General features: G+C 70.0%; 52 protein-coding genes and 2 riboswitches (2 of these 54 only partly in view). Of the genes, 28 read left to right on the plus strand and 24 right to left on the minus strand.

All coding sequences use genetic code 11. The annotated features are described in order from the left end of the window. The 4 genes in view from ABD264_RS09345 to ABD264_RS09360 are tightly spaced (at most 15 nt apart) and all read left to right on the plus strand, a layout consistent with a single transcriptional unit that may run on beyond the window. Positions 1 to 953 carry the 3' portion of an aspartate kinase gene (locus ABD264_RS09345; RefSeq protein WP_344205699.1) on the plus strand. It extends 334 nt beyond the left edge of the window, so only the last 953 of its 1,287 coding nucleotides appear in the window; the start codon falls outside the window, past its left edge; its stop codon occupies positions 951 to 953. Positions 954 to 968: 15 nt separating this feature from the next. Further along, on the plus strand, positions 969 to 1,622 hold the full coding sequence (locus tag ABD264_RS09350) for a MarR family winged helix-turn-helix transcriptional regulator (RefSeq protein WP_344205701.1): 654 nt from the start codon (positions 969 to 971) through the stop codon (positions 1,620 to 1,622). After that, entirely contained in the window at positions 1,615 to 2,553 is a 939-nt protein-coding gene (locus ABD264_RS09355) for a 3-methyladenine DNA glycosylase (protein ID WP_425554319.1), read from the plus strand. Before ABD264_RS09350 ends, ABD264_RS09355 begins: the two co-directional genes overlap by 8 nt. Then, a complete protein-coding gene (locus ABD264_RS09360; protein WP_344205703.1) occupies positions 2,550 to 2,909 on the plus strand; it encodes a Rieske 2Fe-2S domain-containing protein in 360 nt (119 codons plus the stop codon). Before ABD264_RS09355 ends, ABD264_RS09360 begins: the two co-directional genes overlap by 4 nt. A 48-nt stretch (positions 2,910 to 2,957) precedes the next feature. On the opposite strand, the gene ABD264_RS09365 is transcribed toward ABD264_RS09360, so the two are convergent. Both ABD264_RS09365 and ABD264_RS09370 read right to left on the minus strand, forming a co-directional pair. Continuing rightward, positions 2,958 to 3,614: a response regulator gene (locus ABD264_RS09365; RefSeq protein ID WP_144941163.1), complete on the minus strand. Its 657-nt coding sequence runs from the start codon at positions 3,612 to 3,614 to the stop codon at positions 2,958 to 2,960. Then, a complete protein-coding gene (locus ABD264_RS09370; RefSeq protein ID WP_344205706.1) occupies positions 3,611 to 5,329 on the minus strand; it encodes a sensor histidine kinase in 1,719 nt (572 codons plus the stop codon). The genes ABD264_RS09365 and ABD264_RS09370 overlap by 4 nt, the downstream gene beginning before the upstream one ends. A 187-nt stretch (positions 5,330 to 5,516) precedes the next feature. On the opposite strand from ABD264_RS09370, the gene ABD264_RS09375 reads away from it, so the two are divergent. The 6 genes from ABD264_RS09375 (at position 5,517) to fepB (ending at position 12,145) form a co-directional block, all read left to right on the plus strand. Beyond that, positions 5,517 to 6,890 carry a CitMHS family transporter gene (locus ABD264_RS09375; RefSeq protein ID WP_145012045.1) on the plus strand — a complete coding sequence of 458 codons (1,374 nt, stop codon included), beginning with the start codon at positions 5,517 to 5,519 and terminating at the stop codon, positions 6,888 to 6,890. A gap of 88 nt (positions 6,891 to 6,978) precedes the next feature. Then, a complete protein-coding gene (locus ABD264_RS09380) occupies positions 6,979 to 7,746 on the plus strand; it encodes a pentapeptide repeat-containing protein (protein WP_344205708.1) in 768 nt (255 codons plus the stop codon). A 94-nt stretch (positions 7,747 to 7,840) separates the two neighbouring features. After that, on the plus strand, positions 7,841 to 8,998 hold the full coding sequence (locus ABD264_RS09385; RefSeq protein ID WP_344205710.1) for a FecCD family ABC transporter permease: 1,158 nt from the start codon (positions 7,841 to 7,843) through the stop codon (positions 8,996 to 8,998). Beyond that, positions 8,995 to 10,113: a FecCD family ABC transporter permease gene (locus tag ABD264_RS09390; RefSeq protein ID WP_222126516.1), complete on the plus strand. Its 1,119-nt coding sequence runs from the start codon at positions 8,995 to 8,997 to the stop codon at positions 10,111 to 10,113. Before ABD264_RS09385 ends, ABD264_RS09390 begins: the two co-directional genes overlap by 4 nt. After that, positions 10,110 to 10,886 (plus strand): ABC transporter ATP-binding protein, encoded by a 777-nt coding sequence (locus tag ABD264_RS09395; RefSeq protein ID WP_344205713.1) that lies wholly within the window; start codon positions 10,110 to 10,112, stop codon positions 10,884 to 10,886. Before ABD264_RS09390 ends, ABD264_RS09395 begins: the two co-directional genes overlap by 4 nt. Positions 10,887 to 11,104: 218 nt before the next feature. Then, positions 11,105 to 12,145: a Fe2+-enterobactin ABC transporter substrate-binding protein gene (gene fepB, locus ABD264_RS09400; protein WP_144941173.1), complete on the plus strand. Its 1,041-nt coding sequence runs from the start codon at positions 11,105 to 11,107 to the stop codon at positions 12,143 to 12,145. A gap of 173 nt (positions 12,146 to 12,318) precedes the next feature. Here fepB and ABD264_RS09405 read toward each other — a convergent pair whose 3' ends face one another. Further along, the gene (locus ABD264_RS09405) at positions 12,319 to 13,011 is read right to left on the minus strand and encodes a DsbA family oxidoreductase (RefSeq protein WP_144941174.1); all 693 of its coding nucleotides are present in this window, start codon (positions 13,009 to 13,011) and stop codon (positions 12,319 to 12,321) included. A 272-nt stretch (positions 13,012 to 13,283) separates the two neighbouring features. Here ABD264_RS09405 and purS point away from each other — a divergent pair, with 272 nt between their 5' ends. The 5 genes from purS (at position 13,284) to cls (ending at position 18,625) form a co-directional block, all read left to right on the plus strand. Then, positions 13,284 to 13,541 carry a phosphoribosylformylglycinamidine synthase subunit PurS gene (gene purS / locus ABD264_RS09410; protein ID WP_144941176.1) on the plus strand — a complete coding sequence of 86 codons (258 nt, stop codon included), beginning with the start codon at positions 13,284 to 13,286 and terminating at the stop codon, positions 13,539 to 13,541. 2 nt (positions 13,542 to 13,543) lie between these two features. Further along, complete coding sequence (gene purQ, locus ABD264_RS09415) at positions 13,544 to 14,335, plus strand: phosphoribosylformylglycinamidine synthase subunit PurQ (RefSeq protein WP_144941178.1); 792 nt, start codon at positions 13,544 to 13,546, stop codon at positions 14,333 to 14,335. Positions 14,336 to 14,431: 96 nt separating this feature from the next. Continuing rightward, positions 14,432 to 16,729, plus strand: a complete 2,298-nt coding sequence (gene purL, locus ABD264_RS09420; RefSeq protein ID WP_144941180.1) for a phosphoribosylformylglycinamidine synthase subunit PurL — start codon at positions 14,432 to 14,434, stop codon at positions 16,727 to 16,729. Between the two features lie 31 nt (positions 16,730 to 16,760). Further along, positions 16,761 to 17,138, plus strand: a complete 378-nt coding sequence (locus ABD264_RS09425) for a GNAT family N-acetyltransferase (protein WP_344205718.1) — start codon at positions 16,761 to 16,763, stop codon at positions 17,136 to 17,138. After that, complete coding sequence (gene cls / locus ABD264_RS09430; protein WP_290499950.1) at positions 17,135 to 18,625, plus strand: cardiolipin synthase; 1,491 nt, start codon at positions 17,135 to 17,137, stop codon at positions 18,623 to 18,625. Before ABD264_RS09425 ends, cls begins: the two co-directional genes overlap by 4 nt. A gap of 85 nt (positions 18,626 to 18,710) precedes the next feature. On the opposite strand, the gene ABD264_RS09435 is transcribed toward cls, so the two are convergent. Further along, positions 18,711 to 19,775: an alcohol dehydrogenase gene (locus ABD264_RS09435; RefSeq protein WP_145012060.1), complete on the minus strand. Its 1,065-nt coding sequence runs from the start codon at positions 19,773 to 19,775 to the stop codon at positions 18,711 to 18,713. A gap of 212 nt (positions 19,776 to 19,987) precedes the next feature. On the opposite strand from ABD264_RS09435, the gene ABD264_RS09440 reads away from it, so the two are divergent. Beyond that, positions 19,988 to 20,533 (plus strand): DinB family protein, encoded by a 546-nt coding sequence (locus ABD264_RS09440; RefSeq protein ID WP_290499948.1) that lies wholly within the window; start codon positions 19,988 to 19,990, stop codon positions 20,531 to 20,533. Between the two features lie 106 nt (positions 20,534 to 20,639). Here ABD264_RS09440 and ABD264_RS09445 read toward each other — a convergent pair whose 3' ends face one another. Next, positions 20,640 to 20,933, minus strand: coding sequence for a hypothetical protein (locus tag ABD264_RS09445; protein WP_145012066.1), 294 nt, complete (start codon positions 20,931 to 20,933; stop codon positions 20,640 to 20,642). A 170-nt stretch (positions 20,934 to 21,103) separates the two neighbouring features. Continuing rightward, the gene (locus ABD264_RS09450) at positions 21,104 to 22,510 is read right to left on the minus strand and encodes an LLM class flavin-dependent oxidoreductase (protein ID WP_303104707.1); all 1,407 of its coding nucleotides are present in this window, start codon (positions 22,508 to 22,510) and stop codon (positions 21,104 to 21,106) included. Positions 22,511 to 22,593: 83 nt separating this feature from the next. Further along, positions 22,594 to 22,708, minus strand: a riboswitch (SAM riboswitch). A gap of 527 nt (positions 22,709 to 23,235) precedes the next feature. Between ABD264_RS09450 and ABD264_RS09455 the strand changes: the two genes are divergently transcribed. Beyond that, on the plus strand, positions 23,236 to 24,291 hold the full coding sequence (locus tag ABD264_RS09455; protein ID WP_344205723.1) for a sensor histidine kinase: 1,056 nt from the start codon (positions 23,236 to 23,238) through the stop codon (positions 24,289 to 24,291). Then, entirely contained in the window at positions 24,288 to 24,980 is a 693-nt protein-coding gene (locus ABD264_RS09460; protein WP_344205725.1) for a response regulator, read from the plus strand. The genes ABD264_RS09455 and ABD264_RS09460 overlap by 4 nt, the downstream gene beginning before the upstream one ends. A 3-nt stretch (positions 24,981 to 24,983) precedes the next feature. On the opposite strand, the gene ABD264_RS09465 is transcribed toward ABD264_RS09460, so the two are convergent. From ABD264_RS09465 to ABD264_RS09490, 6 genes are read right to left on the minus strand one after another with little or no spacing between them, the layout of a single operon-like run. Next, positions 24,984 to 25,151, minus strand: coding sequence for a hypothetical protein (locus ABD264_RS09465; RefSeq protein ID WP_303104713.1), 168 nt, complete (start codon positions 25,149 to 25,151; stop codon positions 24,984 to 24,986). A gap of 56 nt (positions 25,152 to 25,207) precedes the next feature. Further along, the gene (locus ABD264_RS09470) at positions 25,208 to 25,768 is read right to left on the minus strand and encodes a hypothetical protein (protein ID WP_303104715.1); all 561 of its coding nucleotides are present in this window, start codon (positions 25,766 to 25,768) and stop codon (positions 25,208 to 25,210) included. A gap of 4 nt (positions 25,769 to 25,772) precedes the next feature. Further along, a complete protein-coding gene (locus ABD264_RS09475; protein ID WP_303104717.1) occupies positions 25,773 to 26,321 on the minus strand; it encodes a hypothetical protein in 549 nt (182 codons plus the stop codon). Next, positions 26,318 to 26,920, minus strand: a complete 603-nt coding sequence (locus tag ABD264_RS09480; protein ID WP_303104719.1) for an ATP-binding cassette domain-containing protein — start codon at positions 26,918 to 26,920, stop codon at positions 26,318 to 26,320. The genes ABD264_RS09475 and ABD264_RS09480 overlap by 4 nt, the downstream gene beginning before the upstream one ends. Then, complete coding sequence (locus ABD264_RS09485; RefSeq protein WP_344205728.1) at positions 26,917 to 28,323, minus strand: hypothetical protein; 1,407 nt, start codon at positions 28,321 to 28,323, stop codon at positions 26,917 to 26,919. The genes ABD264_RS09480 and ABD264_RS09485 overlap by 4 nt, the downstream gene beginning before the upstream one ends. Before the next feature lie 43 nt (positions 28,324 to 28,366). After that, complete coding sequence (locus ABD264_RS09490) at positions 28,367 to 28,660, minus strand: hypothetical protein (RefSeq protein WP_303104723.1); 294 nt, start codon at positions 28,658 to 28,660, stop codon at positions 28,367 to 28,369. Between the two features lie 191 nt (positions 28,661 to 28,851). Then, a riboswitch (SAM riboswitch) is annotated at positions 28,852 to 28,945 on the plus strand. Here ABD264_RS09490 and ABD264_RS09495 point away from each other — a divergent pair. From ABD264_RS09495 to ABD264_RS09520, 6 genes are all read left to right on the plus strand, one after another. Then, a complete protein-coding gene (locus tag ABD264_RS09495; protein ID WP_344205731.1) occupies positions 28,939 to 31,077 on the plus strand; it encodes an AMP-binding protein in 2,139 nt (712 codons plus the stop codon). (Overlaps the previous riboswitch by 7 nt.) Before the next feature lie 9 nt (positions 31,078 to 31,086). After that, positions 31,087 to 31,470, plus strand: a complete 384-nt coding sequence (locus ABD264_RS09500; RefSeq protein ID WP_344205733.1) for a DUF3995 domain-containing protein — start codon at positions 31,087 to 31,089, stop codon at positions 31,468 to 31,470. A 279-nt stretch (positions 31,471 to 31,749) separates the two neighbouring features. Continuing rightward, the gene (locus tag ABD264_RS09505) at positions 31,750 to 32,724 is read left to right on the plus strand and encodes a succinate dehydrogenase cytochrome b subunit (RefSeq protein ID WP_344205782.1); all 975 of its coding nucleotides are present in this window, start codon (positions 31,750 to 31,752) and stop codon (positions 32,722 to 32,724) included. After that, the gene (locus tag ABD264_RS09510; RefSeq protein ID WP_344205735.1) at positions 32,724 to 33,473 is read left to right on the plus strand and encodes a succinate dehydrogenase/fumarate reductase iron-sulfur subunit; all 750 of its coding nucleotides are present in this window, start codon (positions 32,724 to 32,726) and stop codon (positions 33,471 to 33,473) included. Before ABD264_RS09505 ends, ABD264_RS09510 begins: the two co-directional genes overlap by 1 nt. A 288-nt stretch (positions 33,474 to 33,761) precedes the next feature. After that, positions 33,762 to 35,174, plus strand: coding sequence for an O-acetylhomoserine aminocarboxypropyltransferase/cysteine synthase family protein (locus tag ABD264_RS09515; protein WP_145012086.1), 1,413 nt, complete (start codon positions 33,762 to 33,764; stop codon positions 35,172 to 35,174). After that, positions 35,171 to 35,662, plus strand: coding sequence for a CoA-binding protein (locus ABD264_RS09520; RefSeq protein WP_144828374.1), 492 nt, complete (start codon positions 35,171 to 35,173; stop codon positions 35,660 to 35,662). Before ABD264_RS09515 ends, ABD264_RS09520 begins: the two co-directional genes overlap by 4 nt. A gap of 178 nt (positions 35,663 to 35,840) precedes the next feature. On the opposite strand, the gene ABD264_RS09525 is transcribed toward ABD264_RS09520, so the two are convergent. Continuing rightward, positions 35,841 to 36,422 carry a hypothetical protein gene (locus ABD264_RS09525; RefSeq protein ID WP_344205741.1) on the minus strand — a complete coding sequence of 194 codons (582 nt, stop codon included), beginning with the start codon at positions 36,420 to 36,422 and terminating at the stop codon, positions 35,841 to 35,843. A 202-nt stretch (positions 36,423 to 36,624) separates the two neighbouring features. On the opposite strand from ABD264_RS09525, the gene ABD264_RS09530 reads away from it, so the two are divergent. After that, entirely contained in the window at positions 36,625 to 37,881 is a 1,257-nt protein-coding gene (locus ABD264_RS09530; RefSeq protein WP_344205743.1) for a YkvI family membrane protein, read from the plus strand. A 146-nt stretch (positions 37,882 to 38,027) separates the two neighbouring features. Here ABD264_RS09530 and ABD264_RS09535 read toward each other — a convergent pair whose 3' ends face one another. The 3 genes from ABD264_RS09535 to ilvD all read right to left on the minus strand — a co-directional run bounded on the left by ABD264_RS09535 (position 38,028) and on the right by ilvD (position 43,302). Further along, positions 38,028 to 39,515, minus strand: a complete 1,488-nt coding sequence (locus ABD264_RS09535; RefSeq protein WP_303104733.1) for an alanine/glycine:cation symporter family protein — start codon at positions 39,513 to 39,515, stop codon at positions 38,028 to 38,030. A gap of 215 nt (positions 39,516 to 39,730) precedes the next feature. After that, complete coding sequence (locus tag ABD264_RS09540) at positions 39,731 to 41,248, minus strand: amino acid permease (protein ID WP_290499939.1); 1,518 nt, start codon at positions 41,246 to 41,248, stop codon at positions 39,731 to 39,733. 215 nt (positions 41,249 to 41,463) lie between these two features. Continuing rightward, positions 41,464 to 43,302, minus strand: a complete 1,839-nt coding sequence (gene ilvD / locus ABD264_RS09545; RefSeq protein WP_344205744.1) for a dihydroxy-acid dehydratase — start codon at positions 43,300 to 43,302, stop codon at positions 41,464 to 41,466. 442 nt (positions 43,303 to 43,744) lie between these two features. Between ilvD and ABD264_RS09550 the strand changes: the two genes are divergently transcribed. After that, positions 43,745 to 45,271 (plus strand): gluconokinase, encoded by a 1,527-nt coding sequence (locus tag ABD264_RS09550; RefSeq protein WP_344205745.1) that lies wholly within the window; start codon positions 43,745 to 43,747, stop codon positions 45,269 to 45,271. Between the two features lie 203 nt (positions 45,272 to 45,474). Here the strand turns inward: ABD264_RS09550 and bioD are convergent, their stop codons facing one another. From bioD to bioB, 4 genes are all read right to left on the minus strand, one after another. Beyond that, on the minus strand, positions 45,475 to 46,299 hold the full coding sequence (gene bioD / locus ABD264_RS09555; RefSeq protein WP_344205747.1) for an ATP-dependent dethiobiotin synthetase BioD: 825 nt from the start codon (positions 46,297 to 46,299) through the stop codon (positions 45,475 to 45,477). 93 nt (positions 46,300 to 46,392) lie between these two features. Beyond that, on the minus strand, positions 46,393 to 47,529 hold the full coding sequence (locus tag ABD264_RS09560; protein ID WP_186320706.1) for an aminotransferase class I/II-fold pyridoxal phosphate-dependent enzyme: 1,137 nt from the start codon (positions 47,527 to 47,529) through the stop codon (positions 46,393 to 46,395). Then, on the minus strand, positions 47,526 to 49,130 hold the full coding sequence (locus ABD264_RS09565; protein ID WP_344205752.1) for an aspartate aminotransferase family protein: 1,605 nt from the start codon (positions 49,128 to 49,130) through the stop codon (positions 47,526 to 47,528). The genes ABD264_RS09560 and ABD264_RS09565 overlap by 4 nt, the downstream gene beginning before the upstream one ends. After that, entirely contained in the window at positions 49,123 to 50,511 is a 1,389-nt protein-coding gene (gene bioB / locus ABD264_RS09570; protein WP_344205754.1) for a biotin synthase BioB, read from the minus strand. The genes ABD264_RS09565 and bioB overlap by 8 nt, the downstream gene beginning before the upstream one ends. Positions 50,512 to 50,711: 200 nt before the next feature. Between bioB and ABD264_RS09575 the strand changes: the two genes are divergently transcribed. Then, the gene (locus ABD264_RS09575) at positions 50,712 to 51,266 is read left to right on the plus strand and encodes a TetR family transcriptional regulator (protein ID WP_145012102.1); all 555 of its coding nucleotides are present in this window, start codon (positions 50,712 to 50,714) and stop codon (positions 51,264 to 51,266) included. Between the two features lie 320 nt (positions 51,267 to 51,586). Next, positions 51,587 to 52,084 (plus strand): GNAT family N-acetyltransferase, encoded by a 498-nt coding sequence (locus ABD264_RS09580; RefSeq protein WP_145012103.1) that lies wholly within the window; start codon positions 51,587 to 51,589, stop codon positions 52,082 to 52,084. 61 nt (positions 52,085 to 52,145) lie between these two features. Here ABD264_RS09580 and ABD264_RS09585 read toward each other — a convergent pair whose 3' ends face one another. From ABD264_RS09585 to ABD264_RS09600, 4 genes are all read right to left on the minus strand, one after another. Beyond that, entirely contained in the window at positions 52,146 to 53,540 is a 1,395-nt protein-coding gene (locus tag ABD264_RS09585) for a short-chain fatty acid transporter (RefSeq protein ID WP_344205756.1), read from the minus strand. 227 nt (positions 53,541 to 53,767) lie between these two features. Then, entirely contained in the window at positions 53,768 to 54,958 is a 1,191-nt protein-coding gene (locus ABD264_RS09590; RefSeq protein ID WP_344205758.1) for an acetyl-CoA C-acetyltransferase, read from the minus strand. Then, on the minus strand, positions 54,955 to 55,632 hold the full coding sequence (locus ABD264_RS09595) for a CoA transferase subunit B (RefSeq protein ID WP_055084258.1): 678 nt from the start codon (positions 55,630 to 55,632) through the stop codon (positions 54,955 to 54,957). The genes ABD264_RS09590 and ABD264_RS09595 overlap by 4 nt, the downstream gene beginning before the upstream one ends. Next, on the minus strand, positions 55,629 to 56,272 hold the 3' portion of the coding sequence (locus tag ABD264_RS09600) for a CoA transferase subunit A (RefSeq protein WP_303104754.1). Its footprint extends 157 nt past the window's final position; only the last 644 of its 801 coding nucleotides appear in the window; the start codon falls outside the window, past its right edge; the stop codon is at positions 55,629 to 55,631. The genes ABD264_RS09595 and ABD264_RS09600 overlap by 4 nt, the downstream gene beginning before the upstream one ends.

Genomic DNA, 56,272 nt, shown 5'->3' on the forward strand with positions numbered 1-56,272 from the left:
AGCTCGTGGAGGTCAGCCCGCTGCGCGTGAGCGAGGCGCTCGAGGCCGGCAACGTGGCCATCATCGCCGGCTTCCAGGGCATGAACCGCACCTCCAAGGACATCACCACGCTCGGCCGTGGCGGTTCGGACACCACCGCCGTGGCTCTGGCCGCCGCGCTGGACGCGGACGTGTGCGAGATCTACTCGGACGTGGACGGGGTCTACTCCGCGGACCCGCGCATCGTGCCCTCCGCCAGGAAGCTGGACCAGGTCTCCTCCGAGGAGATGCTCGAGCTCGCGGCCAACGGCGCCAAGATCCTGCACCTGCGCTGCGTGGAGTACGCCCGCCGTTTCGGCGTGCGGCTGCACGTCCGCTCGTCCTTCACCCACAACCAGGGCACCTGGGTGATTCCCAGCCCCGATGAGATGCCCACGCCCCAGAAGGAGATTCCCTTGGAACAGCCGTTGATCGCCGGTCTCGCGCATGATCGCAGCCAGGCCAAGATCACGATCGTCGGAGCGCCGGATCACCCGGGCATCGCCTCCCGGATCTTCCGCCTGCTGGCGGACTCCAAGGTCAACGTGGACATGATCGTGCAGAACGTCTCCACGGGCGAGCACCCCCTCACGGACGTGTCCTTCACCCTGGACGAGTCCCAGGGTGAGCTGGCCATGAACCTGCTGCGCGCCGCCGAGGAGAAGATCGGCTACACCCGCCTGGACTACAACAGCGAGGTGGGCAAGCTCTCCCTGGTGGGCGCGGGCATGAAGACCAACACGGGCGTGGCGTTCACGTTCTTCGAGGCCCTGGCGGACGCGAACGTCAACGTGGACATGATCTCCACCTCCGAGGTGCGCATCTCGATCGTCACCGGCGTGGACAGACTCGACGACGCCGTGCGAGCCGTCCACACCGCCTTCGGCCTGGACTCGGACGAGACCGCCACGGTCTACGGCGGCACGGGACGCTGACCCGGGCTTCCACCCATGGCCTCTGACACCTCCGACCGCGCGACCTCCGGCATCCCCGAGAGCACGGGCGCCCCTGGCACCCCGGGGGCCGACGCCGTGCGAGGCCCCGCTGGTGCCCCGGCGCACGAGACCGCCCCAGGGCCCGTGACAGCCCCGGGGAGTGACGCCGCCGCGGGGCCCGACGCCGCTCGGGCACCAGACGCGCGCCCGGAACCGGAGCAGGGCGCCGTCGAGGACCCGCTGGCCCTGGCCAACCAGCTGTGCTTCTCGCTGTCGGTGGCCTCGCGCACGGTGGTGCAGAGCTACCGCCCGGTCCTGGAACCGCTGGGGCTCACGCACCCCCAGTACCTGGTGATGCTCGCGCTGTGGGGCTCCGCCCCGCGCACGGTGAAGGACCTCGCGGAGCAGCTGAACCAGGACTCCGCCACCATCTCGCCGCTGCTCAAACGGCTCGAGGCCCGGGGGTACGTGACGCGCGAGCGCGATCCCCACAACGAGCGCGCACTGGCCGTTGCCCTCACCCCGGAGGGCACGGCCCTGCGGGAGCGGGCACGGGAGGTCCCGCTGCGCATGATGCAGCGGCTGAACATCGGCCCGGACCAGGTGCACGCCCTCAACGAGCAGATGCACCGGCTCATCACCAGCGCCCGGGACCTCGGCGATGCCTGAGCCCACCTCAGGCGCAGCCAACCTGCTCACGTGCATGCCCCGCGAGGAGTGGACCCGCCGTGCAGAGGCGCACGAGGCGCGCGTGAGGCCGTGGACCCAGCCCTTCCTGGACCGGCGGTTCCGCGGGGAGAAGCACCCGGTGGAGGACTTCCTCTTCACCTACTACACACTCTCCCCCGGCCAGTTCACGCGCTGGCACCCGGGCCCCGGGGTGGTCCTCCTGGACGCCCCGGAGCGCGAGGAGTGGACGTTCTACCGTGCCGCCACGTCCGCGGAGCTGACGGCGGCGGGCGCGCCCGAGGGCGCGAGCGGCGTCGTCGTGGCGGCCGAGGCCTTCCTCACCAAGCGCGAGACGGCGGTGCGGTTCACCCGCGAGCTGCTCGGCAGAACAGCAGCCAACCCCGCGACCTTCGACTGCTTCGGGCTGCACGAGTGGGCCATGGCGTACCGGGCCGAGAGCAACGGGGTGCGCCACGAGGACGCACCCCTGCGGCTGGGAGCCGAGGGCACGGACGAGGTGGTGGAGACCCACAGGATTCGCTGCTCCCACTACGACGCGTTCCGCTTCTTCCAGCCGCAGGCGGTGGAGCGCAACCAGCTGCAGCCCACCCGCGAGACGCAGCGCAGGATGGAGCAGCCCGGCTGCCTGCACGCCACCATGGACCTCTACAAGTGGGCGTACAAGCTGCTGCCGGTCGTGGACTCGGACCTGCTGGCCGACTGCTTCGAGCTCGCGTGGGACGTCCGCGCCACGGACATGGCGGCCTCCCCCTACGACCTCCAGGACTGGGGCGTGGAGCCCGTGCGCATCGAGACCGCGGAGGGCAAGGCAGAGTACGTGCGCCGGCAGCGTGCCTTCGCCGTGCGCGGTGCCGCGCTGCGCCCCCGGCTGGTGGCCGCCACGGACCGGCTGCTGGCGGTCGCGGCGTGAGCTGGCACGAGGTTCCCGACGCCGCCGCGGTCGCCCGGGCGCTCGCGGAACCGCTCAGCGCGGTGCCGGTGCGCGTGGCCGGGCGGGAACTGGTGCTCACCAGGGACGGGGATGGACGGCTGCGCGCCCTCACGAACGAGTGCCCCCACCAGGGCGCCACCGTGTGCCGGACTGCGAGCTCCGGGGAGGACCACCTGGAGTGCCCCAACCACTTCTGGGTCTTCGACCTCGCGGGGACATTCGAGGGCTCGCGCCTGGCCCTGGCCGCCGGACGCACCGCGCCGCGGGACCCTGCCAAGGACCTCGCGGGACACCCGTGCCGGGAGGTGGGCGGCGGCGTCGAGGTGCAGCTGTGACTGTCGAAACACAGCGGTGAGCGTCGAGGGCGCTGCCGGTCCGGCGCGTCAGGCCACGTGCACGTACCGGTGCTCGGGGCGGCCGCGGCTGCCGTAGCGCAGCTCCAGGCGCACTTCACTGCGCTTGACCATGGCCGAAAGGTAGCGATGGGCGGTGGCCCGGGAGATCCCCACGGCCCGGGCCACGTCCATCACCGTGACCTCACCGCCCTCCACCACGGCGGCCAGCACCGAGCTCTCCGTGGCGGACGCGCTCGGCCCTGAGGACGTCTCCTCCGCACCCGTCACCGCGCGCCGGGCCCGGTCGATCGCCGCCTGGTCCAGGGGCCCGGGAGCGTCCAGCTGGCGGCGGTAGCGGGCGTAGCTGCGCAGCTTCGACATCAGCACCTCGGGCTCGAAGGGCTTGAGCAGGTAGGCGAGCGCCCCGCGCCGGAACGCCGCCGTGACGGTGGCACGCTCAGACGCGGCCGAGAGCACGAAGGCGTCCACGTCCACGGCGCGCAGCACGTCCAGCCCGGAGCCCTGGGGGAAGTACATGTCCACGAGCATGAGGTCCGGTGACGTCTCGGCCACCGCCCTGCTCACGGCCCGCAGGTCGTGCACCGGCGGCAGCGCCGTGAACCCCGGGACGGCGTCCACGTAGCCCACGTGCAGCGCGGCCACGTGGAAGTCGTCGTCGATCACCAGCACCCTGAAGTCGCTCATGAGTCCCCCTGCTCCGTGTCCGTTCCTGCCGACAGCACGCCCGGCAGCCGCGCGACGAAGACCGCGCCCTGCCCCTCCTCCGCCCCGCCGGGGTCCGCGAGCCACACGTCCCCGCCCATCGTGCGGGCCAGCCGCCGGGAGAGGCTGAGCCCCACCCCGTGGCCGTGGGCGTCCAGGCCCGGCTCCTCGCGCGTGCTGACCCCGGAGGCGAAGATGTCCAGCCCTGGGGCCACGCCCGCGCCGGAGTCCGCCACCGCCAGGTGCAGCGTGGAGCCCTCCCCGATGAGGTCCACCTCCACCCACAGGCCGTTCTCCCCGTTCACCTGCGCCGATGCAGGCGCCTCGACCACCGCGGTCAGGGCGTTGTCGATCAAGTTGCCGAGGATGGCGGTGACGTCCTGCGCCTCCACGAGCTGGCCCTCCAGCACCGTCTCCGGCCCCACCCGCAGGTCGACGCCGCGCTCGTGGGACTGGACCCCCTTGGCGCCGATGAACGCGCGCAGGAACGGGTCCGTCACTGCGGAGATGTTCGCAACGGGATCCCGTACGGGCCCGGAGGCCATGATCTGCGCGACGTAGGTCCGGGCGTGCTCGTTCTCCCCGTTGGCGAGCAGCCCGGAGATGGTGTGCAGCCGGTTGGCGAACTCGTGGCGCTGGGCGCGCAGGGCATCGGTGATCGCGCGCATGGCGGAGAGCCGGCTGCGCAGGTCCTCCACGGCGGTGAGGTCCCGCAGCAGCACCACCTGGCCGAGGTCCACGCCGTCCCGGTGCACGCCCTGCACCTGGGCGCGGATGGAGCGGTGGGAGGTGTCCAGGCGGATGATCGACGCCTCGGCACCCTCCCCGGAACGCTGCCCGGTGATGGCCTGGGTAAGGGCGTCGTCGAATCCTGCCTGCCTGTACGGCCTGCCCACCACGTCCGCGGCCTCGGAGCGCCGTGGGAGGTCGAGCATCATGCGCGCCGCCTTGTTGCGAATGCTGATCCGCCCGTCCGGACCGATGCCGATCACGCCGTCCTCCACGCCGTAGAGCACCGCTTCCTGGTCCCGCACGAGCTGCGCCATCTCCTCCGGCTCGAGTCCCAGGGTGGTGCGGCGCAGCCACCGCACAAGCAGCGCCGCGGCGCCCGCGGCGAGCGCCATGGCGAGCACGGCGATGATCGCGATGGACACGGCCGCCTGGCGCACCTGCCCGGTCACGGCCGAGACGGGAACGCCCACGCTGACCTCACCGACCACGCGCTGGCCGTCCCGCACGGGCACCTTCGCGCGCACGGACTCGCCGAGCGTTCCGGCCTCGCGCGAGACGGACTCCCGCCCGCCCAGTGCGTCCGGGGACGTGCTGACCTCCTGGCCGAGCTCGGCGGTGTCCGGGTGGGAGAGACGCAGACCGTGGTCGTTGGTCACCACCACGAACAGCGCCCCGGTGCGCTGGCGCACCGCTTCCGCACGCTGCTGCACGGGCCCGTCCGCGAGAGTCACTGCGTCCAGGGAGGTGGCCCCGGAACTCTCCCGTGCGGCGTCGACGACGGCGGGGTCGGCGGCGAGTGTGCGCCCGATCCCCAGGGCCTCCCGCTCCGCCTGGTCGTACACCCGCTCCACGCTCAGCACGAGCACCGCGGCGAGACACAGCACGACGATTCCGGCCACGATCCCGAACAGCACCACCAGCATGCGGGTGGTGAACGTTCCCGCGGGGGTGCGTCCGGTGGTCATGGGGTCATCCTAGGTCTCGGAACACCTCCTGAGCACAATGCGCACAAACAGCGCAACGAGCACATTCAGCGGCAATGAGCACAACGGCTCCCACGAGCCCTCCCGCCCCTAGCGTGTGATGCAGCACACGCCATCTTTGGCTCCGGCCCACACGCCGTCGTCCACCCACACCCCCCAGGAGACGCCCATGCTCGTCGTACTCGGGTTCCTGATGATCGCCACCTTCATGGGGCTCATCATGAGCAAACGCCTCACACCCCTGCTCGCCCTGATCATCGTCCCCACGGTGTTCGGCCTCTTCACGGGCGCGGGTTTGGGCCTCGGCGACATGGTCATGGACTCGGTCAAGGACATGTCCTCCACCGCCGCCCTGCTGATGTTCGCGATCATCTACTTCGGGCTGATGATCGACGTGGGACTCTTCGACAAGCTCGTGAACCTGATCGTGCGCGCCACCGGCCACGACCCCGCCAAGGTGGTGGTGGGAACCATGATCCTCACGGCCCTGGTCTCACTGGACGGGGACGGCTCCACCACCTACATCGTGGTCACCGCGGCCATGCTGCCGGTCTACCAGCGCCTGGGCCTGAGTCCAGTGGTGCTCACGTGCGTGGCCGGCCTGACCAACGGCGCACTGAACATCGTCCCGTGGGGCGGGCCCACCGCGCGCGCCTCGGCCGCCCTGAAGGTCGAGGCCACGGACATCTTCCTGCCCATGCTCCCCTCCCTCGGCGCGGGTCTCGTGGTCATCTTCGTCTTCGCCGTGATGCTCGGGCGCTCCGAACGACGCCGCCTGGCCGTGGCCGACCCCGCCCGCTGGGGCGCCGGTACCACCGTGGGCGCGGGCTCCGGCAGCGCGGGTACCGCGGTTGCCACAGGCTCACCCGCGCCCGTGAACATGGGCCTCACCGACACCGCCCTGGACCCGAATCGCGAGTCCCTGCGCCCCAAGCTGTTCTGGTTCAACCTGGTGCTCACCGTGGCCATCATGGTCCTGCTCGTGGTGGACGTGGTCCCCCTGCCCTACCTGTTCATGGTGGGCAGCGCGATCGCCCTGCTGGTGAACTTTCCCAGGATGACGGACCAGGCCAAGATGGTGGTCTCCCACTCCTCCTCGATCATCGCCGTGGTCTCCATGGTGATGGCCGCCGCTGTCCTCACCGGCATCCTCTCCGGCACCGGCATGGTGGACGCCATGTCCCAGTGGCTCGTGGCCGTGATCCCCTCCAGCATGGGTCCGTACATGGCCGTGCTGACCGGGCTCATCAGCATCCCGGCCACGTTCTTCATGAGCAATGACGCCTTTTACTTCGGCGTCCTGCCGGTGCTCACGGAGACCGGCGCGCACTACGGGATCCCCGCCGTGGACATGGCCCGCGCCTCCATCACGGGCCAGCCCGTGCACATGCAGTCGCCGCTGGTCCCCGCGATCCTGCTGCTCGTCTCCCTGGCGGGCGTGCAGCTGGGCGACCACCACAAGAAGGTGCTCTGGCGCGCCCTGGTGGTCTCGCTGGTCATGCTCGTGGTGGGCGTCCTGGTGGGCGCGGTGGCCATCGGCTGACGACGTCGCACCACCCTCGGCCAGCGGGTCCACCTCCACGGGGTGGGCCCGTTCTCCGTGCCGGAGGGTGCCGGTAGATTTGCCCATCATGAGCCCCGCCACTCCTTCCGCCCGACGTCGCGACACGGCTCGCGCCGCCGGTTCCGCGGCACCCGGCTCCTCGCCCGGCACCTCGCGGCGGGGCTCTGGGGACGCAGCCTCCTCCCGCGCGGCCGCGCGCACGGAGCCACGCCTGGCCCTGTGCCGACCGCGCACCGTCGAGACCTTCTGCGGGGACGTGTACGCCGAGGAGAGCCTGGAGGGCCTCATGATCCGCGCCGCCGCATGGGCGGACCGCGACCTCCACGGCCTCACCCTGCTGGACTGCACCCTGCAGGGTGCAGAGCTGGACGGCGCGAACCTCAAGGGCGCACGGATCCACGACACCGAACTGGCAGAGATCAGCGCGCCCTCCCTCGCCGCGCCGGAGTCCTCGTGGTCCACCGCGTCGGTGCGGGACTCGCGGATCGGGGCGGCGGTGCTGCACGGCGGCGCCTGGCGCTCGGTGCTCGTCACCGGGTGCAAGATCGACTTCCTCAACCTGCGGGACACCACGCTGCAGGACGTGGTCTTCGAGAACTGCTCGTTCCGGGACGTGGACCTCGTCAACGCCCGCGCCACCCGCGTGGCCTTCCGCGACTGCCGCGCCGAGACGCTGGACGTGCGCTCCGCCCAGTTCGACGCCGTGGACCTGCGCGGGCTGGAGTTCACCCGCGTGGACGGGCTCGCCGCGCTGCGCGGCACGGTGCTCGACGAGCAGCAGCTCATGGCACTGGCCCCGGCGCTCGCCCGGCACCTGGGCATCGACGTCCGCTGACACCGTCGAAGCCGCCCCTGGGCAGTACAGAGCGGCTACCGTCATCCCCCTCACGGGCTTTGGCGCTTCACTAAGGTATGCCTATCCTTGCTGGGTGACTTCGCGCCCCTCGGTCCCGGCCGATGCCCCTGCCGCCTCCGCACCGGCCGATCCGGACGCAGCCGGAGCGGGCGCGGCCGACCTCGAGGCCACCGACCCCGTGGCACCCGCCCGACGCCGCGGCGTCGTCTTCTGGTTGCCCGTCCTCCTGATCGCGGCGATCGCGGGACTCTTCCTGCTGAGCCTGCTCGTGGGCGGGCGGCTGAACACCCTGGCCGAGGGATGGCAGCGCATCCCCCAGGCCTTCACCTATGCGTTCGCGCCGCAGCGGCTTAACCCGGATGCCCAGGCCGACGACCTCGTGACCGTGATGGGTCTGCTGCGCCTGCCGCGCACCCTCGGGGCACTGCTCGTGGGCGCGGCGCTGGGCATGGCCGGTACCGTGATCCAGGGCCACACGCGCAACCCCCTCACCGATCCTGGCATCCTGGGAATCAACGCCGGTGCGGCCGCCGCCGTGGTTCTGAGCATCGTGTGGGGGTGGGTGTCCTCCCCCCTGGGTTATGTGTGGCCCGCGCTCATCGGCTGCGCGCTGGTCACGGCCGCGGTCTTCGCGCTGTCCTCCACGGGCTCCAGCGCGGCCAACCCCCTGAGCATCATCCTGGCCGGAGCGGCACTGTCCGCAATCCTGATGGCCGTGGTCAACGCGCTGGTGCTCTCCGACCAGAACACCCTGGACCGCATGCGCCAGTGGGCCACCGGTTCCGTCTCCGGCGTGACCCTGGAGGTCGCAGCGGTCACCGTGCCGTTCGTGCTGGTGGGCGCCGTGCTGGCCATGGCCCAGGGGCCCGGTCTGAACCTGCTGGCCCTGGGCGAGGCCGTGGCGGAGTCGCTGGGGCTGGACGTGACCCGCCAGCGCGTGCTCGGCTTGCTGGCCGTGGCGCTGCTGGGTGGGGCGGCCACCGCTGCCGCCGGGCCCGTGGCCTTCATCGGTCTCGCTGCTCCGCACATGGTGCGCGGCCTGCTCGGCCCCGACTACCGCCTGCTGGTGCCCTACTCCGCGTTGCTCGGCGCGGCCCTGGCCCTCGGCGCGGACGTCCTCGGGCGTGTCATCGGGCGTCCCGGAGAGCTGCAGATGGGCATCGTCATGGCCCTGGTGGGCGTGCCGTTCTTCGTGGTCCTGATCCGCCGGGGGAAGGTGACCTCGCTGTGAGCCGCCTCCTGGCCGGGCCCCGCGCCCGGGCGCACACCACAGCACCGGACCTCGGCATCTCCGCCCTGCGCGTGGGACCCTGGTCCGTCCCGTTCAGCCTCCGCCGGTTCCTCGTGGGCCTCGTGCTCGTGCTGCTGTGCGCTCTGGCGTTCACCCTCGGCATTGGCATGGGGGACTACCGGCTGAGCGTGCCGCAGGTGCTGCGGACTCTCGCCGGGGGCGGCAGCCACATCGAGGAGACCGTGGTTTTCAAATGGCGCATGGGGCGGGCCGTCCTGGGTCTGCTCGTGGGCGCGGCCCTCGCCTTCGCCGGTGCCCTGACCCAGTCGGTGGCGCGCAACCCCCTGGCGAGCCCGGACGTCCTCGGCATCACCAGCGGGGCGTCCACCGCGGCGGTCTTCGTGATCACCGCGTCCGGTGGCACCGGCATTGTGGGCGCCGTCGCCGGCTTCGGCGACAACGTCCTGGGAGTCCCGGTGGTCGCAGTGATCGGGGCGACGCTGACCGCCCTGGCCGTGTGGTTCGTGGCGGGGAAGGACCGCGACTCCATGATCCGCCTGGTACTGATCGGCGTGGGCACCTCCATGTTCCTGGGCGCGATCTCCACGTGGCTCATGGCCACCACGAACGTGGACCAGGCCGCCACCGCCAAGCTGTGGCTCACCGGCTCGCTCAACGGGAGGGGCTGGGGTGAGGCCTGGCCCGTGCTCGCGTGCGTGGTCGTGGCCGTGGCGTTCGCCGGCTGGCTCGCCTTCCGCCTGGACGCCCTCGCCCTGGGCCCGGACGTCGCCCAGGTGCTGGGCCACGGCATCCGGGTGGCGCAGGCCGTGCAGCTGCTCTTCGGCGTCGTCCTCGTGGCCGTGGCCGTGTCGGCGGCCGGGCCGGTGCCGTTCGTCGCCTTCGTGGCCCCGCAGATCGCCCAGCGACTCGCCGGAACTCCCACCCCGCCGCTGCTGTGCTCCGCGCTCAGCGGCGCCCTGCTCGTCTCCGGAGCGGACCTCCTCGCCCGCACCGTCCTGCCCTGGGAGCTGCCGGTCGGCATCGTGACCGCCTTCTGCGGTGCACCCGCCCTGATCTACCTGGTCGTGAAGACCAACCGAAAGGCCAGCGCATGAGCCCCGCCCGTCTCGCCGCCCGCTCCCTCACCGCGGGGTACGGCCAGGAACCCGTGCTCTGCGACCTGGACCTGGAGGTCCCCGCCGGTGCGGTGACCACCCTGATCGGCCCCAACGGCTGCGGGAAGTCCACCCTGCTGAAGTCCCTGTGCGGGCTGCTGCCCTACGAAGGCACCGTGGAGCTGGAGGGCCGGGACCTGCGCGGCGTCCGCCGCCCGGACCGGGCCCGGTTGCTGACCATGCTCCCCCAGGCCCCCGTGGCCCCGGAGGGACTGACCGTGGCCGGGCTGGTGGCCCGCGGCCGCCACCCCTACCAGTCCTGGATGAGCCGCTGGTCCGCGCAGGACGAGAAGGAGGTGCGCCGCGCACTGCGGGCCACGGGGCTGTCCCACCTGGGCACCCGGCCCATCTCCGCCCTGTCCGGGGGCCAGCGCCAGCGGGTGTGGATCGCCATGGCACTCGCCCAGGACACCCCCACGCTGCTGCTGGACGAGCCCACCACCTACCTGGACCTCGCCTACAGCATCGAGGTGCTGAGCCTGGTGCGCCGGCTGCAGAGCGAGCAGGGCAAGACCGTGGTCATGGTGCTGCACGACCTCAACCTGGCCATCCGCTTCTCCGACCACCTGGTGGTGCTGGGGGACGGCGTCGTCGCCGCGCAGGGCACCCCGCAGGACGTGGTCACGCCCGAGCTGCTGCACGAGGTCTTCGGTCTGGACGCCCTGGTGGTCCCGGACCCGGCCACCGGCGGGCCGCTGGTCGTCCCCCGCTGAGTCCCTCGTTCAGGCCGGGGACGGGCATCCTCGCCGACGCCGCGGCAGCGGAGCAGAACCGGCGGCTGGGGGCCCGCGGGCGCGCCGCGGGGGAACTGTCGGGTCACGGTCCGCGTGTCACCCCCAGACAGAGTTTAGGTTAGCCTAAGCTTCCTAACAGGCTTGTCCATCTGGCCCGCCGAACCCAGGACCCCGTCCCGATCTCACGGAGGAAACTCGTGTCCCAGACATCCAGCCTGCGTCGCCTGCTCGCGGCGCTCGTCGTCAGCCTGTGCGCCGTCTTCGCACTCACCGCCTGCGGTGGTTCGCAGAGCTCGTCCTCGGACTCCAGCGCCTCGGCGTCGGCCTCCAACGAGACCTGGCCCAAGACCGTCAAGGACGACAACGACCAGGAGGTGAAACTGGAGTCGAAGCCCGAGAAGATCGTCTCCACCTCCGTGACCCTCACCGGCTCGCTGCTCGCCATCGACGCCCCCGTGATCGCCTCCGGCGGCACCTCCGCCAACACCTCCATCTCCGACAGCCAGGGATTCTTCACCCAGTGGGGTGACAAGGCCACCGAGAAGAACGTCAAGTCCCTCTACACCGGTGACCCGAGCGCCGAGAAGATCCTCGCCGAGAACCCGGACCTGATCGTCGTCTCCAAGAGCGGCGCGGACTCCGCCATGGACATCTACGACCAGCTCAAGGAGACGGGTGTCCCCGTCTACGTCATGGACTACAGCGACAAGGACTGGGAAGAGGTCTCCCAGCAGCTGGGTGAGCTGACCGGCAAGCAGCAGAAGGCCGACGAGCTCGTGAAGTCCTTCGGCGAACGCGTGAACGAGGTCAAGGACAACATCAAGGAGCCCGAGCAGCCCGTGACCGGCATGGTCTACAACGCCGGCTCCTTCAAGGACGACTCCGGCGCCAACATCTGGACCTCCGAGTCCGCGCAGGGAAAGCTGCTCGAGAAGCTCGGCTTCAAGCTGGCCGACATCCCCGAGGACGCCGTGGACAAGAACTCCCAGATGGGCCAGCGCAGCGACATCAAACCGATCACCGGCGAAAACCTGTCCAAGGCCGCAACCGGCAAGACCGTGTTCCTCTTCGCCTCCGACGACGATGGCAAGGACGCCTACCTGAAGGACAGCCTGGTGGCGAACACCGAGGCCGTGAAGAACAAGGCCGTGTACGCCCTGGGCCAGGACTCCTTCCGCCTGGACTACTACTCCGCCAACAACGTGCTCGACAAGCTCGAGACCCAGCTGAAGAAGTAGCCCGCGAGGGACGCCTTCCCCGCGCCCCGCAACCACGAAACGCCCCGTGCCTCCGGAACCTTCCGGAGCCACGGGGCGTTTTCCGTTGCCCGTGGGCCGCCCGCCGGACGAGCCGCGGGGAGAGACCTGCGCGGCGGGGCAGCGGCAGGCACCCTCCCGGACGTGGTGCGGGCTCAGTCCGCGAAGCGTCGCAGCAGCTGCCGGTAGGCGGCCACGTCCTGCGCACCCGGGGCCGCGAACTGGCGGTCCACCACGAGGTACGGCACGCCACGCACACCGATCTGCCGGGCAGTGGCGATGTCGTGGGACACCACGTTCTCCGCCTTCTCCCCCACGGGTGAGGTGGGCTCGGCGGCCAGCAGCGCGGCGTCGCCGGCGGGAAGTCCCACGGCGCGGGCCTGCTCGGCGAGCACCACGGGGTCGAAGATGTCGAGGGTGCCGGAGAAGTAGCCGTCCTGCAGGGTGGCAAAGAAGGCCGCAGCGGCACCGTGGCCCACGGTGGCCTGCACCGCCTGCAGGAACCGGTGCAGGGAGCGGGTGCTGCCGCTGGGGCGCACGTCCACGTAGGGCACGCCCAGGGAGTCCGCGAGGGCGCGCAGCCGGTCCTCACCCTCAGCGATCTGCTCGGGACTCAACCCCACCTTCTCCCGCAGGTACTCGGTGTTGGTGGGCAGCCCGGCGCCACCGTCCGGGCCTGCGACGGGGGCGTCCGGGTCCAGCTCGAAGGAGTGCAGGGTGCGGTGCACGCGCCCCTCCAGGCCCTCCTCGCTGATCGCGCGCTCCAGGGCCACGCGGCCCACGTAGCACCAGGGGCAGACGATGTCCGCCCACAGGTCCAGGAGGACGGGTTCGGGTGCGTCGGGCATGGGAAGACTCCTGGGGCTTCTCGGGGAGGGCGTGCGGGACTGGATTGCGGGACAGGGTCGCGGGTGACCACCGCGCAACGGTGCCGCCGAACGGCACCGCGGGGCAGAGCCGTGGGACGGCCCCCAGCGTACGCCCGGGCCCGCCCCCGGCCGCTAGACTGGTGGGGCAAGCTCGCGGAGCGGGTCCCGACGCCACGGCGTCGGGCCCGTGAGACGGCACCCGAACCGGCACTCTCCGCGCCCATCCCTTCGCACCGCGTACAGGAGCGCCGATGCCCCGCATCATTGTTGACGTCATGCCCAAGCCCGAGATCCTCGACCCGCAGGGCAAGGCGATCGCGAACGAACTTCCCCGCATCGGCCTGACCGGGTTCACCGGGGTCCGGCAGGGCCGCCGCTTCGAGCTCACCGTGGCGGGCGAGGTCACGGACGAGGTCCTGGCCCAGGCGCGCGAGGCGGCCGAGAAGCTGCTCTCCAACCCGGTGATCGAGGACGTCGTCAGCGTCTCCGAGCTGGCCGAGGAGAACTGAGCGTGGCGCAGCACCTCACCGCCGAGCAGACCCCGCTGGTCGCGGACCTGGACCAGCCCGCCCCGGACGCCCGGCTCGCGGACGTCCGTGTGGGCGTGGTGACGTTCCCGGGCACCCTGGACGACCGCGACGCCGCCCGCGCCGTGGACATCGCCGGCGGCACCTCCGTGCCGCTGTGGTACGCGGACGAGGACCTGCAGGGCGTGGACGCCGTGATCCTGCCGGGCGGGTTCTCCTACGGGGACTACCTGCGCGCCGGGGCGATCGCACGCTTCGCCCCGCTCATGGGCCGGATCGTGGACGCCGCGAGCGGGGATGGTGGGATGCCCGTTCTGGGCATCTGCAACGGCTTCCAGGTGCTCACCGAGGCCCACCTGCTGCCCGGGTCCATGATCAAGAACGAGCAGCTGAAGTTCATCTGCCGGGACCAGCGCCTGCGCGTGGAGAACGCCGAGACCTCCTGGACCGGGCGCTTCACGGCGGGCCAGGAGATCGTGGTGCCGCTGAAGAACCAGGACGGCCAGTACGTGGCGGACCAGCGCACCCTGGACGAGCTGGAAGCCGAGCACCGTGTGGCCTTCCGCTACGTGGGCGGCAACCCCAACGGCTCGCGCAACGACATCGCCGGGATCACGAACGCCCGGGGCAATGTGGTGGGTCTCATGCCGCACCCGGAGCACGCAGTGGAACCGGGCTTCGGCGCGGACCTCTCCGGCGCGGGCACCGTGGGCATGCGCGAGGGCACCGACGGCCTGGACGTGTTCGTCTCGGTCCTGGAGCGCCTGACCCGCTGACGGCACGAGGACGCCGCGAGCCCGGCGTCCTCGTCGTCCCCCTCCATCTCTCCCCGCTCGCCCCACCTCCTTCACGTAAGGGACACCGCACACGTCATGAGTGAAACGCACTTCAACCTGGACACCGTCGAGCACGCCGCCTCGACCCCGGACACCGAGCTGCCCTGGGCGGAGCTGGGGCTCTCGGAGGCCGAGTTCGGGCGGGTCAAGGACATCCTGGGCCGCCGTCCCACCGCCGCGGAGCTGGCCATGTACTCGGTCATGTGGTCCGAGCACTGCTCCTACAAGTCCTCCAAGGTGCACCTGAGCCAGTTCGGCGAGAAGGTCACGGAGGAGATGCGCAAGAACCTGATGGTGGGCATCGGGGAGAACGCGGGTGTCACGGACATCGGGGACGGCTGGGCCGTGACCTTCAAGATCGAGTCCCACAACCACCCGTCCTATGTGGAGCCCTACCAGGGGGCGGCCACGGGCGTGGGCGGGATCGTGCGGGACATCATCTCCATGGGCGCGCGCCCGGTGGCCGTGATGGACCCCCTGCGCTTCGGCGCGATCGACCACCCGGACACCCAGCGCGTGGTGCACGGGATCGTGGCCGGCGTGGGCGGCTACGGGAACTCGCTGGGCCTGCCGAACATCGGCGGTGAGGTGGAGTTCGACCCCTGCTACCAGGGCAACCCGCTGGTCAACGCCCTGGCGGTGGGCGTGATGCGCCACGAGGACATCCGCCTGGCCAACGCCTCCGGTACGGGCAACAGGGTGGTGCTCTTCGGTGCGCGCACCGGCGGCGACGGCATCGGTGGTGCGTCCGTGCTGGCGTCCGAGTCCTTCGACGACTCCAAGCCTTCCAAGCGCCCCGCCGTGCAGGTGGGTGACCCCTTCGCGGAGAAGGTGCTCATCGAGTGCTGCCTGGAGCTGTTCAAGTCCTCGCTGGTGGAGGGCATCCAGGACCTCGGCGCGGCGGGCATCTCGTGCGCCACGTCCGAGCTGGCGTCCAACGGTGACGGCGGCATGCGGGTGGACCTGACCGAGGTGCTGCTGCGCGACCCGTCCCTGACCCCGGGCGAGATCCTGATGTCGGAGTCCCAGGAGCGGATGATGGCCGTGGTCACGCCGGAGAAGGTGGCGGACTTCGAGGCCGTCATGGCCAAGTGGGACGTCGAGCACTCGTGGATCGGCGAGGTCACGGACACCGGCCGGCTGGTGATCAACTACCAGGGCGAGGTGATCGTGGACGTGGATCCGCGCACAGTGGCCCACGACGGCCCCGTCTACGAGCGGCCCTTCGCCCGACCGGAGTCCCAGGACGCCCTGCAGGCGGCGCACTTCACGGGCTCCCCGGAGGACGCGGCGCGGCCCTCGGGCGCCGAGCTGGGCCCGGCCCTTCTCGAGCTGATGGGCTCCCCGAACCTGTGCTCCAAGGCGTGGGTCACCAGCCAGTACGACCGCTACGTCCAGGGCAACACCGCCATGGCCATGCCGGACGACGCCGGTGTGCTCCGCGTGGACGAGAGCACCAACCTGGGCGTGGCCCTGTCCACGGACTCCAACGGCCGCTACACGCGCCTGGACCCGTACGAAGGCGCCCGGCTCGCGCTCGCGCAGGCCTACCGCAACGTGGCCACCGCCGGGGCCCGCCCCGTGGCCGTCTCCGACTGCCTCAATTTCGGCTCCCCCGAGGACCCCGACGTGATGTGGCAGTTCGCGGAGGCCGTGCGCGGACTCTCGGACGGCTGCCAGGAGATGGGCGTGCCCGTGACCGGCGGCAACGTCTCGCTCTACAACCAGACCGGCGGCGTCGCCATCAACCCCACGCCGGTGGTCGCCATGATGGGCGTGCTGGACGACGTCACCCGCCGCACGCCGTCGGGCTGGCGGGAGGACGGCCAGGCCATCTACCTGCTCGGCGAGACCGCGGACGAGCTGGACGGCTCCGAGTGGGCGCGCGTGCGCGGCCACCTGGGCGGCACGCCCCCGCGCGTGGACCTGGGCCGTGAGCGCACCCTCGGGGACATGCTCATCAACATGTCCCGGGACGGCATGATCGACGCCGCGCACGACGTCGCGGAGGGCGGGCTGGGTGCCACGCTCGCCGAGATGGCGCTGCGCTTCGGCGTGGGCGCGCGGATCGGGCTGGGCGAGGTCGCGGAGCGCGACGGTGTGGACCTGTTCACGCTGCTGTTCTCCGAGTCCCAGGGCCGCGCCGTCGTGGCCGTGCCCCGCTCCGAGGAGGTCCGCTTCAGCGACATGTGCACCGTGCGCAACTACCCCTTCGCGCGAATCGGCGTGGTGGACGCCGTAAGCGGCACGCTGGACTTCCAGGGGGAGTTCGCCGTGGCGCTGGACGCCCTGCGGGAGGCCCACGAGGCCACGCTGCCCCGCCACTTCGGCTGAGGCACGGGGGCGGAGCCCGTTGGGTGTGGCCATGATGGACGAACTGCCCGAGCTGGACGGGCCCCGGCCGCCGCGCACCGAGCGGCTGGAGCTGCGTCCGTTCATGTGCGAGGAGCTCGAGGCCGTGGCGGACGGGCGCACGCTGCCCCGCTTCGCCCCCGGGTTCCCCGCCGCGGCGGACCGGGACTGGGCGCGCGGTGCCAGCGAGGCCGGCGCGCACTTCGCCACCGAGTCCCCGTACTCGCGCTTCGCGGGGGTCGAGCTGGCCTCCGGGCAGATCGTGGGAACGGGTGGGTTCACCGGCCCCGTGATGAACGGGGAGCTGGAGCTGGAGGGTTCGCTGGTCGCCGACCGGCGCCGCCGGGGTCTCGTACCACCTCCCCCACCCCTGATGGAACCGCAAGCATGAACCCCTGGATCCCCTTCAACCTGCTGCCCGCGGACACCGTGCCCGAGTGGATTCTGGTCGCCCTCGCGGTGCTGGACCTCGTGGCGAAACTCGTGGCGCTGGGCTGGATCCCCCACCAGCGCCGCCCCTCCGTAGCGCTGGCCTGGCTGCTGGCCGTGTTCCTGCTGCCCTACGCGGGCCTCGTGCTCTTCCTGGTGCTGGGCTCCTCCCGGCTGTCGCGGCGCCGCATGGACAAGCAGGCCCGGATGAACCACGTGATCCAGGAGAACACCCCGGAGGGCGTGGCCCTGGGCCCAGAGTTCGACCGGTACCCGGAGTGGGTGCGCACCACCGCGGCGCTCAACCAGAACCTCGGGGCGCTTCCCATGGTGGGCGGCAATGACTTCGAGATCCTCCCGGACAACCACCGAAACATGGCCCGGATGGCGGCGGACGTGGACGCCGCCACGGACTACGTGCACTTCGAGTTCTACATCGTGGCCGTGGACGAGGTCTCCAGGGACCTGCTCAACGCCCTGATCCGTGCCCACGAGCGCGGCGTGCGGGTGCGCATCCTCATCGACCACGTGGGGTCCCTGGGCTACCCCGGGTACGCGGAGCTGGTCCGCGAGTTCGACCGATCCGGGGTGCCGTGGCGGCGGATGCTCCCCATCCGCCCGTGGCGCGGGGAGTGGCAGCGCCCGGACCTGCGCAACCACCGCAAGATCCTGGTCGTGGACGGGCAGGTGGCCTACACCGGTTCGCAGAACATCATCCACCGCTCGTACAACAAGTCGAAGAACGTGCGGAAGGGACGGCAGTGGAAGGACCTCATGATCCGGGGTACCGGCGCCGTGGTCACAGAGCTCAACGCGGTGTTCGTCTCGGACTGGTACTCGGAGACCGACGACCTGCTGCTGGACGAGTCCCCCGCCGCCCTGGAGCAGGCCTCCGGGCCCATGTTCGCGCAGGTGGTGCCCTCCGGGCCCGGATTCGAGACCGAGAACAACCTGCGGCTGTTCAACCACCTGATCTACAACGCCAACCACCGCGTGGTGATCTCCAGCCCGTATTTCGTACCGGACGAGTCCCTGCTGCACGCGCTCACCACGGAGGCCCAGGCGGGGGTGCGGATCCAACTGTTCGTGGGTGAGACCTCGGACCAGTTCCTCGCGCAGCACGCCCAGAACTCCTACTACTCGGAGCTCGCGCGCGCCGGGGTGCAGATCCACCGCTACAGCTCCCCCACCGTGCTGCACGCCAAGTTCGTGCTGGTGGACGACATTGTCTCGGTGATCGGCTCCTCCAACATGGACGAGCGCTCGTTCGCGCTGGACCTCGAGGTCTCCGTGATGATCGTGGACCACGGGTTCCGCGAGCGGATGGAGCGGATCGTGGAGCAGTTCACCGCGCACTCCACGCGCCTGGACCTCGGCGTCTGGGAGAAGCGGCCCCTGGGCCGCAAGTTCGTGGAGAACGTCTGCCGCCTCACCTCCGGGCTGCTCTGAGGTGGTACGACGACGCCGCCACCCGGGGTAGCCGGGTGGCGGCGGCGTCGTTGTCCTCGTAGTGCGGCGCCCGCGCCGCGACGGCTCAGGAGGCCACGAGCACCGTCCGGCCGTTGAACGTGCGGTTGCGCAGGCCGTCCAGCGCGGAGTTGACCTCCTGTGCGGTGAGCGGGAGCTCCGTGATGGGCGGCCTGGGCAGATCCGTGTCCTGGGCGAGCTTCACAAGCTCCTTGAGCTCGGGCAGGCTGCCCACGAAGTTGCCGCGGATGTTCAGCAGGTTGAACGCCACGAGCGCGGTGGGGAACGTGAACTGGCCGCCGAACAGCCCCACGCTCACCAGTGTGCCGCCGTTGGCCAGGGCGAACAGGGCGGCGCTGGAGGTGTCCCCGTTGTTGACCAGGTCGATGGCCGCGGCGATCTTCTCCCCGCCGGCCGCCACGATGTCCTTGTGGAGGGCCTCGCCACCCGCTACCACGGTTGCCGTGGCACCCATTGCGGTGGCGTTCTCCAGTGCCTTCTCACTCATGTCCACCGCCACGATGTTCTCGTGGCCCAGTGCCTTGAGCAGCGCAATGGTCATGAGCCCCACACCACCGGCGCCGATGACCGCAACCGGCTTGTCCGCGGGGACCGGGATGATCTTCTGGATGGCCGAGTAGGACGTCAGCCCAGAGCAGGCCAGCGTGGCACCGAAGGAAGGCTCGATGTCCCCGAGCGGCACCAGGTAGCGGTCCCCTGGAACCAGGACCTCCTCCGCGTAGCCGCCGTTGAGTGCCACCGAGAGGTTGCGCTTGGCGCCGCTGCAGTAGTTCTCGCGGTCCTCCTGGCAGGCCTGGCACTCACCGCACCCGACCCAGGGGTAGACGATGTACTTGGTGTCCCCCGGCTGCACCGTGGCCTGCGGGCCCACCTCCACCACCTCTCCCACGATCTCGTGGCCCAGCACCACCGGGTACTGCGCGCCCGAGGCGGTCAGCTCGCGACGCCCCGCGCTGCCCAGGTCGAAGTACCCGTCCTGAGCGTGGACGTCCGAGTGGCACACCCCCGAGTTCGTGACGCGGATCAGCACCTCGGAACCCGTGAGCTGGGGCTTCTCCAGCTCGATCTCCTCCGCCGGGGCACCGGGCTCGGCATGGGCGAAAACCTTCATGGCTACTCCTTCGTAGCAGTTGCGTTCGTGCGACTCGCAGTGTGAGCCTCACCATAATTGTAGGCCGCACCACCCGGATGCCGAACCGGTGCGCCGGGGCTCGCCGCACTGCCAGGTGACGGGCCACCGGGGCCCGCACGACGACGTCGCACCCGCCGGCCCGTGGTGGGCCTTCCGGCAGACCGAGCTACGGGAAGGTCTAGCGTGACCCCATGGACGAGACACCCACGGACACGACCCACCGATCCGAACCACCCCAGCAGGGCGACGAGACCGCCACCCTGCTGGGGTTCCTGGAATACCTGCGCGCTACGGTCGCGTGGAAGACCGAGGGGCTCAGCACGGCGCAGCTGCACGAACGTCCCCTGCCCAGCACCATGACCCTGGGCGGCATGCTCCGCCACCTCACCTACGTGGAGGACCACTGGTTCTGCTACGTGCTCAGCGGGCAGCGGCAGTGCTCCCCGTGGGACGCCGTGGAGTGGGAGAAGGACCCGGACTGGGACTGGGACTCCGCCTCCGAGGCGGGCGGGGACGCCCTGCGAACGCACTGGGCCGCCGCTGTGGAGCAGTCCCGGCAGCGGTGGGAGAACTTCGCCGCGGAGCACGCTCACCCGATGGACGCGCTCGTGGCCCGTCCCCTCCGCGGGGACATGAACGCCCGGTGGGTGCTCACGCACATGGTCGAGGAGTACGCGCGCCACTGCGGCCACGCAGACCTGCTGCGGGAGGCGATCGATGGCGCCGTCGGGGAGTGAGGTCCTTGCGACCGACGGCGCCTGGGCCGACCCACGAGCCCGGGCCACGCCACTCGGTGTCGGGATGGCGGTCGCACGGGTCAGTCACGAGCCGGGCGGGCCACCGTCACTCCACTCGGCAGCCGCAGCTCACCGGATCCTGTGGGATCGGTTCCAGGCTGCGTACCGCCAGCAGGTGACACTCTGGGAAGCGGTGGCCCTCGTCCGGGCGGCTCATGGTGTGCCAGACCTCGCGGAAGCCGGCCCGCAGGAGGTGGTCCGCCATCACCTCGGGGTGCCAGCGCCAGGCCGGGCCCACGGCGTGGTCAAAGGAGACGACCGCCCGACCGCGGTCCATCGCCTGGAACGCGAGCATCACCACGCCGCCCTCCGGCATCCGCTCTGCCCGGTCCGCGCGCACGCCCGCCACCCTGCGCCGCCCGCTGCGGCACCGTCCGGAACTAGTGCCGTCCGGAACAGGGCCCCGGCGGCGCGGACCCCGGGCGGGAAACGGGCCGTTGTCCCACCCGAGTGGGGTGCCCCGGCAACCCGGCCGTGCGGCGTCGTCCTCCCTGCGTCCCGGGCCGCCGCTCAGCGGGAACTGGCCGTGGCCACGGAGCACGCGTCCGCGAACGCGCCCCGGTAGGCCGCGGCGGGGTGCGTGTCCTTCACGCGGTCCTGGCCGGCGCCGTAGAGGGACTCGCGCAGGGTGGAGCCCTCGTACTCGGTGCGGTAGCGGCCGCGGGCCTGCAGTTCGGGGACCACGTACTCCACGAAGTCCTCGAAGGAGCCCGGGCTCACGTGGTAGGCCAGGTTGATGCCGTCCAGGCCGCCCTCGTCCACCCAGCGCTCCAGCTCGTCCGCCACGGTGGACGGAGAGCCCACGATCACGGCGCCCATCCCGCCCAGGGCGCAGTGCTTGGCGATCTCCTCGCGCGTCCACCGCTTGTCCTTCGCCTGGAGGGTGAACGGGGTGAGGAAGGACTGGATGGAGTCGGTCTTGATGTAGTTCAGGGCCTCGTCCTCCGGGAACTGGGAGAGGTCCACGCCGGACCAGCCGCCGATGATCGCCTGGGACGCCTCCAGGTCCACGTACTGCAGGTAGTCACGGTACTTCTCCGCGGCCTCCTCATCCGTGTCCGCGACCACCACGGAGAGCATCGCGTAGATCTTCACGTCCTCCGGGTCCCGGCCCTGGGCCTGCGCCTGCTCGCGGATCTTGTCCGTCATGTACCGGGTGAGGTCCGGGCGGGTGCCGCCGATGAACACCGCCTCCGCGTGCCGCCCGGCGAACGCCTGCCCGCGCGAGGACGCACCCGCCTGGAAGATCAGCGGCGTGCGCTGCGGGGACGGCTCGGTCAGCCCGGCCCCGGGAACCGTGAAGTGCTCGCCGGCGTGCCGGATGGGGTGCACCTTGGTGGGGTCCGCGTAGACCCCGGATTCGCGGTCCTTCACCACGGCGTCGTCCTCCCACGAGCCCTCCCAGAGCTTGTAGCACACGTCCAGGAACTCCTCCGCGATCTCGTAGCGCTGGTCGTGCTCGATCTGGCGCGGCAGCCCCTGGTTCTCAGCGGCGGAGGGCAGGTAGGAGGTGACCACGTTGAAGCCCACGCGCCCGCGCGTGAGGTGGTCCAGCGTGGCGAACTTCCGGGCGAGGGTGTAGGGCTGCTCGTAGGTCACTGCGCTCGTGACGCCGAAGCCCAGGTGCTCCGTCACGGCGGCCATGGCCGAGACCTGCATGAACGGGTCGTTGACCGGGACCTGCGCGCCGTCCCGCACGGCCGGTGCCGCGGAGTTGCGGTAGATGTCGTAAATACCGACCACGTCCGCGAGGAACAGGGCGTCGAATTTGCCCTTCTCCAGGGTCTTGGCCAGGTTGGTCCAGTACTCGATGGTGTTGTACTCCGTGGCCCGGGACCGGGGGTGACGCCACAGGCCGAAGCTCTGGTGGCCCACGCACGTCATGTCAAAGGCGTTCACGGAAATCCGCTTGCTCATGCTGTGTCCTTCGGGTGCTCGCGACCCGCGCCCCGTGCGCCACCCACGGGCGGCCTACTCTGCGGGTCCAGCGCGCTGGTGCTGCGCCGTACTTGCCACATGCGGTGTGTCATGCGGCCCGATCCTCACCTGGGGCACCCCGCTACGGGAGAGGGTTGCCGTCCGACAAGCCAGGGCTGAACGTCGGAACTCATGATCGATCTGCGCACATCCTACCCATGCCGCGGGTCAGGAAAAATACGATGACCCGGTGCGCCGGTCTGTTCGGAACAAGGCTCCGGTGGGACCATGGGCCCCATGGGCGATCACCACATCAATGATCCGGAGCTGATCCGCGCGCTGCTCACCGCCCCTGCACGCTGGGCCGGCTGGGCATGGGGATCATTCCGGTGAACCTCACGGGCGAGGACGTGCATTGGGTGTGTCGGATCAGACCGCTACGGCCCGCGCCAAAGCAGCGGGGGCGCACATGGGTCAAAAAGCTACTCCCGGCAAACTTCACAACACGGACCTCTGAAGGGGTCCAACTCACACTGAAGGTAAACTTTTCCGGGCCGGGTCCTCTCTACCGACGACGGCCGAGCAGATAGACACATCGGAGACCCATGGTGACACATTCCGCCCCGTGGCTGATGGCCCGTTCCCCTACGGGATCACGCCCTCCGGAACCACAAGGTGCCGGGTTTCTCTCGGCTTCCGCCGCCCTGCGACCCCAGTTGGTGTGCGTGGCGGTGGCGTTCAACTTGGTGTTCGTGATTCTGGGCAATTTCTCCAACCTGCCGGGGATGCTCATCGAGGCGGCCGTGGTGCTCATGGGCCTGCTGGCCATGAAGCGCCCGCTGTTCTGGATACTTCCCTGCGTCCTGGAGGTGCTGTTGCTCCTGGACGGCGACCTCACGGCGAGTAGCGGATTCCTGATCCTGATGCCCGCTCTCGTGGACCTGTCCGCCTCTGGCCACCTTCGCGTCTCATGGATGACTGTGGCTAGCGCGCACCTGGTGTTCGTACTCAGCGCGGTAGCGTACCCCCAGGTTCCGTGGTCGACCTACGTGTTCCTCGGCTTCCTGCTAATCACCGCCGTGTGTTCAGGGACCTGGGTGTACATGAACGCCATTCGTCGGTCGGCGGACAAGCTGGCCTTCCAGCAGCGCCGCCGGGACGAACGGGTGGAACTGGCCAGAACCATCCATGACACGCTCGCGGCGCAGCTCTCCCACGTGGTGCTGTTGAGCCGCTCCATGGACCGCGAACTTCCTCCAGAGTTCCACGCGCGGAATCTCCGCATCCAGGAAGAGGCCCAGCAAGGACTCACGGACCTTCGCTGGCTGGTCGGCATGCTGCGGGACGACTTAGGCCCGCTCCCCGAAACCGGACGCACCGGCCTCAGCCGCACGTGGCAGGAAGTGGTGGGGTTGCTCATGGACAGTGAGTTCACCCCAGTGGCCAATTACCAGGTGACACAGGTTGTGACGAATCCGGACACAGAGCGGCTGGCCTGTAGGTGTCTTCGTGAGATCACGGGCAACATCATCCGGCACGCACTGCACGGGTCAGTGGTTCAGCTCGATATCACGACGAACGACCAGAGCCTGACCATCACATCGTCCAACCCCGAGCCCCATCCGGACACGCCCGCACGGTTCCCCACCTCGGGGTACGGACTCACGGGGATGCGAGAACGTCTCGGAGCCATGAGGGGAATCCTCAGAACCTCCCAGGTGGATAACACTTGGATCGTCTTCGTTCGTATTCCCCTCGCTCCCGGAACGGCAATCACATGACCACGACTCCACCCGCCGCCCCGCATCCCATTCGCGTGGGTCTGGCAGACGACGATGCCCTGGTGCGTCGGCTGCTCACCCAGGTCATCGACCGGGATCCTGGGCTTTGCGTAGCCTGGGCAGTCGGCAACGGCACCGAGGTGTTGAACCGGTTGTTGCACGCCTCCGACGACGACGCACCGCAGGCGCCCGATGTGGATGTACTCCTACTGGACATCAACATGCCCGGAACCAACGGGGTCGATGCCGCCAAAGCCCTCCACGAGGTGTACCCCGACCTTCCGGTCATCATGCTCACCACGCTGGACCGCACCGAGTACGTGACAGACGTGATGGGCGCCGGAGCTGTGGGTTTCCTGCGCAAGGACGACCGGGAGGACAGGCTGCTGACCGCAATTCGGGCAGCACACCAGGGCATCGCGGTGTTCAGCATGGAAACGGCCCGTCGGCTCGTCAAGGAACCGATGGGCCGAACTCCGCTCTCGGACGAATCCTCACCGCTGACGCAGCGGGAGACCGAGGTACTCCGAATGGTGGCGCAGTCCCTGACCAACGGTCAGATCGGCCGCCGGTTGGGTGTCTCCGAGGCAACCGTGAAATCGCAGATTTCCTCGATCATCGCCAAACTCAGTTGTACCGACCGCGTGGGGATGGTCAAGTGGGGTTTCCACAACGGGGTGCTCGGGTGAGGTTCACCGGCAGATCATGGGCACCAGACGGCACAGGCTTGGGGTACCCACGGGGTTCAGGACGGTGGGCGAGGGTGCCATGCGGCCCGAGGTCACTGCCTGAGCTGGGCTCACGCCCAGCGTGGTGAGGGTGACGGTCGCGAACGCAAGGGCAAGGGTCTTCTTGATCATGATGATTTCCGTTCTTTTGAGTTGTTGGGGATTTCGGGATTGCAGGGACAAACCGGTCAAGAGGCGGCCACAGCCACCAGGAGCACTGAATTGACCACGGTGACCACGAAGAAATAGATGGTCAGACGGGCACCGCTGGGCCGGAAGGCGTACCGGGCCAAGGCGCAGTAAATCGCGGCAGCGGCAGCCCCGAACACGATTCGTAAGCCCATGTGACCCAGGGCTCCAATGCCACGCCCGTCCGCGAGCAACATGAGGGACAGGCCGGTGAGGATGAACGGCAGTTGACCTGCCAGGGCCCAACACCAACTGGTGCCGAGGGACGGCGCGGGTCCCCGCACGATGCCCTTGTAGATCAGCCGGAGGGACAGTGCCTGCAGGAACGAGACCAGAAAGACCCAGAACACCACACCAACCCGCATCACGGTGAGCAGCGTTGCCGTGTCGTTGAACTGATTGTTCTGGGCATTCTGCGCCACCAATGACTCCAGGGCGGGCCCCACCACGTATTGGACGGTGGCGCTGTAGGCCAACAGAAGGATGATCACCGTGATGACGCGGGAGCTGCGGTCTTGCGGGAGCACGCGAACTGTTGAGGGCGCGATGGTGTTGGTCATGATGTCAGACTCCAATCAGGGAGTGGGCGGCCCATTCGGCAAGGGCCGCTAAGGCGTAGACGAGAACGGTGATGGCTATGCGAATGAGCAGCCCCCTCCGCAACGTGGCACCTTCCGGACTGCGATGTACCGTGGCCGCGAGGGCGGGCCAGAAGCGGCGAGCCAACTCGATGGTCATGGCCCAGGCCACGATCTCCAGGGGAACGTGGACGGCGGCCAAGCCCAGAGTCTGTCCCGCCCCGGCCAGGTGGGAGCTGGCGGCCAGGCCCATGCCCAGCCACAGACCGTTGAGCAGCATCATGCCCCGGGCCGCGTGCATGGTGATGACCGTGGCCAGGGCCGCGACCATCAGGTTGTGCAGCAAGATGTCCTCGGCTGTGACACTGGCTACCTCGTCCAGCCGGTCCCAGCGGAACAGTTGCGCGAGGCATGCCCCCACCCCGGCGCTGAGCAGTATCAGGCCGAGATCCGTGGGCAGGGTGGGGAATCCGGGGACGCGCGGCGACTTCCACCGGGGCTCGGGGATGGCGGCATGACTGACCATGGTGTTCATGCGGTGACCTCCGCCCGGCACAAGTGGCTTACGTTGACCGACTCCACCACCAGGTCATAGTCCGTCCATCGGTCCTCCTCGTGGGTGGCCAGCAGGACCAGCCGGTCCCGGCCGTTTGCACTGATCAGCCTCCGGGCCAAGGCACACGCCCGGGCGTCCAAGCCGTTGAGAGGCTCGTCCAGGAGGAGGACTTGAGGGCCTTTGAGTCCCAGGGCGATCGTCAGCACGAGTCGTTGCCGCTGCCCGAGGGAGAGGTCTCCGACCCGGGTCCCGGCCATCGAGCCGTCCACCAGCGGGTGCCCGCCGTCCCCATCCGGGGCCATGAGCGGCGCGAGAACGTTCAAGGTTTCGTTCACCGTCAGGTGTTCCAGTGTCAGGTACTCAGTGTCCAGATACGTGGCGTGGTGACTGTTCCGCCAGGTGGTCACCGCCGGTGACTGCGCACGGATCACACCGCCTAGCAACTTGAGCAGGGTGGTCTTGCCGCATCCGTTGGGCCCCCTCAGGGCCACGGTTCCCACGTCGGGCAACTCGATCCGAGCGTCCTGAAACACCACGTGAGTGCCGTAGGCGTGGTTCAGGTGATCAATGGTGTTCATGATTCCTCCGTTTCGGTGGCCGAGAGCTCGCGGATCCACTCGGGGGCGTCGTGGACGGCCAGCGCCAGCAGTGCCACGGCGGTGGCCACGAAGCCCGCGGCGGCCCATGTAGCGGGACCGGCGCCGACATCGTGTGCCCCGGTGGCCGTGAAGACGCCCGCGAACGTCAGGGCCACCCCGCCGCACAGGGCTGCGGCCAAGCCGGCCTTGGATCGTTGCGGCAGTTGCGCCATGGCGGATGCGGGCAGGACCGCAGTGCTGCGTTGCACCACGAGGGTCTCGATCCCGATCTCCATGGCCAGCAGGGCGAGCAGCAGCAGGGCCAGGTGCCACCAGCCACCGAGGACCAGCCATAGCGCGAGGGCGACCGTGGCAGGACAAGACAGGCACACAGACATCGCCAGCGCCCGTCCTTGCAGCGCCCACACCCGCCCAGGGGCCAGGCGCATCAAGAACAGGGCATAGCCCAGGCCTTCCGGAGACGTGACACGGACGAACGAGTTGCGCAGAGTCAGCAGGCCAAGGAAGAACACGGCCAGTCCCACGTACGGGGCAGCCTCTGCCCAGGGGGTGGCCTCTGCGATCCGGGTGACCGCTGCGGCGATGATCGGCAGGGGACCGGTTTTCACGGCCAGGTCAAGCACAAGCCCCGAGGTGCGCAGCGCATGAGCGGGAGCCACGAGGTGGTAGAGCCCTGCGGACAGCGGCCCCGCCGCGAGGCCCAGGAGAGCGATGCCGATCCACCCACCCGCCCCTCGACCAGACGGGAGGGCGTGGCCGGCTCCGAGGGCTGGACCGAGTAGCGGCACGATGACCATGGCGCACGGCACCACGGCGAGCACGAGGCTCCCGGCGCCGGCAGCGTTTAGCAGAAGGGAGCGGGTAGGTAGAACCGCGAGCACCACGGTGCCCATGAGTGCGGTAGCCGCCAGCAGATTGTGGGGCTCGTGCCAGCGTAAGTTCTGCACCGCGAGCATCAGAGCCAAGCCCAGGTCCACGCCTAAGGGCCCACACCGCAAGCCGATCTCCACGTCGGGGCTGACACCGGCCCATGTGGCATGGGTGGCGGAGTGCCGACGCCGGGCGAGGATCAGGCCCGCGGTTGCGAGAGCGCTCACGAGGGTCACCAGGTCCGGGGCGTCCAACGGGATGCCCATGCTCCGCAGTCCGGCCCTGGGCGGCCTCCACACGATGCCCACGAGCATCACGGCCACGGCCAATGCCGTGCCCAGGATCATGAACGCGCGTACCGCTCCGGAACTCACGGGCAGGCCCAGACTGCTCAGGACACCACGGGTGCGGTGCACGCGGCGTCGGAAGTCATTGACGTAGCTGCCCTTGGCTCCGAGGAGGACCGCTGCAACTGCGGCCGGTCCACGGCTGTGGGTGGTTGACCCGTTCATCTGGTCCTCCTCGGAGACAATCAGGGTGCAGTGAGCGGTTGAATCACCACTGGACGAACTGCTTGAGGGCCCATTTCTTGGCCAGGCCGTAGATGGTGCCCGCGAGCGCGGTGCCCAAACCGAACGACGCGACCACGCTGGCAGCCAGAGCTGCCCAGGAGAGCGCGTTGAGCGCGAAGTAGAGGTTCGTGGCCAGGCCGGAGGAAATCCCCAGGGTGTAGGTGGCGGAGAACAGCGCCACGAGCATGGCTACGGCGGCACCACCGAACATGGCCGGAGCGGCGCTGCGGGCCTTGGAGGTGGTGACAGGTGCGGAGGTGGAGGTTACGGTAGACATTGATCTTCCTTTCAGCGAGTGGGTCTTGCATCGGTTGAGTTGGTTCTCGGATCAGCTACTTCGTATCCTGCTGTGTGGAAGCCCACGATCCATCGGCCGACCGGATATCCGGTCGGCCGATGGACGTGATGCCGAATGGCTAAGGGGTGTGGATTTGCCGCCGCGCCCACCCGCCGCGTTCAATGGAACGGTTCCCATCCGGAGCGGCCGAGAGACCTGGCTCGTCGACGTCGCAGCAACCAGCACCCACGTGGTGCGAGGTGCTAATGCCAGGAACGATGGAGTTGATCGAGATTTCTTCTTTCTCAGACCCTTGTTCCCCCACGCCCAATCCCGCGTTGATCTCCGACGCCGCTCGAGAACAGTTCTGGGACGACCAGGCCAACCGCCTGGACTGGGCACAGCCGTGGCACACCACCCACCGCTTCGACAAGCCGCGGCGGATCGGCGCGGACGAATCCGGCGGCCCGGTGTACAGCGTCCCGGACATCGCGTGGTTCGAGGGCGGCACGCTCAACGTGTCCTACAACTGCGTGGACCGGCACGTTGCGGCGGGCCGCGGCAACCACGTGGCGCTGTATTTCGAGGGCGAGCCGGGCGACCGCGCGCAATACACGTACGCGGACCTGCAGCGCGAGGTCTCCCGGGCCGCCAACGCCCTGCTGAAACTGGGCGTGGTCAAGGGTGATCGCGTGGTCATCTACCTCCCGGTGATTCCGGAGACCGTGATCATCACGCTCGCGTGCGCGCGCATCGGCGCAATCCATTCGCTGGTGTTCGGCGGGTTCTCCGCGGAGGCGTTGAAGTTCCGCGTGGAGGACACCGGTGCCAAGGTTTTGGTGACCACGGACGGGCAGAACCGGCGCGGCGTCGTCGTCCCCGTGAAGGCGAACGCGGACCAGGCGTGCGGCGGCAAGAACGACATCGAGCACGTGGTGGTGGTGCGCCGCACCTCCCGCCCGGGACGCTCGGACCTGCCGCGCGGCACACGCGGACAACGGTCCAAGGACCAGGACGGCGTGCCGTGGACCCCCGGCCGTGACGTGTGGTGGCACGAACTCACGGCGGACGTGCCGGACGTCCACGAGCCCGAGTTCTTCGACGCGGAAACGCCGTTGTTCATCATTTACACGTCCGGCACCACGGGCAAGCCCAAGGGCCTGGTGCACACGATGGGCGGGTACCTGGTGCAGACCGCGTACACGCACGCCTTGTTGTTCGACCTGCTCCCGGATGCCCCGGACGCCCACGGTGTGCTGCGCCCGGACGAGTTGGCCACGGTGAACGACCCCGCCAAGGTGGACTCCACCGTGCACTGGTGCACCGCGGACCTCGCGTGGGTCACCGCGCACACGTACGAGATCTACGGCCCGCTGGTCAACGGCGTGTCCCAGGTGATTTACGAGGGCACCCCCAACACCCCGGATCACGGGCGGCATTTCGAGATCATCGAACGTTACGGCGTGACCAATTACTACACCGCGCCCACGCTCATCCGTTCGCTCATGGGCGCGTTCCCCAAGGGCCTGCCGCAGGTCTACAACCTGTCCTCGATCCGCTTGCTGGGCTCGGTGGGCGAGTCCATCAATCCCGAGGCGTGGCGCTGGTTGCGCGCGCAGGTGGGCCGGGACGAGGTGCCGTTCGTGGACACGTGGTGGCAGTCCGAGACGGGTTCGTGCGTGGCCTCCCCGCGTCCGCACGATCCGCAGTTCGCCCGTCCCGGCACGTTCGACGAGGCTGCAGCGCACACCTCTCACAAGCCCGGTTGCGCTACGCGTGCGGTCCCCGGCGTATCTGTGCGGGTACTGGACGAGGCCGGTGAGGAAGTGGGCCCCAACCTGCAGGGTTACGCCGTGATCGACAAGATCGGCCCGTCCATGGCCCGCACGGTATGGGGCGATCCGCAGCGCTACCTGTCTTCCTACTGGGCGGCCTACGGCGAGCGCGGTTGGTTCCGGGCCGGCGACGGCGCACGCACCGATGACGAGGGCGACCTCTACATCCTGGGGCGGGTGGACGACGTGATCAACGTGAGCGGGCACCGGTTGTCGACGATCGAGATCGAATCCGCCCTGGTGACCCACCCCCACGTAGTGGAGGCCGGGGCCACCCCGATCCGCGACGCGGTAACGGGCCACGCTATTTTGGCGTGCGTGGTGCTCACGGCGGATGCGCAATCGCTGTCCGCGGACGAGGTCCGCGAGGAGCAGCGCGCGCACGTGGCCCGGGAGATCGGCCCGATCGCCAAACCGCGCGAGGTCATCGTGGTTCCGGATCTGCCCAAGACCCGTTCGGGGAAGATCACGCGCCGCCTGCTGACCCAGCTCTACGAGGGCGAGCAGCTGGGCGACCGTTCCTCGCTGCAGAACGAGGAAGCGCTAAACGCGATCGCGGAGGTCTTGGCAGGGCGTGCTTAGCTTGACCACATGAGCTTGTTGCCCCGATCCCACGGCGGTCGCGGCTGGGTCTGGTTGGCGTGTGCGGCCGGGGTCGTGCATGCCGGATTCAGCCTCTACTGGGCTTTGGGCGGGCACTGGTTGCTGGACACCGTGGGGGAGTGGACGGTACGGCTGTCCTACGAGGCACCCCTGGCCGTCGGGCTGGGGCTGGGCATGGTTTCACTTTTCAAGCTCATGGCAGCCGTCATCCCAGTGGCGGAAGCCTATGGCAGGGTGCCCTGGCGGCGGTTCTGGCGGGCCATAAGTTGGGTGGGTGCCGTGGTCCTGGTGGTCTACGGCGGGACCAACACGGTGATCAGCAATGCCGTGCTCATCGGGCTCATCCGCCGGCCACCGGATACGAGCGACTAGCCATGATCGGTCACGCATGGTTGTGGGATCCACTGTTCCTGGTCTGGGGTGCCGCGCTGCTGATCCATCTGTGGCGGTCCCGGCCGACGCGGACGCGCCCGCACGGCACACGTGAGTCACTTATCGGGAGGTGAACATCCGCACGAAGGAGCCGACCGGGGAACCCACGCCACCAACTGCGGATGACCACCACCCAGGCTTCTTCCTGATCTGCGGGCATGACCGCGTGTGACCCCGCGAACTGTTATGCCCCGAAGGAACTTCTAAGATGGCTCAGTGATGAATTCCGCCGCGCAGCCCTCGACCGAGCGACCCGTCACCGGCACTACCCGCACGGCCACCGCCCCCGCGGACGCGTCCGTCACTGCCGGGATTGCTGCCGTGGCCGGCGATGCCTGGCAGCGCATGTTCGGGGACACCCACAGCTCCGACCTCAAGCTCGCCATGGCCGCCTCTGGCACCGTGTTGAGCGTGTTCACTGTGGGGCACATGGCCGGGAACATGCAGGTCTACCTAGGCCGGGACCACTACAACGAGTACGCCGAGTTCATTCGCACGGTGGGCGCGCCGGTGCTGCCCCGCAACTCCGTGCTGTGGGTCGTGCGTATCGGGTTGATCGGAAGTGCGGCGACCCATGTGTTGGCCGGAACCGAGCTCACGCTGCGGGCCATGAGCGCCGAGGGCCGCGCGGTGGCGGATGCGCTCCGGCCCATCACGTGGCGGGTGGGCGCCGCCGCGCAGAAGGTGCGGGGTGGCTTCCCCCTCGCGCCTCCCCCGGGTGGGACGCAACGGTACCGGAAAGCGGCGTTCAACGGCGCCTTCCTGGCCAGCCGCTCCGATCGCCACGCGCCACGTCAGCGCCCCCGGGGTCGACGCCGCTCCGTCCCCCGGATCATCGCCCGCTCGATGCGCTCCACGGGTGCGGTGCTCGGACTGTTCGCGGTGTACCACGTGCTGGACCTGACGGCGGGCGCCCGTCCGGCCGCGTCCGTGGATCACACCCACGGTGACGCGTACGGCAACTTGGTGGCGAGCCTGTCCCGGCCGTCCGTGGCGGTGTTCTACACGGCTTCCATGGCCGCGCTCGCCGGACACATGATCCACGGGCTGCGGACCGCCGCGATGGACACCGGGGTGACCGGAACCGCGCGACGCGTACGACAGGTGGACACGATCGCTAAGGCCGTGGGCGGCGTCGTCGCCCTGGGGAACGTGAGCATTCCCGTGGCCGTACTGACCAAGGTGGTGCGCTGATGCTGTTGACCGTTCACGTGTGGCGCCAGGCGGGCGAGGACGAACCCGGTGGCTTCGAGACCGTCCACCCCGTGCAGGCCCGCGAGGACATGAGCGTGCTCGAACTGCTCGATGCCGTCAACGAGACGCTTGAGCGCCAGGGTGAGGAGCCGGTGAGCTTCGACGACGGCTGTCGCGAGGGCATCTGCGGCAAGTGCGGCGTGACCGTGGACGGTGTCCCGCACGGCCCGGACCGCAACAGGGCCTCGTGCATGCAGTCCCTGAACGCGTACCGGGACGGGGACGAGATCTTCGTCGAGCCCATGCGCGCCGGAGCCCTGCCGGTCAAGAAGGACCTGTCGGTGGACAAGAAGTCTCTGCGGCGGGTGTCCAAGGAGGCCAAGTTCCCGCTGGCCATGAAGGCCCTGAACACCGCGGGCTGCATCAGCTGCGGCGCGTGCATCGCCGCGTGCCCCAACGGCTCCGGCCAGCTGTTCGTGGGCACCATGCTCAAGCACCTGCCGCCGCTGGCCAAGACCCCCGAGGAGCGCGACGAACGCGCCGCCAAGGTGCTCGACGCCGCCGACCAGGAGTTCGGCCCGTGCTCCCTGCTGGGCGACTGCACCGAGGTGTGCCCCGCCGGGCTGCCGCTGCAGAACCTCACCTCCGTCACGCGCGAAAACCTGCACCGCAAGTTCCCGGACCGCTACCCCGCGCCGCAGGGTCCGGAGGATGAGGGTTCGGAGGGCGCGGGCGCGGAGAAGAAGTAACCGCGCGGCGTCGGGCCAGGAAGCCCCGGCGCCCGCGTCCGGGTTCCCCTGGGCGCGCCGGGCGACCGTTGAAGCCGCGCGGCGTCACACCGGTTTGTGAGCCGCCCAGGACGCACCCCACAATGGACGGACCATCCCGAGCGGCCGAGGGACCTGGATCGACGACGCCGCAGCAACCCGCAGCGCCCGGCCCGCTGCACGGTGCTACCGCCAGGACCGATGGAGCGTTCGCACTCGCTGCAACAGTTTCACCGCGGGACCCACTGCGCAGGCCGTTCAGGAGGATCCATGGCCGAGCACCAGTTCGGTTTCCGCACCCGGGCCCTGCACGCGGGCGGCACCCCGGACGCCGAGCACGGCGCGCGCTCCGTGCCGATCTATCAGACCAGCTCGTTCGTGTTCAAGGACGCAGACGACGCCGCCAACCTGTTCGCGCTGCAGAAGTACGGCAACATCTACTCCCGGATCGGCAACCCCACGGTGGCGGCCCTGGAGGAGAGGATCGCGTCCCTGGAGGGCGGGATCGGTGCGGTGGCCACCGCTTCGGGCATGGCCGCCGAGTTCATCACGTTCGCCGCGCTGTGCGGGCAGGGCGACCACGTGGTGGCCTCGTCCCAGCTCTACGGAGGCACGGTCACCCAGCTGGACGTGACCCTGCGCCGCTTCGGGGTGGAGACCACCTTCGTGCCCGGTACGGACCCGGCGGACTACCGCGCGGCGCTGACCGGGAACACCAAGGCTGTCTACACGGAGCTCGTGGCCAACCCGTCCGGGGAGATCGCGGACCTGGAGGGTCTTGCGGAGGTCGCCCACGAGGCCGGTGTGCCGCTGGTCGTCGATGCCACCCTGAACACCCCGTACCTGTGCCGCCCGTTCGAGCACGGCGCGGACATCGTGATCCACTCGATCACCAAGTTCCTGGGCGGGCACGGCAATACCCTGGGTGGCGTGGTGGTCGAATCCGGCCGCTTCGACTGGGGCAACGGGAACTTCCCGGCCATGACCGAACCGGTCCCCTCCTACAACAACGTGACGTGGTGGGGGAACTTCGGTGAGTACGGGTTCCTGACCAAGCTGCGTTCGGAGCAGCTGCGGGACATCGGGCCCGCCCTGACCCCGCAGGCAGCGTGGAACCTGCTTCAGGGTGTGGAGACTCTTCCCCAGCGCATGGACGCCCACGTGGGCAACGCGCGCGAGGTGGTGCAGTGGCTGCACAGCGACCCCCGCATCTCCTACGTCAACTACGCCGGGCTGGAGGACCACCCTCACCACGACCGCGCGCAGAAGTATCTCCCGCACGGTGTGGGCTCGGTCTTCGCGTTCGGGGTCGCCGGAACGGACGAGCTGAGCGGGCGCGAGGTGGGCGCCCGGTTCATCGGCGCCCTGCAGCTCGCCTCCCATCTGGCCAACATCGGAGATGCCCGCACCCTCGTGCTGCACCCCGCCTCCACCACGCACCAGCAGCTGAGCTCCGAGCAGCTCGCGGCCGGCGGTGTGAAGGGGGACCTCATCCGCATCTCCGTGGGGCTGGAGGACGCGGCGGACATCATCTGGGACCTGGACCAGGCGCTCACCGCGGCCAGTGGCAGGAACCGGGAGGGCGGCGTCGTCGGCCCCGAGGCCATCCTCGAGGACGCCGCACGGCAGATCCTTGAGCAGGACACCAGCGCCACAGGCGCGCACGAAGGAGGACGGGCATGAGCACCGAACGCACCTGGGTGGGCCCCAGCGCCCCCGAACGGCTGGGCATCCTGAGGAGCACCCGCTCCGTGGCGATCGTGGGGATGTCCAACAAGCCCTCGCGCGCGAGCTACTTCGTGGCCACCTACCTGCGCTCCTCGAGCCCGTACCGCGTGTACTTCGTGAACCCGGTGCTGGACGAGGTGCTCGGCGAGAAGGTCTACCCGTCCCTCGCGCACCTGCCGGAGCCCCCGGACCTCGTGGACGTGTTCCGCAAGGACGCTGACCTGCCCGGGGTGGCGCAGGAAGCGGTCGATGCGGGCGCGAAGACGCTGTGGCTGCAGCTCGGCTCCTGGAACGAGGAAGCCGCGAGGATCGCGGAGGACGCCGGACTGAACGTGGTCATGGACCGCTGCGTGAAGATCGAGCACGCACGCTTCCACGGCGGCCTGCACCTCGCGGGCTTCAACACGGGAGTGGTCTCCGCGAAGCGCCAGGTTCTCGCGTAACCGGGACGGCGGCCCTCTGAGGTGTAGGGACACCCGGATTTCCTGCACGGAACCGGGTACCTCTACACCTCGGATTCATGTCCGGGCAGCGCAGTGCCACGACGACGACGCCGCACCCTCTGCTGCGCGGCACGGGCCTCGGCTGGTGCGCACCTCAGCTGGAACGTGCCCCTGCCGGTCAGCGCCTCAGGCAGCGCACCACCGCGGCCACCCGCTGCCAGCCCTGCGCCTCGCGGGCGGGGAGCTCACTCTCCGGCACGACCGTGTACAGGCGCTCGGCGTCCGCGAGGAAGGCCTCGTTGGCCATGGCGGAGACGAGCGGGTCCAGCACCTCGGCAGGATCGCGGTCCTGCGACGAGTCCGCGTGCAGCGCGCCCACGAACGCGACGCCCTCCTGCACGGACATGGCCGAGTGAGCCACGGGCTGACCCCACTCGTCCACCTCGAAGCGCGACCAGTCGCCCTTTGGTGCATCGAAGAGTCCGGCGTCCCCGGGGAAGCCCAGGCCGCGGTCGAGGTCCTGCACCGCGCCGCAGAGCAGCACGTCGGCGGAGAGGACGTCGCTGCCCGCCGCCACGACGGCATCCCGGACCGTACCCGCGTCCGAGGGCTCACACACCAGGACCAGCTCCACGCCGGCCACCGTGTCCTGCGGGAGGGAACCGTTCCACGCCCGAACGCCCTGTGCGGTCTCGTCCTCGCGGATGGCGGCCCATCCGCCCGCCCAGGCATCGAGGTCCGACTGCCACTGCTGCGTCATGAGCTGCTCCTTCCGCGGAAAACGTCCCTCACGAGTATGCCACCGCGGCCGGTCGCCGGAGGGGCTGCGGCACCCGGTGCCGGGGGCGGCGCACGCACGCGCCCGGTCATGTCTCTATGCTTGGCGGATGAGTGCTCGGCGGGGTGCGCCCCGACCGGGCCGCGCCTTCGCCACCCCACCACACCTGCGAGGAGTCCCACCTGTGTCCGTCAAGAAAACCATGCAAGTCTCACTGGCCTTCGTGGGCCTGATGGTCGGTGCCGGTTTCGCGACCGGTCAAGAGGTCATCCAGTACTTCATCTCGTTCGGTGCGTGGGGTCTCGCCGGGGCGATCGTGGCCGGGGTGCTGATGATCACCGCCGGTGCCGTGATCATCAACATCGGCAGCTACTTCATGGCGGACGAGCACCGTCAGGTCTTCAGCTCCGTGTCCTCCCCGTGGATCTCCCACTTCCTGGACTACGCAGTGTCGCTCACGCTGTTCGCCATGGGCATCGTGATGCTCGCGGGCGCGGGCTCCACGCTGGAGCAGCAGTTCGGGCTGCCGGCGTGGATCGGCTCGGCCATCATGGTGGCCATTGTGATGGTCACCGGCCTGCTGGACGTCAACAAGGTCACGAACATCATCTCCGCGGTGACGCCCGTGATCTTCGTGGCAGTGATCGTGGCGTTCGTCTACACCCTGTTCCAGCTGCCCGTGGACCTGGGTGCCGCGCACGAGCTCGCCGTCCAGGCGGACTCGCCGGTCTCCCCGTGGTGGCTCTCCGCGATCAACTACACCTCCATGGCGCTGATGCTGGGCGTGTCCATGTCCCTGGTGATCGGCGGCAACACCCTGGACCCGCGCGACGCCGGACGCGGCGGCATCATCGGCGGCGTGGTCTACACCGTGCTGCTGGCCATGAACGCGTTCGCGCTGCTGGTGAACTACCCCTCGGTGGGGGACGCAGACGTGCCCATGCTGCAGCTGTTCGAGACCATGCACCCCGTGGCCGCCATGGTCATGGTGTTCGTGACCTTCGTGATGATCTACAACACCTGCATCAGCATGTTCTACGCGCTGGGCCGCCGCATGACGGTCAACCACCGTGGCCGCTACGTCCCCATCTTCCTGATCACATGCCTCGTGGGGTATGCGATCAGCCTGGTGGGCTTCGGCACGCTCATGAGCGTGGTGTACCCGGTGATCGGCTACGTGGGCCTGGTGCTGGTGGTCGTGATGTTCGTGTGGTGGTTCCGCAACCGGGACAAGATCAGCGCGGAGGCCGGGCGTCGCATCCGCATCCGTGCGCTGCTCACCAAGCGCGGCGACGACAGCCAGGAGTTCTCCGAGTACAACGAGAACCAGCTGCGTGACGCCACCGAGGGCTCCCCCGCGGACAACGACACCCTCACGGGCGCCATCGACGCCCTCATCAAGCGCGACCAGAACGCGGAGGAGGACTCGTCCTCCTCCTGATCCCCGGCGCGCCCACGGTGCCCGCGAGGGAGCACCCCCGAACGTGAAACAGCCCCCGGCACCTGCCGGGGGCTGTTTCGTGGAAGGGCGCGGGCGGCATCGTCGTCAAGAGCTCGGGACGAGGACGACGCCGCGCGCCCGCGGGATCAGCGGCGCGCCCCGTCCTTGTCGCGGCCGCGCTGCTCCCAGAAGATCGGCAGCGTCACGGTGTCTGTGCCGTCCCACGCAGACAGCCCGTGCAGGCCGGGGATGTCACCGGCCTTGAAGACGGGCTCCACGCCGGCCTTGCGCTGCTCCATGTAGTTCTGCAGCACCTTGGCGGCCACGCCGGCGAGCATCACCAAAGCGATCAGGTTCAGGGTGGCCATGAACGCCATGAACAGGTCCGCCAGGGACCACACGAGGTCCAGGGCGAGGATCGCACCCATGAACACGCACACGAGCACCGCGAAGCGGTAGACGCCCATGGCCGTGCGGGACTTGGTCATGAAGCGGACGTTGGACTCGCCGTAGTAGTAGTTGCCGATCACCGAGGACCACGCGAACAGGAAGATCGCCACGGTCAGGAAGTGCACGGCCCAGTCGCCCAGCTGCATTCCGAGGGCGCTCTGGGTCAGGCCAGCACCCTGACGCTCATCCCCGAACGACGGGTTGGAGAGCAGCACGATGAACGCGGTGATCGAGCAGACCAGCATGGTGTCGAAGAAGACGCCCAGGGACTGCACGAAGCCCTGCTTGGCAGGGTGGGAGATGGACGCGGTGGCACCGGCGTTCGGAGCGGAGCCCATGCCGGCCTCGTTGGAGAACAGGCCGCGCTTCATGCCCTGGATGATCACGCCGATCAGACCGCCCGTGATGAACTCCCGCATGCCGAAGGCACCCTGGATGATCATGGCGAACATTGCGGGGACCTCGGTGATGTTCAGGACCAGAACCAGCAGGCCCAGGATCAGGTACAGCACGGCCATGACGGGCACCAGCACCTGCGTCACAGAGGAGATGGAGCGGATGCCGCCGAAGATCACGGCCGCGGTGAGCACCACGAGGGCGAGACCGAGCACCACGCGCAGCCAGAGGCCCTGCCCGTTGGTGATGTCCACGCCGAAGGAGCCGCTCACGGCGTCCACGATCGAGTTGGACTGCACGGAGTTGAACACGAAGCCGTAGGTGACGGTGATGATGACCGCGAACAGCAGGCCCATCCACCGCTTGTTGAGCCCGCGCTCCATGTAGTACGCGGGACCGCCCACGTAGCCGTCCGCGGTCTTGACCTTGTAGAGCTGGCCCAGCAGGGACTCCACGAAGGCGCTCGCGGCACCGATGGCCGCGATGACCCACATCCAGAACACGGCGCCGGGCCCGCCCAGAGTGATCGCGATGGCCACGCCGGCGATGTTGCCCGTGCCCACGCGCGCAGCGGCGGAGACCGTGAACGCGCGGAACGAGGAGATGCCCTTGCGCCCGTCCTCCTCACCCGCGGGATCGGTCAGCACGCGGAACATCTCGGGGATGCCGCGGAACTGGATGGCCTTGGTGCGGATGGTCAGGTACAAGCCCACGCCGATGAGGATGGCGAAGACCACGTACCAGACGTAGCCACCCACCGTTGCGACGAGCTCTGTCAGTGATTCCATGGAAACTCCGTGTTGTGCGGCTGGGAAGGTTCCGGCCCCGCCGCTGCTCGAGCGGGCGGAGCCGGGAAGGATGAGCGGCACGCTGCGGCACCGATTGAGGACACAGTAGTGCATCCCCGGCGGGTTGCCCGGGATCAGCCCCGGGAGCGGCGGGCTGTGACGGAGCCGCACCGCCCGACGGGCACCCGTGAAACCCGCCCCGGCGACGTCGTGCGCTACGGTCGCTCGTCACGGCGGCCGGGGATCGGCCCCGGGCCCGCCACCACGGGGAAGGCGCCCGTGAAGCCCTGGCGCTGCTGGGCGATCTCGTGGACCCGCCCGCGCACCAGGTACCACCCGAGCACCAGGCACGGGACGAGAGCGAGCGAGGAGACAAGCGTCCACGTGCCCACCGGGTAGTCCACGGCCATGAGCACGAGCACCCCGGCCAGGAACGCGAGCGTGAGCCAGTCCGTGAACGGGGACAGCGGCGCGCGGTACGGCGGCCGGTGGTAGAGCCCGCGCTTGGCCAGGGCGACGAACTTCATGTGGGACATCGTGATGGCCGCCCACCCGGCCATGGTCCCGAGGGCGGCCAGGTTCAGCACGATCTCGAAGGCCTCCTCCGGCACCACCAGGTTCAGGCCCACCCCCAGCAGGGCGACGACGGCGGTCAGCAGGATCCCACCGTAGGGCACCCCGGACGCCGTCAGCCTCCCCGCGAATCGCGGCGCGGAGCCGGCCATGGCCATCGAGTGCACGATCCGCCCGGTCGAGTAGAGCCCGGCGTTGAGCGAGGACAGCGCGGCCGTGATCACCACGAGCTGCATCAGAGGGGCCGCCGCAGCCACGTCGATCGACTCGAAGAACGTGACGAACGGGCTCTCCGTGGCGCTGTACGCGGTGTAGGGCAGCAGCAGGCACAGCAGCAGCACGGAGCCCACGTAGAAAACGGCGATCCGCAGGATCACCAGGTTGATGGCGCGCGGGATGACGCGCTCGGCGTCCCGCGTCTCGCCCGAGGTGGTGCCCACCAGTTCGATGCCCGCGTACGCGAACACCACACCCTGCACCACGATCAGCGCGGGCAGCACGCCCGTGGGCAGCAGGCCCCCGTTCTCGGTGATGAGCGAGAAACCCACCTGCGAGCCGGTGGGGGTCCCGAAGACCACGAAGAGCGTGCCGATCACCAGGAACACCAGCAGTGCGAGCACCTTGACCAGGGCGAACCAGAACTCGAGCTCCCCGAAGATCTTCACCGAGACCAGGTTCAGCGCCAGCACGAGCACCACGACCACCAGGGCCAGCGCCCACTGCGGGATCCCCGCGATGAACTCGCTGTACTGCCCGAACCACGCGATGTAGATGGCGATGGCCGTGGCGTCCGCGACCGCCGTCATCGCCCAGTTCAGCCAGTAGAGCCACCCGGAGACGAACGCGGCCTTCTCCCCGAAGAACTCGCGGCAGTAGGAGACGAAGGAGCCCGACGACGGCCGGTGCACCACCAGCTCCCCCAGCGCACGGAGGATGAGGTAGCCGAAGAACCCGCAGACCGCGTAGAGCACGAACAGGGACGGCCCGGCCTCCCGGAGGCGGCCGCCGGCACCCAGGAACAGTCCCGTGCCGATCGCGCTGCCGATCGCGATCATCTGCAGCTGCCGCTGCCCCAGGCCCTTCCGGAAACCGGAGGCCTCCTCCTGGAACTGCCGTGCTGCGGGCAGTTCCCGCGCCGCGTCCCGTCCATGTGTGGCCATCACACCGTCTCCTTCCAGAAACCCGAGACACGCCGTGGGGACGTGCTGCTCCGCTCCTGGTGAGCCTACGGCGTCGCGCGGACCACACCCGGTGCCACGCCGCTCACCGCGTCACGGCACGCAACGCACGCGTACACGCCGCAGGGGCGCTCACCCGGGCACGCGGCCCCGGTGAGCGCCCCCGTGGAGTCCGGCAGAGCGACGTCGCCGTCGGCTCAGTCCTCGACCACCCGCACCGCGCCCTTGTCCGCGGACGTCACCATCGATGCGTACGCGCGCAGGGCCTTGGAGACCTTGCGCTCGCGCGGCCTGGTGGGCTTCCAGGGCGCCTCACCCTTCTCCTGGCGACGGCGGGCCAGCTCGGCGTCGTCCACGTTGACGCGCAGCACGCGGTTCTCCACGTCGATCTCGATCTCGTCACCGTGCTGGATCAGGCCCACCGCGCCGCCCGCGGCGGCCTCCGGGGAGATGTGGCCGATCGAGATCCCGGAGGTGCCGCCGGAGAAGCGGCCGTCCGTGATCAGCGCGCACTTCTTGCCCAGCCCCAGGCCCTTGAGGTAGCTCGTGGGGTAGAGCATCTCCTGCATGCCGGGGCCTCCCTTGGGGCCCTCGTACGCGATCACCACGATGTCCCCCTCCTTCACGTTCTTGGAGAGGATCTCGTGCACGGCCTCGTCCTGGGACTCCACCACGAACGCCCTGCCCACGAAGTGGAACAGCTCCGGGTCGATGCCCGCCGTCTTGATGACGGCGCCGTCCTCGGCGATGTTGCCGAAGAGTACGCACAGCCCGCCCTCCTTCGTGTAGGCGTGCTCCACGGAGCGGATGCAGCCCCCAGCGGCGTCCACGTCGTGGTCCTCGTACTCGTTGGCCTGCGAGAACGCCTGGGTGGTGCGCACGCCGCCCGGTGCCGCCAGGAAGAACTCCTTGGCGGCGTCGGATGCCTTGCCCGAGCGGATGTCCCACTCGTCCAGCCACTCGCCCATGGTCTGCGAGTGCACGGTGTGGACGTCCTCGTTCAGCAGCCCGCCGCGGCGCAGCTCCCCCAGGATCGCGGGGATGCCGCCGGCGCGGTGCACGTGCTCGATGTGGAACGTCGTGGAGTTCGGCGCCACCTTGGCCAGGCACGGGACCTGGCGGGAGAGTGCGTCGATGTCCGAGAGGTTGAAGTCCACCTCCGCCTCCTGCGCGGCGGCGAGGATGTGCAGCACGGTGTTGGTGGAGCCGCCCATCGCGATGTCCAGAGCCATGGCGTTCTCGAACGCGGCCTTCGTGGCGATGCTGCGGGGCAGCACGGACTCGTCGTCCTGCTCGTAGTACCTCTTGGCGGACTCCACCGCACGGCGACCGGCCTCCAGGAACAGCCGCTTGCGGTTGACGTGGGTGGCCAGCGTGGTGCCGTTGCCGGGCAGGGACAGTCCCAGCGCCTCGGTCAGGCAGTTCATCGAGTTCGCCGTGAACATCCCGGAGCACGAGCCGCACGTGGGGCACGCGTTCTCCTCGATCTGGGCGAGCTGCGCGTCCGTGACCGACTCGTCCACGGCCAGGGACATGGCATCCACCAGGTCCACGCGGTGCTCCACCACGCCCTCCACGCCCTCACCGGACTCCATGGGGCCGCCGGAGACGAACACCACCGGGATGTTCAGCCGCAGCGCCGCCATGAGCATGCCCGGGGTGATCTTGTCGCAGTTGGAGATGCACACGAGCGCGTCCGCGCAGTGCGCGTTGACCATGTACTCCACGGAGTCCGCGATGATGTCGCGGGACGGCAGCGAGTAGAGCATGCCATCGTGGCCCATGGCGATGCCGTCGTCCACCGCGATGGTGTTGAACTCCTTGGCGACGCCGCCCGCCTCGCGGACCGCGGAGGCCACGAGGTCCCCCATGTTCTTCAGGTGCACGTGGCCCGGCACGAACTGGGTGAACGAGTTCGCGATGGCGATGATGGGCTTGCCGAAGTCCTCGCTGCCCATACCGGTGGCGCGCCAGAGGGCACGCGCTCCCGCCATGTTGCGGCCGGTGGTGGACGTCGCTGAACGCAGCTGCGGCACTGTCTTGCCTTCCCCTTGTCTGGGCCGGGACGGGCGGGTCATGGGTGCCGCGCCCCGGCAGAACGCATTCCACCCAGAATACGCGCGGCCCCCGCCGCTGTTCACATGCCGGGCACCGGTCTCACATGGCGGACAGCATCTTGCGCCCGGTGACGACGACGCCGCGTCGCCCGGTTCCCTGCCCGCCGTCGCCTGGTCAGCCGTACCGTCGCCGGCCTGCAGCTCCGCTGACGCCCTGGCCCGCGCCCTGCCGGCGCCCGACCCACGAACCCGCCGCGCGGCGTCGATACCCAGCGCGGACCGGGGCGGGCCCACCTGCCCCGCCGTGCGCCGTCGGGCCGTCCCGCCTGCCCGCCATTGCCGGTCCGCCGAGCCGCGTGACGGAGGCCGTCCCTAGACTGGGCGGACGTCACGCGCCACCCCGCGAAGGAGCAGGAGAGACATGAGCAAGCACAGGCACACGCCCCACCGGGACGACTCCACGGACTTCGCGGTGGACCTGGCCCAGGCGCAGGACCCGCTGGTGATGACGCTGGACATCGGCTCCACCGCCACGCGAGGCTCCCTGCACGACGCCGCCGGGACCCTCGTGCGCGGCTACCGCCACAAGATCCCGCACGCCTTCACCACGGGCGCGGACGGCACCTCCGTGATCGACCCGGACCAGGTGGCCGGGGAGATCGCCGAGATCCTGGACCGCGTGTGCGACCGGGAGGAGCTCGCGGGGCGGGTGCGCGGCGTCGGGCTCGACTCGTTCGCGTCCTCCCTGGTGGGCGTGGATGCCAACGGGGACGCCGTGACCGAGTGCTTCACCTACGGGGACTCCCGCTGCGCACCCCAGCTCGCGGAGCTGCGCGAGGAGCTGGACGAGCGGGACGTGCAGCAGAAGATGGGCGCGCGGCTGCACACCAGCTACCTGGCGCCGCGCTTCCGGTGGCTGCGCGAGACCCGGCCCGAGCAGTTCGCTGCGGCCGAGCGCTGGCTGAGCATCGGCGAGTACGTGTGGCTGCGGCTGCTCGGGACCACCGCCGCCGGCACCGCGACCGCCGCGTGGACCGGGCTGCTCAACCGGCGCTCCGGCAACTGGGACCGGCGGATGCTCAAGGCGGCCGGGATCACCGAGGACGTGCTGTCCCCCGTGCTCGATCCGCACGAGCCGCTGCGGGACGTGGACCCCTCCCGCGTGCAGCGGTGGCGAGGGCTCTCGGAGGCAAACTGGTTCGCGCCGGTCGCGGACGGACTGTGCGCCAACCTGGGCGTGGGCGGTGCAGGCGAGGACACCATCGTGGTCTCCGCCGCGACCTCCGGGGCGATGCGCGTGCTGCTGCACCACCAGCCGCAGGAGATCCCCGCGGGTCTGTGGTGCTACCGGATCGACGACTCGCGGTGCCTGCTGGGCGGGGCCCTCAACGACGTCGGCCGGGCCGTGAGCTGGCTGATCGACACGCTCTCCCTGGACGACGCCGTGCTGAACGACATCGCCGCCCTTCCCGTTTCCACCGACACCCCCGGGGTACTTCCTTTCCTCACCGGAGAGCGCTCCACGGGCTGGGCCGGCAGCGCGCGGGCGGTGTTCTCGGACGTCTCCGCCGCCACGGACGCACCCGCCATGGCCCGCGGGATGCTCGAGGGGATCGCCGGGTCCTACCGCAGGGTCTCCGACGAGTTGGAGGCCGCAGCCCACAGCGTGGAGCGGATCGTGGCGGCCGGGCGGGTCACGCAGGAGCTGCCGTCCTGGCTGCAGATCCTCGGCGACTACCTGGGCAAGCCGGTGATCCACCAGACGATCAAGCGCTCCACGTGCCGCGGCAACGCGCTGCTCATGCTGGAGTCCCTCGCCCCGGACGTGGAGCGCTCCCACCCGAAGCCGGCGGGCACCTACGAGCCCCGCGAGCAGACGCAGGGCTACTACCGGGGAGTCCACGAGCGCTTCGAGCACCTCTACGACGCGCTGGTGGCGGGCCGCTGACCCCGCTCCGCCGTTGGCCCTGCCCGCCCTGCTGCGTTTGCTCCGCTAGTGCACACCTGCGCCGCCGGGCCTGCATTTGCTCCGCTAGTGCAGTTTTGGGGCCCCGGATCTGCACTTGCTCAGTTTTTGCAGCCGGTGCCTGCTCGGGTGGGCGGAGTGGCTAGGACGACGACGGCGGTCCCCCTCTTTTCGCCCGTCCGCTCCTATGCGGCCCCGCCCCAACCACGCGGAACCGCGCCCAGGAGGGGAACGCGTCGGCCCGCGACGGGTGGCAGGTCCGCGAGGTACTCCCTGTTGGAGGTCGCCAGGCGGTCGGGGTCGGCGGGCCAGCTGCCCAGCACCACCCCGGCCACCTCGACGCCGCGGTGCAGCAGCGCCTCCAGACTCAGCAGCGTGTGGTTCAGCGTCCCGAGGTCCGGGCGCGCCACCAGCACAGTGCTCACCGTCCCCCCGTCACGTTCCACCGCGTTCACGGGCTCGGACGTCTCGGGAGAACTCAACTGGCCGCTGGTTTCGGCCGCCGCTCGGCCCGTTTGGGCCGCCCCGCCTGGCTCCCCACAAGCCTCCTGCAACGCCACTGCCAGGTCCGCAATCGTGCGCCGGTCCCCGTCCAGCTCCACGAGCACACCCCCGCTGCCCTCCACGATCACGAGGTCGTGGGATTCTTGTAATTCCACAATTTTCATCACGTGCTCCGAGAGCGGGAGCAGCTCCACCCCGTCGATCGCCGCCGCGGGAGGCGGGGCCATCGGCTCGGTGAGACGCTGGCCCTCGGCGGTGGTGAGTGCCTCGGAAGGCACGCCGGCGGCGCGAGCCAGCCGGGCGACGTCGTCAACGTCCCCCGGTTCCCCGCCCCGCATCCCGGTCTGCTGCGGCTTGTAGACCGCGATCCGCCGCCGGCCCACGTTCCACCCGGAGACCGTGAGCGCCGCCGTGGCGTACGTCTTGCCCACGTCCGTGTCGGTTCCCGTCACGACGACGGCGTGGCCCAGGGAGGCGACGCGGTCGCCCAGGGGATTGGTGGTCATGGTCTCTCCTGTCAGAGTGAAAGCAGTGCGGCCACGTGCGCTGGACGTGGCTGACGCGGCGGCGGGCAGTTCCTCCGCAGGGTGAGCGGCCCCTCACACGCCCTGCGGTTCGTCCCCCACCACGTCCCGGACGGTGTCCAACGCCCGGGCCAGAACGTGTAGTTCCATGTCCGCGGGAGCCGTGATGCGCAGGCGACTGATGCCGTCCGGGACCGAGGGCGGGCGGAAGCACCCCACCACCACGCCCCGGGAACGGATCACCTCCGCTGCCCGCACGGCCGACTCCGCGGAGGCCACCGGGAGGGACTGCACCGCCGCGCGGGCCGGCGGGGTGCCCAGCGCGGAGGCCACGAACCGCGCCCGCTCGTGCAGGGTCTCCACCAGTTCGGGGTGCGCCCGCACGATCCGCGCGGCCTCCGTGGCCGCAGCGGCAGAGGCGGGCGCGAGGGCGGTGTCGAAGATGAACGGGCGCGCCGTGTTCACCAGGTGCTCGCGCAGCGCCTCGGACCCGAGCACCGCGCCGCCCTGCGCGCCGAGCGCCTTGGACAGCGTCATGGTCACGGCCACGTGCGGCGATCCCGCAAGACCAAGCTCGTGCACGAGCCCCCGGCCGCCGCCCGCTACCCCGATCCCGTGCGCCTCGTCCACGAGCAGCAGCGCGTTCTCGGCGCGGCAGAGCGCGGCCAGCTCCGCGAGCGGCGCGTGGTCGCCCCACACCGAGTACACGGACTCCACGACCACGACGGCGCGCGCCTCCGCGCGCTCCGCCAGCAGCTGCGCCACGTGCGCGACGTCCGAGTGCCGCGCGATCCGCACCGGCGACTGGGACAGCCGTGCCCCGTCCACCAGGGACGCGTGCGCGTGGGCGTCCGAGACGATCAGCGTGTCCGCGTCCCCCAGCGCCGTCAGCACCCCGGTGTTCGCGGCGTACCCGCTGGAGAACGCGAGCGCGACGGGCTGGTCAGTGAGCTCGCACAGTTCGCGCTCCAGCACCTCGTGGACCCCCAGGGTTCCGGTCACCAGCCGGGAGGCCCGAGAGCCTGTGCCGTGCTCCCCCAGCGCGTGCTGGGCGGCGGCCACCACGCGCGGGTCCCGGGAGAGCCCCAGGTAGTCGTTCGAGGCCAGGTCCACGCACGCCCGGGGCGGCGTCCGCAGCCGACGTCGCAGTCCCGCCTCCGCGCGCTGCTCGCCGCGAGCGCGGAGCCAGTCGTCAAGGGGACCGACCGTCATGCCCATCCCCCGCCCGTCAGCTCCACTTCCTGCGCGGCCCGCAGCAGGGCGTAGGCGATGGTGCGGACCTCCTCGTCCGTGCAGACGTACGGGGGCATGGTGTAGAGCAGGCGTCCGAACGGGCGGAACCACACCTCCTGTTCCAGAGCCGCGCGGGTGAGCAGCTCCGGGTCCGGGGCCTCGTGGAACTCCACGACCCCCACGGCGCCGATGACCCGCACGTCCTTCACGACGCGCAGCTCCGCCGCCACGGGCAGGATCTCCCGCAGGGTCTCCTCGATCCGGGAGACGTTCGCCCACCAGGAGTCCCGCAGCATCCGCACGGACTGCAGGGCCACGGCGCACGCGAGCGGGTTCGCCATGAACGTGGGCCCGTGCATCAGCGCGCGCTGCTCCGACGCCGTGATGACCGCTCCCACGGCCTCGGACACGAGCACCGCCGCCAGGGACATGTATCCGCCGGTCAGCGCCTTGCCCACGCACATCACGTCCGGGACCACGTCCGCCCACTCACTGGCGAACCACTTCCCGGTGCGGCCGAAGCCCGTGGCGATCTCGTCCACGACGAACACCAGGTCCAGCTCGTCCGCCAGCTCTCGCAGCACCCGCAGGCACCGCGGGTCGTACGTGCGCATCCCGCCCGCGCCCTGCAGCACGGGTTCCACGATGATCCCGGCGAGCTCGTCCCGGTGGGCGCGGGCGACGTTGCGCACGTCCGCGATCCACGCCTCAACGGCGGCGTCGTCGGCGTCCCAGTCCACGGCCCCGGACGACGACGGCGCTCCCGCACCCTGCGCGCCGCTCCCACCTGGCCCCTCGGTGTCCCCGGAAGGCACGAAACCAGCGGTGTCCGAGGCCGCCGCACCGAGGTTCTCCGGGGACCGCAACCCCTCGGGATCCTCGTACGCGGACCTACGCCGGGGGTGCGCCGCGGGAGGCGGTGCCACGAACATCTGCTCCGCCACCAGCCCGGAGAATTCGGCGTGCATTCCGCCCTCGGGGTCGCACACGCTCATGGCGCCAGTGGTGTCCCCGTGGTAGCCGCCGCGCACGGTCAGGATGCGACGGCGCTCCGGCCGCCCGCGGGCCGCCTGGTACTGCACCGCGAGCTTCAGCGCGACCTCCACGCTCACGGAACCCGAGTCTGCGAAGAACACGTGCTGCAGCTCGGGCGGGGTGACCTCCACCAGCAGCTCCGCGAGTTCTACGGCTGGGCGGTGCGTGAGCCCCCCGAACATCACGTGGGAGAACTCGGTGATCTGGTCCACGGCGGCGCGGTCCAGCTCCGGGTTGCGGTAGCCGTGCACGGCGCACCACCACGAGGCCATGCCATCGATCGCCCGGATCCGGTCCCCCTCCGGGGTCTCCAGGGTCAGGGTCACGCCCTCCGCGGCCAGCACCGCGTGGGGTGCGGGTCCGTCCAGCGGTGCGTAGGGGTGCCAGAGCAGCCCGCGGTCACGAGCGGCGAGGCGGGTGGGCTGCGCGGCGTCGTCACCCTGTTCTGCCGTATCTGCCACGGCACCCGCGGTGGGGCAAGAAGCTTCCCCGCTGCTCTCGGCGGGCGCGGTGTCGTGCGTGATCTGCGGTGCCGGTTCAGGCATTCGGCGCCACCGAGGTGCCGGCCCCACGACGCCGCACGGTCGGGCTCAGCTCGATCCTCACCCGGGTGTCGTCCTCGTCGCGCTCGGGCCCCTCGCCCGAGCTCAGCAGGGCGGCGAGCGCCGCAGACACGGGGGCGGGGGCAGCTGGCGGGGTCGGAACCGGGCCCGGGGCGGCGGAGGGCACCGCGGCGTCGTCGCCCTGACCGGAAGAGACCGGGTCGGAGGGGTCCGGACGGCCGCCCGAGGCGGCATCGGAACCGGCAGGTCCACCGGTTCCGCACGTGGACCCGCAGGGCGTGGTCGCGGGGCCCGTCGAACCTGCCTGGCCCGCCGCGGCCTGCTCGGGTGCCGCACCGTTCGAGGTGTCGGCGGGCACCGTGTCGTCGTGCTCCCTCAACGGACCCGCGCCGAGGACGGTGAATCCGGCGTCGGCAACCATGTCCAGGTCCGCTTTTGCCGCCTGCCCTTCGGAGGTGAGGTAGTCGCCCAGGAAGAGGGAGTTGACCACGTGCAGGGCGAGGGGCTGCAGGGAGCGCAGGTGCATCTCGCGGCCGCCGGCCATGCGGATCTCCTTATCCGGGCACACGAAGCGCACCACGGAGAGGATCTTCAGGCACTTCTGCGGGCTCAGCTGCCACGTGCCTGCCAGGGGCGTGCCGTCGAAGGGCATGAGGAAGTTCACCGGCACGGAGTCCGAGCCCAGGTCCCGCAGGGCGAAGAGCGCCTCAACGAGCTGCTCGTCCGTCTCCCGCATGCCCACGATCAGCCCGGAGCACGGGGAGAGCCCGGCGTCCTTCGCGCGCTCCACGGTGTCCACGCGGTCCTGGTAGGTGTGGGTGGAGCAGATGGACTCGTAGTTGGACTCGGCGGTGTTGAGGTTGTGGTTGTAGGCGTCCACACCGGCGCCGCTGAGCGTTTCCGCCTGGCCGTCCTTGAGCAGGCCGAGGCACGCGCAGACCTCCACGTCCGGGTGCTGCTCCTTCAGCGCCTCGACCGTGCGGGTCACGTTGCCCACCTCGCGGTTGGACGGGCCGCGACCGCTCGCCACGAGGCACACGCGGCTCGCACCACCGCGGATGCCGTACTCGGCCTGCTCCACCGCCTTTTCGGGGCTCAGCCACGAGTACTTGAGGATGTCTGTCCCGGCGTTCAGCCGCTGGGAGCAGTAGCCGCAGTCCTCGGCGCACAGCCCGGACTTCAGGTTGACCAGGTAGTTCACCTTCACGGTCATCCCGAAGTTCTCGCGGCGCAGCCGGGCGGCGGCGGCCACGAGGTCCAGCATGCCGGGGTCGTCGGTGTGCAGCAGCGCGAGGGCTTCGTCCGGGGTCACGGGGTCGCCGGCGAGGACGCGCTCGGCCAGCTCGGCAGGGTTCTTGAACATTGTTCAATTATTGAACGGTGTTCAGGATTGTCAATTCTCCGGGCCATCATTGCGGGACGCGGCCCACGGGTGGCCGCCGCCCTGCCGCCGTCCGGGCCACGACGACGTCGCGCCCCACCCCCGCCAGCGCGGGCCACCCCGCCCGCTCGGTAGAGTTTCCGCGGGGCCCGTACTCGGGCACGAGAGCAGGGAGGGACGCCGTGGCACTGGACCGCGACCAGGTGGTGGAGGCCGCGTGGCACATCCTGCAGACCTACGGGCTAGGGGACCTCTCGATGCGCCGCCTCGCCCGCGAGCTGGGCGTGCAGCCCGGCGCGCTGTACTGGCACGTGGCGAACAAGCAGGAGCTGCTGGCAGTCCTCGCGCAGCGCATGGTCGCCCCGCTGAGCACCTCCTCCACAGGCGCTCCCACCACAGGAGCCTCTCCCGCGGGCACTTCCCCGGCAGTCGCCGACGACGACGCCACCCTCCTCATCGCCCGGTTCCGTTCCGCGGTGCTCGCCGTGCGAGACGGCGCGGACGTGGTGAGCGTGGCTCACGCGCTAAATCCCTCGGGCATGCAGCCCACACCCCTGCTCACCGCGGCGCTGACCCGCGCGGGCATGGACCCCGCCCCGGCCGAGACGGCCGCGCTCACCCTGGTCCGCTTCACCCTGGGATCCGTGACCGCGCAGCAGACCCGCGAGTCGATGGACCTCCCCACCGCCACGATGGCCGCCGAGTTCGAGGCGGGCGTGCGCGCGATCCTGGCGTAGCGGCGTCGTCGCCCCCCTCCACCGCCCGCACCCCTGCAACAACTGAGCAGATGCCGAATTGCGGCCGCAAAACCGCACTTGCTCTGTTAATGCAGGAGGCGGGAGGGGGCTTCAGTGAGCCTGCCGGGGCCACCGCTCTCGCTGAAGCCGCCGGTCCAGACGGGGCGCCCCTGCAACTACGGAGCAAACGCAGAACTGCGACCCCGGAACTGCACTTGCTCCGTTGTTGCAGGTGGTGGGAACGCGTGCGCGCTCCTCTCCACCGCCGGGTCCGCCGTCCGGGGGTGTCAGCCGGTGCGGGCGGCGGCCAGAATGTCTGCATGACCACCGGCACCCCCTTCACCGTGCGTACACCCGTCCCCGAAGACGCCCCGGGGATCGCGAGAGTGCACACGCAGTCGTGGCGGGAAACGTACACCGGGCTCGTGCCGGAGCGGTTCTTCGACGACGACGCCTTGCGCCGTCGGGAGGAGACGTGGACCCGGATGCTCGCAGAACCGTCCCGCCGTGTACGGGTTAGGGTGGCCGTGGTGGGCGAGGCGATCATCGGTTTCGCGGGCACTGGGCAGCCCCGTGAAGACGACCCCGCCCGCGAGCACGCCCTGCACCTGCTCTATGTGCTCCGCGAGCACCACGGCACGGGCGCGGGACAGGCCCTGCTCGACGCCGTTCTCGGCGGGGAGCCCGCGCAGCTGTGGGTCGCGGAGGCCAATCCACGCGCCATCCGCTTCTACGAGCGCAACGGGTTCCGGGCGGACAGCGCCTCGTTGACCGATCCCGGGCTGGAGGACCTGCGCGAGGTCCGCATGGTCCGGTGAGACCGCGGACGACGTCGCTCCCCGCCACCCACGCGCGGCACGGGACCGTGCGGCGTCGTCGTCAGACCCCCGCGCCCACGATCAGCATGGTCGCCCCGAAGACCACCCCGGAGACCACCAGCACCACGGTGGTGTAGCCGAGGATGTCCCGGATCTTCAGCCCGGCGATCGCCAGCAGGGGCAGGGCCCAGAAGGGCTGGATCATGTTGGTCCACTGGTCGCCGTACGCCACGGACATGATGATCACGGAGGGGTCCACGCCCAGGCGGGCGGCGGCGTCGAGGAGGATGGGCGCCTGGATGGCCACCTGTCCACCGCCGGAGGGCACGAAGAAGTTCACGAGGCCCGCGGAGAGAAAGGCCAGGAAGCCGAGGGTCTGGGGGGAGGCGACCGCCACGATGGAGTCCGAGAGGACCTGGATGAGCCCACTGGCCGTCATGATTCCCATGATCCCGGCGTAGAGCGGGAACTGCAGCAGGATGTCTCCCACGTTGGATGCAGCGTTCTTGACGAGCGCCATGACCTCGAACGCGTTGCGGGAGAGCAGGAAGATCAGCGCCAGGAACATCCAGTTCACAATGTTCAGGGTCACGGTGCCGCCGCCGGTGAAGTGGATGACCAGGTAGGCCACCATGGCGAGGCCCACGAGCAGGGTGGGGATGCGTGAGGCGTCGAGGCGGTCGGCGGGCACTTCCACCTCGGGGGTGGCAATGCGCTGGTCGGACTCGGCGAGCGCGTCTGCGGTCACCGCGTGACTCGCGGGCACGGCCCGAGGCGCCACGAGCCACAGGGCGAAGGCGACGAGCACCACGGTGGCCACCGTAGCCGTGATGTTCCACCACGAGAACGTGGTCTGCGAGATGGGGATGACGTGGCCCACCTGCTTCTCGATGAACGAGCCGGGAGTTGCCGCGGTCAGCGGCCCCGAGCCCGAGTAGCCCATGTGCCACACCACGAAGCCGGAGAAGCCGGAGGCCACGAGCATGGGGAAGCTCACCGGCCTGCCGCGGCGCGAGAACTCGGCGGCGACCTCGCGCGCGAGCAGACCGCCGACCACCAGGCCGAAGCCCCATGTGATCAGTGACGCCACCGCAGCGATCACGAACACGAACACGTAGGCCGCAAGCGGCGACCGCGGGATGCCGGCGAGTCGTGCGAGAAGCGCCCGAACCGGCCGAGTGCTCGCCAGGGCGTGGCCGAGCAGCAGCACCAGCGCCATCTGGGTCATGAACTCCAGCAGCCCCGAAAGTCCCGTCCCCCACCCCATGACAACGGTCACTGGGCCGGAGTCGGTCAGGACCAGTGCCATGACCGCAACCACCAGTGTCAGGACGATCGCGAAGATCAGCGCGGAGGGGATGAACCGCTCCACCACGTAGTTCACGGGCTTTATGGCCCGGGCAAGCACGGGGTCGGCGGTCGCCGCAGGAGTTGAGGAACGGTCGGGGGAGCTCATGGCGGGCCTCTTCTTCGTTGAGGAGGGTTGACGGGTAGGCGCCGACGACGCGTGCCGGGCTAGTACCCACAGCCCGGTGGCGCGAGAGCTGGACTCGGCGGTCACGGGCGGGTAGGTCCCGGCCCCCGGCGGGGACACTCGGGGCGGACAGGAGCCTCGCGGGTGCGGCGAGGGGAGCCGGCGGACCGACTCCCCTTGTCACGATGGGCTGATGCGTGCTGGGTGGCTCAGCGGCTCAGCAGCAGGGCCTCGCCCTGCCCGCCGCCGCCGCACAGGGACACGGCAGCCTTGCCGGAGCCGCGGCGGGCGAGCTCCATGGCCGCGTGCAGCGCGAGCCGTGCGCCGGAGGCACCGATGGGGTGGCCCAGTGCGATCGCGCCTCCGTGGATGTTCACCCTGTCCATGTCCACGCCGAGGTCCTTCACGGACTGCATGGACACCGCCGCGAAGGCCTCGTTGATCTCGATGAAGTCCAGCTCCGAGACGTCCCAGCCGGAACGGGAGAGCGCGTGCTCGATCGCGTGCGAGGGCTGGGAGTGCAGGGACGTGTCCGGGCCGGCCACCTGCCCCGGCTTGCCCACCACCGCGAGCCACTCCAGGCCGTGCTTCTCCGCGTAGCCGCGGGTGGTCAGTACCACGGCCGCGGCACCGTCGGAGATGGGGGACGAGTTGCCCGCGGTGATCGTGCCGTCCTTGGTGAACGCGGGGCGCAGCTTGCCGAGCCCCTCCGCCGTGGACTCGGGACGGACGCCCTGGTCCTCCGAGACGGTCACGGGGTCACCCTTGCGCTGGGGGATCTCGATCGGTGCGATCTCCACCGCGAACACGCCGTCCTGCTGGGCCCTGCCCGCGAGCTGGTGGCTGCGCGCCGCCACCTCGTCCTGCTCCTGGCGCCCGATGTGCCGTTCCGTGTTGCCCGTCTCCGTCAGCTCACCCATGGCCACGCCCAGTGCAGAGTCCACCAGGCCGTCGTGGGCCAGGGAATCGGCGAGGGTCATGTCCCCGTAGGACTTCCCCTTGCGGGCACCCAGCGCCAGGTGGGGTGCGTTGGTCATGGACTCCATGCCACCGGCCACCACCACGTCCGCCTCGCCCGCGCGGATCATCCGGGCACCCTCGGTCACGGCCACCAGCCCGGACAGGCACACCTTGTTGAGGCTCATGGCGGGCACGTTCATGGGCAGCCCGGCGGCCACGGCGGCCTGCTTCGCCGGGTTCTGCCCGTTGCCCGCCTGCACCACGTTGCCCATGTAGACGTGGTCCACGTCCTCCGGTGCCACCCCGGCGCGCTGCAGCGCGTGCTTGATGGCGTGGGCTCCCAGGTCGACGGCGCTCTGGGACGCGAGCGCCCCGAGCAGCTTTCCCTGCGGGGTGCGGGCCCCGTTGACGATCACGATGTCGTTGGCGTTCTCGGTCACTGTTCCTCCTGAACGGGTACGGAATCGGGGGTGACGTCCACCAGATCCACCCGGTAGTTCGCTTCGGTCTTCTCGGCCACTTCTGCTTCGCTCACCCCTGGGGCCAGGGTGCGCAGCACGAGTCCGGCGTCCTCGACGTCGAACACGCACAGGTCCGTGATGATGCGGTCCACCACGCCCACACCGGTGAGCGGGAGGTCGCACTCGTGCTTGAGCTTCGCGGAGCCGTCCTTGGCCACGTGCTCGGTGAGCACCAGCACGCGCGGCGTCCCGGCCACGAGGTCCATGGCGCCGCCCATGCCCTTGACCATCTTGCCGGGAATCATCCAGTTCGCCAGGTCTCCCGTCTCGGAGACCTGCATGGCGCCCAGGATCGCCATCTTCACGTGCCCGCCGCGGATCATCCCGAAGGACGTGGCGGAGTCGAAGATCGCCGCGCCCGGCTGCAGGGTGATGGTCTGCTTGCCGGCGTTGATGAGGTCCGGGTCCTCGTCCCCCTCGTACGGGAACGGGCCCATGCCCAGCACGCCGTTCTCGGACTGCAGCACCACGCTCACCCCGGGCGGCAGGTTGTTCGCCACCAGGGTGGGGATGCCGATGCCCAGGTTCACGTAGTCGCCGTCGGCCAGTTCCGACGCCGCGATGGCCGCCATCTCGTCGCGCGTCCAGCTCATGCCGCGTCCCCTTCCGTGCGGCGGCCCGCGGTGGGCCGTTCTTCCGCGCCGCTCTCCGGCGAGCGCCGGTCCTCTGCCGCGCGCACGACGTCGCCCTCGGGCCTCGGCCGCGTGGTGCGCTGCTCGATCTCCTTGGGCACCCCGGAGTACCGCACCACGTGCTGCACGTACACGCCGGGGGTCACGATGTGGTCCGGGTCCAGCTCGCCGGGAGCCAGCACCTCCTCGACCTCCGCGAACGTGACCTTCCCGGAGGCCGCGCACACCGGGTTGAAGTTGCGGGAGGTGCGCCGGTAGACCAGGTTGCCGTCCGTGTCCCCGCGCCAGGCGTGCACGAGCGCCACGTCCGCCACGATCCCGCGCTCCTGGACGTAGGTGCGCCCGTCGAACTCGGCGGTGGGCTTGCCCTCGGCCACGGGGGTGCCCACCCCGGTGGCCGTGTAGAACGCGGGGATCCCTGCCCCACCGGCGCGCAGCCGCTCCGCGAGGGTGCCCTGCGGAGTGAACTCCACCTCCAGCTCGCCCTCCAGGAACTGGCGCGCAAACTCCCTGTTCTCCCCCACGTAGGAGGCGAGCACCTTGGAGACCTGCCGGTTCTCGAGCAGCAGCCCGAGACCCTTGCCGTCCACACCCATGTTGT

Source organism: Kocuria salsicia, from assembly GCF_039532055.1.
Lineage (GTDB): Bacteria > Actinomycetota > Actinomycetes > Actinomycetales > Micrococcaceae > Kocuria > Kocuria salsicia.

Excerpts from the sequence above, each read along its gene's own strand:
- ABD264_RS09350 (WP_344205701.1), top strand. The coding sequence starts at position 969 with ATGGCCTCTGACACCTCCGACCGCGCGACCTCCGGCATCCCCGAGAGC.
- ABD264_RS09355 (WP_425554319.1), top strand. The coding sequence starts at position 1,615 with ATGCCTGAGCCCACCTCAGGCGCAGCCAACCTGCTCACGTGCATGCCC.
- ABD264_RS09365 (WP_144941163.1), bottom strand. The coding sequence starts at position 3,614 with ATGAGCGACTTCAGGGTGCTGGTGATCGACGACGACTTCCACGTGGCC.
- ABD264_RS09370 (WP_344205706.1), bottom strand. The coding sequence starts at position 5,329 with ATGACCACCGGACGCACCCCCGCGGGAACGTTCACCACCCGCATGCTG.
- ABD264_RS09375 (WP_145012045.1), top strand. The coding sequence starts at position 5,517 with ATGCTCGTCGTACTCGGGTTCCTGATGATCGCCACCTTCATGGGGCTC.
- ABD264_RS09380 (WP_344205708.1), top strand. The coding sequence starts at position 6,979 with ATGAGCCCCGCCACTCCTTCCGCCCGACGTCGCGACACGGCTCGCGCC.
- ABD264_RS09395 (WP_344205713.1), top strand. The coding sequence starts at position 10,110 with ATGAGCCCCGCCCGTCTCGCCGCCCGCTCCCTCACCGCGGGGTACGGC.
- ABD264_RS09405 (WP_144941174.1), bottom strand. The coding sequence starts at position 13,011 with ATGCCCGACGCACCCGAACCCGTCCTCCTGGACCTGTGGGCGGACATC.
- purS (WP_144941176.1), top strand. The coding sequence starts at position 13,284 with ATGCCCCGCATCATTGTTGACGTCATGCCCAAGCCCGAGATCCTCGAC.
- purL (WP_144941180.1), top strand. The coding sequence starts at position 14,432 with ATGAGTGAAACGCACTTCAACCTGGACACCGTCGAGCACGCCGCCTCG.
- ABD264_RS09425 (WP_344205718.1), top strand. The coding sequence starts at position 16,761 with ATGATGGACGAACTGCCCGAGCTGGACGGGCCCCGGCCGCCGCGCACC.
- cls (WP_290499950.1), top strand. The coding sequence starts at position 17,135 with ATGAACCCCTGGATCCCCTTCAACCTGCTGCCCGCGGACACCGTGCCC.
- ABD264_RS09435 (WP_145012060.1), bottom strand. The coding sequence starts at position 19,775 with ATGAAGGTTTTCGCCCATGCCGAGCCCGGTGCCCCGGCGGAGGAGATC.
- ABD264_RS09440 (WP_290499948.1), top strand. The coding sequence starts at position 19,988 with ATGGACGAGACACCCACGGACACGACCCACCGATCCGAACCACCCCAG.
- ABD264_RS09450 (WP_303104707.1), bottom strand. The coding sequence starts at position 22,510 with ATGAGCAAGCGGATTTCCGTGAACGCCTTTGACATGACGTGCGTGGGC.
- ABD264_RS09460 (WP_344205725.1), top strand. The coding sequence starts at position 24,288 with ATGACCACGACTCCACCCGCCGCCCCGCATCCCATTCGCGTGGGTCTG.
- ABD264_RS09465 (WP_303104713.1), bottom strand. The coding sequence starts at position 25,151 with ATGATCAAGAAGACCCTTGCCCTTGCGTTCGCGACCGTCACCCTCACC.
- ABD264_RS09470 (WP_303104715.1), bottom strand. The coding sequence starts at position 25,768 with ATGACCAACACCATCGCGCCCTCAACAGTTCGCGTGCTCCCGCAAGAC.
- ABD264_RS09475 (WP_303104717.1), bottom strand. The coding sequence starts at position 26,321 with ATGAACACCATGGTCAGTCATGCCGCCATCCCCGAGCCCCGGTGGAAG.
- ABD264_RS09480 (WP_303104719.1), bottom strand. The coding sequence starts at position 26,920 with ATGAACACCATTGATCACCTGAACCACGCCTACGGCACTCACGTGGTG.
- ABD264_RS09485 (WP_344205728.1), bottom strand. The coding sequence starts at position 28,323 with ATGAACGGGTCAACCACCCACAGCCGTGGACCGGCCGCAGTTGCAGCG.
- ABD264_RS09490 (WP_303104723.1), bottom strand. The coding sequence starts at position 28,660 with ATGTCTACCGTAACCTCCACCTCCGCACCTGTCACCACCTCCAAGGCC.
- ABD264_RS09495 (WP_344205731.1), top strand. The coding sequence starts at position 28,939 with ATGGAGTTGATCGAGATTTCTTCTTTCTCAGACCCTTGTTCCCCCACG.
- ABD264_RS09500 (WP_344205733.1), top strand. The coding sequence starts at position 31,087 with ATGAGCTTGTTGCCCCGATCCCACGGCGGTCGCGGCTGGGTCTGGTTG.
- ABD264_RS09505 (WP_344205782.1), top strand. The coding sequence starts at position 31,750 with ATGAATTCCGCCGCGCAGCCCTCGACCGAGCGACCCGTCACCGGCACT.
- ABD264_RS09510 (WP_344205735.1), top strand. The coding sequence starts at position 32,724 with ATGCTGTTGACCGTTCACGTGTGGCGCCAGGCGGGCGAGGACGAACCC.
- ABD264_RS09515 (WP_145012086.1), top strand. The coding sequence starts at position 33,762 with ATGGCCGAGCACCAGTTCGGTTTCCGCACCCGGGCCCTGCACGCGGGC.
- ABD264_RS09520 (WP_144828374.1), top strand. The coding sequence starts at position 35,171 with ATGAGCACCGAACGCACCTGGGTGGGCCCCAGCGCCCCCGAACGGCTG.
- ABD264_RS09525 (WP_344205741.1), bottom strand. The coding sequence starts at position 36,422 with ATGACGCAGCAGTGGCAGTCGGACCTCGATGCCTGGGCGGGCGGATGG.
- ABD264_RS09535 (WP_303104733.1), bottom strand. The coding sequence starts at position 39,515 with ATGGAATCACTGACAGAGCTCGTCGCAACGGTGGGTGGCTACGTCTGG.
- ABD264_RS09540 (WP_290499939.1), bottom strand. The coding sequence starts at position 41,248 with ATGGCCACACATGGACGGGACGCGGCGCGGGAACTGCCCGCAGCACGG.
- ABD264_RS09550 (WP_344205745.1), top strand. The coding sequence starts at position 43,745 with ATGAGCAAGCACAGGCACACGCCCCACCGGGACGACTCCACGGACTTC.
- bioD (WP_344205747.1), bottom strand. The coding sequence starts at position 46,299 with ATGACCACCAATCCCCTGGGCGACCGCGTCGCCTCCCTGGGCCACGCC.
- ABD264_RS09560 (WP_186320706.1), bottom strand. The coding sequence starts at position 47,529 with ATGACGGTCGGTCCCCTTGACGACTGGCTCCGCGCTCGCGGCGAGCAG.
- ABD264_RS09565 (WP_344205752.1), bottom strand. The coding sequence starts at position 49,130 with ATGCCTGAACCGGCACCGCAGATCACGCACGACACCGCGCCCGCCGAG.
- bioB (WP_344205754.1), bottom strand. The coding sequence starts at position 50,511 with ATGTTCAAGAACCCTGCCGAGCTGGCCGAGCGCGTCCTCGCCGGCGAC.
- ABD264_RS09580 (WP_145012103.1), top strand. The coding sequence starts at position 51,587 with ATGACCACCGGCACCCCCTTCACCGTGCGTACACCCGTCCCCGAAGAC.
- ABD264_RS09585 (WP_344205756.1), bottom strand. The coding sequence starts at position 53,540 with ATGAGCTCCCCCGACCGTTCCTCAACTCCTGCGGCGACCGCCGACCCC.
- ABD264_RS09595 (WP_055084258.1), bottom strand. The coding sequence starts at position 55,632 with ATGAGCTGGACGCGCGACGAGATGGCGGCCATCGCGGCGTCGGAACTG.